This is a genomic window from Pedobacter agri, assembly GCF_032678665.1.
GTDB lineage: Bacteria > Bacteroidota > Bacteroidia > Sphingobacteriales > Sphingobacteriaceae > Pedobacter > Pedobacter agri_A.
In genome coordinates this window covers 1-56,507 of sequence record NZ_JAVTSH010000007.1, presented here as the reverse complement: position 1 = coordinate 56,507, position 56,507 = coordinate 1, and the positions used below count along the sequence as shown (strand labels likewise).

Annotated in this window: 62 protein-coding genes (1 of these 62 running past the window's edge); 41 read left to right on the top strand and 21 right to left on the bottom strand. The window is 37.5% G+C overall.

What is annotated here, in order from left to right; translation table 11 throughout:
• Together R2Q70_RS15070 and R2Q70_RS15065 are read right to left on the bottom strand one after the other, a co-directional pair.
• Window positions 1-74, bottom strand: partial view of a GtrA family protein gene (locus R2Q70_RS15070; protein WP_316808391.1) — the 5' portion only. The gene continues 307 nt to the left of window position 1, outside the view; only the first 74 of its 381 coding nucleotides appear in the window; its start codon is at window positions 72-74; its stop codon lies off the left edge, out of view.
• Between the two features lies 1 nt (window position 75).
• Complete coding sequence (locus tag R2Q70_RS15065; protein WP_316808390.1) at window positions 76-1,716, bottom strand: ArnT family glycosyltransferase; 1,641 nt, start codon at window positions 1,714-1,716, stop codon at window positions 76-78.
• A gap of 84 nt (window positions 1,717-1,800) precedes the next feature.
• Between R2Q70_RS15065 and R2Q70_RS15060 the strand changes: the two genes are divergently transcribed.
• The 3 genes from R2Q70_RS15060 to R2Q70_RS15050 all read left to right on the top strand — a co-directional run bounded on the left by R2Q70_RS15060 (window position 1,801) and on the right by R2Q70_RS15050 (window position 4,389).
• Window positions 1,801-2,517: a pyridoxine 5'-phosphate synthase gene (locus tag R2Q70_RS15060; protein ID WP_316808389.1), complete on the top strand. Its 717-nt coding sequence runs from the start codon at window positions 1,801-1,803 to the stop codon at window positions 2,515-2,517.
• Between the two features lie 140 nt (window positions 2,518-2,657).
• Complete coding sequence (locus R2Q70_RS15055) at window positions 2,658-3,551, top strand: DMT family transporter (protein ID WP_316808388.1); 894 nt, start codon at window positions 2,658-2,660, stop codon at window positions 3,549-3,551.
• Window positions 3,552-3,825: 274 nt separating this feature from the next.
• Window positions 3,826-4,389, top strand: coding sequence for a hypothetical protein (locus tag R2Q70_RS15050; protein WP_316808387.1), 564 nt, complete (start codon window positions 3,826-3,828; stop codon window positions 4,387-4,389).
• Window positions 4,390-4,392: 3 nt separating this feature from the next.
• Here the strand turns inward: R2Q70_RS15050 and R2Q70_RS15045 are convergent, their stop codons facing one another.
• On the bottom strand, window positions 4,393-5,241 hold the full coding sequence (locus R2Q70_RS15045) for a hypothetical protein (RefSeq protein WP_316808386.1): 849 nt from the start codon (window positions 5,239-5,241) through the stop codon (window positions 4,393-4,395).
• 386 nt (window positions 5,242-5,627) lie between these two features.
• On the opposite strand from R2Q70_RS15045, the gene gcvP reads away from it, so the two are divergent.
• Window positions 5,628-8,504, top strand: a complete 2,877-nt coding sequence (gcvP, locus tag R2Q70_RS15040) for an aminomethyl-transferring glycine dehydrogenase (protein WP_316808385.1) — start codon at window positions 5,628-5,630, stop codon at window positions 8,502-8,504.
• A 167-nt stretch (window positions 8,505-8,671) separates the two neighbouring features.
• On the opposite strand, the gene R2Q70_RS15035 is transcribed toward gcvP, so the two are convergent.
• Together R2Q70_RS15035 and R2Q70_RS15030 are read right to left on the bottom strand one after the other, a co-directional pair.
• Window positions 8,672-9,127, bottom strand: coding sequence for a hypothetical protein (locus R2Q70_RS15035; RefSeq protein ID WP_316808384.1), 456 nt, complete (start codon window positions 9,125-9,127; stop codon window positions 8,672-8,674).
• A 341-nt stretch (window positions 9,128-9,468) separates the two neighbouring features.
• The gene (locus R2Q70_RS15030; protein WP_316808383.1) at window positions 9,469-9,831 is read right to left on the bottom strand and encodes a glyoxalase; all 363 of its coding nucleotides are present in this window, start codon (window positions 9,829-9,831) and stop codon (window positions 9,469-9,471) included.
• A gap of 419 nt (window positions 9,832-10,250) precedes the next feature.
• Here R2Q70_RS15030 and R2Q70_RS15025 point away from each other — a divergent pair, with 419 nt between their 5' ends.
• Entirely contained in the window at window positions 10,251-10,835 is a 585-nt protein-coding gene (locus tag R2Q70_RS15025) for a YceI family protein (RefSeq protein WP_316808382.1), read from the top strand.
• A 414-nt stretch (window positions 10,836-11,249) separates the two neighbouring features.
• Here the strand turns inward: R2Q70_RS15025 and R2Q70_RS15020 are convergent, their stop codons facing one another.
• Window positions 11,250-12,014: an MBL fold metallo-hydrolase gene (locus R2Q70_RS15020; protein ID WP_316808381.1), complete on the bottom strand. Its 765-nt coding sequence runs from the start codon at window positions 12,012-12,014 to the stop codon at window positions 11,250-11,252.
• 52 nt (window positions 12,015-12,066) lie between these two features.
• Between R2Q70_RS15020 and recJ the strand changes: the two genes are divergently transcribed.
• From recJ to R2Q70_RS14980, 8 genes are all read left to right on the top strand, one after another.
• The gene (recJ, locus tag R2Q70_RS15015) at window positions 12,067-13,776 is read left to right on the top strand and encodes a single-stranded-DNA-specific exonuclease RecJ (RefSeq protein ID WP_316808380.1); all 1,710 of its coding nucleotides are present in this window, start codon (window positions 12,067-12,069) and stop codon (window positions 13,774-13,776) included.
• Between the two features lie 169 nt (window positions 13,777-13,945).
• Window positions 13,946-14,686: an LPS export ABC transporter ATP-binding protein gene (gene lptB / locus R2Q70_RS15010; RefSeq protein ID WP_316808379.1), complete on the top strand. Its 741-nt coding sequence runs from the start codon at window positions 13,946-13,948 to the stop codon at window positions 14,684-14,686.
• Between the two features lie 25 nt (window positions 14,687-14,711).
• On the top strand, window positions 14,712-16,235 hold the full coding sequence (locus R2Q70_RS15005; protein WP_316808378.1) for a GH3 auxin-responsive promoter family protein: 1,524 nt from the start codon (window positions 14,712-14,714) through the stop codon (window positions 16,233-16,235).
• 10 nt (window positions 16,236-16,245) lie between these two features.
• Entirely contained in the window at window positions 16,246-16,656 is a 411-nt protein-coding gene (locus R2Q70_RS15000) for a hypothetical protein (RefSeq protein ID WP_316808377.1), read from the top strand.
• A 73-nt stretch (window positions 16,657-16,729) separates the two neighbouring features.
• Window positions 16,730-17,164, top strand: coding sequence for a YkvA family protein (locus R2Q70_RS14995; protein WP_316808376.1), 435 nt, complete (start codon window positions 16,730-16,732; stop codon window positions 17,162-17,164).
• Entirely contained in the window at window positions 17,145-17,468 is a 324-nt protein-coding gene (locus R2Q70_RS14990; protein WP_316808375.1) for a DUF2752 domain-containing protein, read from the top strand. Before R2Q70_RS14995 ends, R2Q70_RS14990 begins: the two co-directional genes overlap by 20 nt.
• A 2-nt stretch (window positions 17,469-17,470) precedes the next feature.
• A complete protein-coding gene (locus tag R2Q70_RS14985) occupies window positions 17,471-17,938 on the top strand; it encodes a CCC motif membrane protein (RefSeq protein ID WP_210405087.1) in 468 nt (155 codons plus the stop codon).
• Window positions 17,939-18,037: 99 nt separating this feature from the next.
• A complete protein-coding gene (locus R2Q70_RS14980) occupies window positions 18,038-18,448 on the top strand; it encodes a BrxA/BrxB family bacilliredoxin (protein WP_010602776.1) in 411 nt (136 codons plus the stop codon).
• A gap of 115 nt (window positions 18,449-18,563) precedes the next feature.
• On the opposite strand, the gene cdaA is transcribed toward R2Q70_RS14980, so the two are convergent.
• Together cdaA and folP are read right to left on the bottom strand one after the other, a co-directional pair.
• Window positions 18,564-19,355, bottom strand: a complete 792-nt coding sequence (gene cdaA, locus R2Q70_RS14975; protein WP_010602775.1) for a diadenylate cyclase CdaA — start codon at window positions 19,353-19,355, stop codon at window positions 18,564-18,566.
• A gap of 46 nt (window positions 19,356-19,401) precedes the next feature.
• Complete coding sequence (gene folP, locus R2Q70_RS14970) at window positions 19,402-20,256, bottom strand: dihydropteroate synthase (protein WP_316808374.1); 855 nt, start codon at window positions 20,254-20,256, stop codon at window positions 19,402-19,404.
• Window positions 20,257-20,355: 99 nt separating this feature from the next.
• Between folP and R2Q70_RS14965 the strand changes: the two genes are divergently transcribed.
• From R2Q70_RS14965 to R2Q70_RS14950, 4 genes are read left to right on the top strand one after another with little or no spacing between them, the layout of a single operon-like run.
• A complete protein-coding gene (locus tag R2Q70_RS14965) occupies window positions 20,356-20,901 on the top strand; it encodes a DUF1599 domain-containing protein (RefSeq protein WP_316808373.1) in 546 nt (181 codons plus the stop codon).
• Window positions 20,902-20,904: 3 nt separating this feature from the next.
• Entirely contained in the window at window positions 20,905-22,056 is a 1,152-nt protein-coding gene (locus R2Q70_RS14960; protein ID WP_316808372.1) for a BT_3928 family protein, read from the top strand.
• The gene (locus R2Q70_RS14955) at window positions 22,056-23,114 is read left to right on the top strand and encodes an ABC transporter permease (protein WP_316808371.1); all 1,059 of its coding nucleotides are present in this window, start codon (window positions 22,056-22,058) and stop codon (window positions 23,112-23,114) included. Before R2Q70_RS14960 ends, R2Q70_RS14955 begins: the two co-directional genes overlap by 1 nt.
• A gap of 56 nt (window positions 23,115-23,170) precedes the next feature.
• On the top strand, window positions 23,171-23,713 hold the full coding sequence (locus tag R2Q70_RS14950; RefSeq protein ID WP_316808370.1) for a shikimate kinase: 543 nt from the start codon (window positions 23,171-23,173) through the stop codon (window positions 23,711-23,713).
• A 20-nt stretch (window positions 23,714-23,733) separates the two neighbouring features.
• Here R2Q70_RS14950 and crtD read toward each other — a convergent pair whose 3' ends face one another.
• From crtD to R2Q70_RS14935, 3 genes are read right to left on the bottom strand one after another with little or no spacing between them, the layout of a single operon-like run.
• Window positions 23,734-25,215 (bottom strand): 1-hydroxycarotenoid 3,4-desaturase CrtD, encoded by a 1,482-nt coding sequence (gene crtD, locus R2Q70_RS14945; RefSeq protein ID WP_316808369.1) that lies wholly within the window; start codon window positions 25,213-25,215, stop codon window positions 23,734-23,736.
• 4 nt (window positions 25,216-25,219) lie between these two features.
• Complete coding sequence (locus R2Q70_RS14940) at window positions 25,220-26,923, bottom strand: M28 family peptidase (protein WP_316808368.1); 1,704 nt, start codon at window positions 26,921-26,923, stop codon at window positions 25,220-25,222.
• Between the two features lie 45 nt (window positions 26,924-26,968).
• Window positions 26,969-27,427 carry a DoxX family protein gene (locus R2Q70_RS14935; protein ID WP_316808367.1) on the bottom strand — a complete coding sequence of 153 codons (459 nt, stop codon included), beginning with the start codon at window positions 27,425-27,427 and terminating at the stop codon, window positions 26,969-26,971.
• Between the two features lie 216 nt (window positions 27,428-27,643).
• Between R2Q70_RS14935 and R2Q70_RS14930 the strand changes: the two genes are divergently transcribed.
• The 3 genes from R2Q70_RS14930 (at window position 27,644) to R2Q70_RS14920 (ending at window position 29,845) form a co-directional block, all read left to right on the top strand.
• Window positions 27,644-27,754, top strand: coding sequence for a hypothetical protein (locus tag R2Q70_RS14930; protein ID WP_025145553.1), 111 nt, complete (start codon window positions 27,644-27,646; stop codon window positions 27,752-27,754).
• A gap of 173 nt (window positions 27,755-27,927) precedes the next feature.
• The gene (rlmD, locus tag R2Q70_RS14925; RefSeq protein WP_316808366.1) at window positions 27,928-29,337 is read left to right on the top strand and encodes a 23S rRNA (uracil(1939)-C(5))-methyltransferase RlmD; all 1,410 of its coding nucleotides are present in this window, start codon (window positions 27,928-27,930) and stop codon (window positions 29,335-29,337) included.
• A gap of 97 nt (window positions 29,338-29,434) precedes the next feature.
• A complete protein-coding gene (locus tag R2Q70_RS14920; RefSeq protein ID WP_316808365.1) occupies window positions 29,435-29,845 on the top strand; it encodes a hypothetical protein in 411 nt (136 codons plus the stop codon).
• 80 nt (window positions 29,846-29,925) lie between these two features.
• Here R2Q70_RS14920 and R2Q70_RS14915 read toward each other — a convergent pair whose 3' ends face one another.
• Window positions 29,926-30,630: a head GIN domain-containing protein gene (locus tag R2Q70_RS14915; protein ID WP_316808364.1), complete on the bottom strand. Its 705-nt coding sequence runs from the start codon at window positions 30,628-30,630 to the stop codon at window positions 29,926-29,928.
• An 88-nt stretch (window positions 30,631-30,718) separates the two neighbouring features.
• Between R2Q70_RS14915 and R2Q70_RS14910 the strand changes: the two genes are divergently transcribed.
• The 10 genes from R2Q70_RS14910 (at window position 30,719) to R2Q70_RS14865 (ending at window position 37,424) form a co-directional block, all read left to right on the top strand.
• Window positions 30,719-31,267 (top strand): phosphoribosyltransferase family protein, encoded by a 549-nt coding sequence (locus R2Q70_RS14910; protein ID WP_316808363.1) that lies wholly within the window; start codon window positions 30,719-30,721, stop codon window positions 31,265-31,267.
• 53 nt (window positions 31,268-31,320) lie between these two features.
• A complete protein-coding gene (locus R2Q70_RS14905) occupies window positions 31,321-31,959 on the top strand; it encodes a 1-acyl-sn-glycerol-3-phosphate acyltransferase (protein ID WP_316808362.1) in 639 nt (212 codons plus the stop codon).
• Window positions 31,956-33,053 carry a glycosyltransferase gene (locus R2Q70_RS14900; RefSeq protein WP_316808361.1) on the top strand — a complete coding sequence of 366 codons (1,098 nt, stop codon included), beginning with the start codon at window positions 31,956-31,958 and terminating at the stop codon, window positions 33,051-33,053. The genes R2Q70_RS14905 and R2Q70_RS14900 overlap by 4 nt, the downstream gene beginning before the upstream one ends.
• Window positions 33,023-33,697 carry a carotenoid biosynthesis protein gene (locus R2Q70_RS14895; protein ID WP_316808360.1) on the top strand — a complete coding sequence of 225 codons (675 nt, stop codon included), beginning with the start codon at window positions 33,023-33,025 and terminating at the stop codon, window positions 33,695-33,697. Before R2Q70_RS14900 ends, R2Q70_RS14895 begins: the two co-directional genes overlap by 31 nt.
• A gap of 32 nt (window positions 33,698-33,729) precedes the next feature.
• Window positions 33,730-33,936, top strand: coding sequence for a DUF2683 family protein (locus tag R2Q70_RS14890; protein ID WP_316808359.1), 207 nt, complete (start codon window positions 33,730-33,732; stop codon window positions 33,934-33,936).
• Window positions 33,918-34,199 (top strand): Txe/YoeB family addiction module toxin, encoded by a 282-nt coding sequence (locus R2Q70_RS14885; protein ID WP_316808358.1) that lies wholly within the window; start codon window positions 33,918-33,920, stop codon window positions 34,197-34,199. The genes R2Q70_RS14890 and R2Q70_RS14885 overlap by 19 nt, the downstream gene beginning before the upstream one ends.
• 9 nt (window positions 34,200-34,208) lie before the next feature.
• On the top strand, window positions 34,209-35,060 hold the full coding sequence (locus R2Q70_RS14880) for a 4-hydroxy-3-methylbut-2-enyl diphosphate reductase (protein ID WP_316808357.1): 852 nt from the start codon (window positions 34,209-34,211) through the stop codon (window positions 35,058-35,060).
• Between the two features lie 74 nt (window positions 35,061-35,134).
• A complete protein-coding gene (locus tag R2Q70_RS14875; protein ID WP_316808356.1) occupies window positions 35,135-35,815 on the top strand; it encodes a fatty acid desaturase in 681 nt (226 codons plus the stop codon).
• 86 nt (window positions 35,816-35,901) lie between these two features.
• Complete coding sequence (gene hemH, locus R2Q70_RS14870) at window positions 35,902-36,912, top strand: ferrochelatase (protein ID WP_316808355.1); 1,011 nt, start codon at window positions 35,902-35,904, stop codon at window positions 36,910-36,912.
• Window positions 36,913-36,920: 8 nt separating this feature from the next.
• Window positions 36,921-37,424, top strand: a complete 504-nt coding sequence (locus R2Q70_RS14865) for a gluconokinase (protein WP_316808354.1) — start codon at window positions 36,921-36,923, stop codon at window positions 37,422-37,424.
• Here the strand turns inward: R2Q70_RS14865 and R2Q70_RS14860 are convergent.
• A complete protein-coding gene (locus R2Q70_RS14860; RefSeq protein ID WP_316808353.1) occupies window positions 37,405-37,986 on the bottom strand; it encodes a hypothetical protein in 582 nt (193 codons plus the stop codon). The genes R2Q70_RS14865 and R2Q70_RS14860 overlap by 20 nt on opposite strands.
• A complete protein-coding gene (locus tag R2Q70_RS14855; RefSeq protein WP_316808352.1) occupies window positions 37,983-39,209 on the bottom strand; it encodes a 3-deoxy-D-manno-octulosonic acid transferase in 1,227 nt (408 codons plus the stop codon). Before R2Q70_RS14855 ends, R2Q70_RS14860 begins: the two co-directional genes overlap by 4 nt.
• 63 nt (window positions 39,210-39,272) lie before the next feature.
• Here R2Q70_RS14855 and R2Q70_RS14850 point away from each other — a divergent pair, with 63 nt between their 5' ends.
• Genes R2Q70_RS14850 through R2Q70_RS14830 form a run of 5 tightly spaced genes read left to right on the top strand, consistent with a single transcriptional unit; the run spans window position 39,273 to window position 43,909 of the window.
• Window positions 39,273-40,583: a UDP-glucose/GDP-mannose dehydrogenase family protein gene (locus R2Q70_RS14850; RefSeq protein WP_316808351.1), complete on the top strand. Its 1,311-nt coding sequence runs from the start codon at window positions 39,273-39,275 to the stop codon at window positions 40,581-40,583.
• Window position 40,584: 1 nt separating this feature from the next.
• Window positions 40,585-41,574, top strand: a complete 990-nt coding sequence (locus R2Q70_RS14845) for a UDP-glucuronic acid decarboxylase family protein (RefSeq protein WP_316808350.1) — start codon at window positions 40,585-40,587, stop codon at window positions 41,572-41,574.
• A gap of 1 nt (window position 41,575) precedes the next feature.
• On the top strand, window positions 41,576-42,598 hold the full coding sequence (gene galE / locus R2Q70_RS14840; protein ID WP_316808349.1) for a UDP-glucose 4-epimerase GalE: 1,023 nt from the start codon (window positions 41,576-41,578) through the stop codon (window positions 42,596-42,598).
• Window positions 42,599-43,156, top strand: a complete 558-nt coding sequence (locus R2Q70_RS14835) for a hypothetical protein (RefSeq protein WP_316808348.1) — start codon at window positions 42,599-42,601, stop codon at window positions 43,154-43,156.
• Window positions 43,157-43,171: 15 nt separating this feature from the next.
• Complete coding sequence (locus R2Q70_RS14830) at window positions 43,172-43,909, top strand: tyrosine-protein phosphatase (RefSeq protein ID WP_316808346.1); 738 nt, start codon at window positions 43,172-43,174, stop codon at window positions 43,907-43,909.
• A 92-nt stretch (window positions 43,910-44,001) separates the two neighbouring features.
• Here R2Q70_RS14830 and R2Q70_RS14825 read toward each other — a convergent pair whose 3' ends face one another.
• The gene (locus R2Q70_RS14825; RefSeq protein ID WP_316808345.1) at window positions 44,002-45,231 is read right to left on the bottom strand and encodes an ABC transporter permease; all 1,230 of its coding nucleotides are present in this window, start codon (window positions 45,229-45,231) and stop codon (window positions 44,002-44,004) included.
• A 146-nt stretch (window positions 45,232-45,377) separates the two neighbouring features.
• Window positions 45,378-45,731: an iron-sulfur cluster assembly accessory protein gene (locus tag R2Q70_RS14820; protein ID WP_316808344.1), complete on the bottom strand. Its 354-nt coding sequence runs from the start codon at window positions 45,729-45,731 to the stop codon at window positions 45,378-45,380.
• A gap of 189 nt (window positions 45,732-45,920) precedes the next feature.
• On the opposite strand from R2Q70_RS14820, the gene R2Q70_RS14815 reads away from it, so the two are divergent.
• The 3 genes from R2Q70_RS14815 (at window position 45,921) to dnaA (ending at window position 50,074) form a co-directional block, all read left to right on the top strand.
• On the top strand, window positions 45,921-46,451 hold the full coding sequence (locus tag R2Q70_RS14815; protein ID WP_316808343.1) for a hypothetical protein: 531 nt from the start codon (window positions 45,921-45,923) through the stop codon (window positions 46,449-46,451).
• Between the two features lie 136 nt (window positions 46,452-46,587).
• Window positions 46,588-48,135 carry a methylmalonyl-CoA mutase gene (locus R2Q70_RS14810; RefSeq protein ID WP_316808342.1) on the top strand — a complete coding sequence of 516 codons (1,548 nt, stop codon included), beginning with the start codon at window positions 46,588-46,590 and terminating at the stop codon, window positions 48,133-48,135.
• Between the two features lie 508 nt (window positions 48,136-48,643).
• A complete protein-coding gene (gene dnaA / locus R2Q70_RS14805) occupies window positions 48,644-50,074 on the top strand; it encodes a chromosomal replication initiator protein DnaA (RefSeq protein WP_010601383.1) in 1,431 nt (476 codons plus the stop codon).
• Between the two features lie 143 nt (window positions 50,075-50,217).
• Here the strand turns inward: dnaA and R2Q70_RS14800 are convergent, their stop codons facing one another.
• The 5 genes from R2Q70_RS14800 to R2Q70_RS14780 all read right to left on the bottom strand — a co-directional run bounded on the left by R2Q70_RS14800 (window position 50,218) and on the right by R2Q70_RS14780 (window position 53,250).
• Window positions 50,218-50,772, bottom strand: coding sequence for an NUDIX hydrolase (locus R2Q70_RS14800; protein WP_316808341.1), 555 nt, complete (start codon window positions 50,770-50,772; stop codon window positions 50,218-50,220).
• Between the two features lie 24 nt (window positions 50,773-50,796).
• Window positions 50,797-51,183, bottom strand: coding sequence for a hypothetical protein (locus R2Q70_RS14795; RefSeq protein WP_316808340.1), 387 nt, complete (start codon window positions 51,181-51,183; stop codon window positions 50,797-50,799).
• Window positions 51,184-51,343: 160 nt separating this feature from the next.
• Window positions 51,344-52,135, bottom strand: coding sequence for a TPM domain-containing protein (locus R2Q70_RS14790; RefSeq protein WP_316808339.1), 792 nt, complete (start codon window positions 52,133-52,135; stop codon window positions 51,344-51,346).
• 4 nt (window positions 52,136-52,139) lie between these two features.
• Entirely contained in the window at window positions 52,140-52,583 is a 444-nt protein-coding gene (locus tag R2Q70_RS14785; RefSeq protein ID WP_316808338.1) for a TPM domain-containing protein, read from the bottom strand.
• Window positions 52,584-52,668: 85 nt separating this feature from the next.
• Window positions 52,669-53,250, bottom strand: a complete 582-nt coding sequence (locus R2Q70_RS14780; RefSeq protein ID WP_316808337.1) for a LemA family protein — start codon at window positions 53,248-53,250, stop codon at window positions 52,669-52,671.
• A 195-nt stretch (window positions 53,251-53,445) separates the two neighbouring features.
• On the opposite strand from R2Q70_RS14780, the gene R2Q70_RS14775 reads away from it, so the two are divergent.
• From R2Q70_RS14775 to R2Q70_RS14765, 3 genes are read left to right on the top strand one after another with little or no spacing between them, the layout of a single operon-like run.
• Entirely contained in the window at window positions 53,446-54,987 is a 1,542-nt protein-coding gene (locus tag R2Q70_RS14775) for an NAD(P)/FAD-dependent oxidoreductase (protein ID WP_316808336.1), read from the top strand.
• A 32-nt stretch (window positions 54,988-55,019) separates the two neighbouring features.
• On the top strand, window positions 55,020-55,487 hold the full coding sequence (locus tag R2Q70_RS14770; protein ID WP_316808335.1) for a DinB family protein: 468 nt from the start codon (window positions 55,020-55,022) through the stop codon (window positions 55,485-55,487).
• Window positions 55,488-55,505: 18 nt separating this feature from the next.
• Entirely contained in the window at window positions 55,506-55,865 is a 360-nt protein-coding gene (locus tag R2Q70_RS14765) for a CoA-binding protein (protein ID WP_316808334.1), read from the top strand.
• Window positions 55,866-56,507: the final 642 nt, after the last annotated feature.

Here is a 56,507-nt window from a genome sequence, read left to right as displayed (position 1 = left end):
GTAGCACCGAAATCTATCGCCATGCCCAGCAAACCGGTTAATCCAAATTTTATAATGCGGAAGAATAAATCCATGCTATTCTACTTTAACCAAATAAAAATGCTCTAATACCTGGTTCCTTGTGTTTTTATTTAAAAATTTAGGCGTCAATTTAGAAATATGAAAGTATTTAAAAGAATTTAATACTTTAACGTTATACGACGTTTTTAATCTTGGTAATTCAGCTTCTGATACATAAATAACTAAATCTTTTGTGCCTTTGTATTTATTTAAATCATCGTAATTCCATAAATATTTAACTTCTCCAGGAGCGTAAAAATCGAAAGAAAAAGCATCAATATAATTTAAAACCGCTGGTTTCGCAGTTGGGTAGTTTTGCTTTAGCCATGCTCCGGCTTCGCTGCCCGACTGATATTTTAAAGCTGCAGGATAGAAAAATACAAAAAGAAATATCATTAAACCAACAGATAGGAATACACTGCGGCCAATAATCGTTTCAGTTCTAATTCCTTTGAAAATCCAAAATGCTAAAATGAAAAGAGTCGCTAAAATGATTATTGCCAATACATAATTGTTAAAGCCAAAGAAATAGGCTAAGGCAGAGAGTATAAGCACAACTAAAGCGTAAACCATATTCTGTACAACCAGGAATGCTTTTAAGCCTTTTATTTCGAGTTTTTGCAAATACAGCGCTGTAATAATCGAAAACTGCGGGAAAATTATTAAAATGTAATGTGGCAGCTGAAATTTAGATAAGGAGAAAATTAAAAACGTAACTGTAGCACTCGCCCAAATGATAATGCTTTCTGGAGCTAAATTAATCCGGTTTTTCTTTTTGAAAAGATTTACTACTGCTGCATAAAGCAATACCGACCAGGGCAAAAAGGCCCAAAGCGTGGTATGTAAAAAGAAAGAGATATCACCCTTGCCTTTTATTGGGCCATTGTTAAAAAAGCGCCCGAATTGGCTATCCCAGAAGAAAAACTTTAATCCAGATACACCGGTTCGGTTAAAAACAACCTTTTCAGGATGCAAATCAAATTGTGTATAAAGTGAATAAAGCTCTGGAGTGATGAAAACAAAAATTAGAATAATTGCTATCCACCATTTTGGTTGCCACAGCTGTTTGTATTGCTTGGTAAATAACCAATAGATGATGAAACCTGCAAAAACAGGGATGAGTACAAAAATTCCTTTTACTAAAATTGCGCAAGCCGCAAAAAATGAACCTGCAACAATATGCCAGAATGAATAATTTTGCGCCTTGTAATAATGATAAATTGATGCCAGCGTGAAGGTTGTGATGTAAATTTCTGCTCGTACATCGAAAGTAGAAGTGCCAATATGTAATGCGCTAAGAAAAATTACGGCACCAATTAATCCGGTTTTTTCATTGTAAATATCTTTTGCCAGTTTATAAAGATACCATGCGCCCAAAAGGCCAAAAAGGAAATTTGGTAATTTATAAGCAAAGGAAGATATGCCAAAAAGTTTAAAAAACGCTGCGGCAATCCAAAAGGTTAAATGTGGCTTATCAAGCCAATCTGCTCCGCGGCCATAAAGGTTAAACCAGTCTTCAAAAATGATGATGTTTTTTGCCATCGAAGCGTAAAGTGCGCCATCTGGCTCCATAACACCACTGAAAAGGGCGAGGCTGCTTACAATTGCGAGTACCGCAATTAAAATTTTATATAATGTTGTATCCTTTAAATTCATGACGATTTGGACAAATATGAGCAAAAAAAAGTCAAATTTATTTAGAGCTTAAGATAAACAAAGGCAAAGCATTATCTTTGCTGCATGACAAAGTTATCGGTTAACATCAATAAAATTGCAACACTTCGCAACAGCCGCGGCGGTAATAATCCTGATTTAGTTAAAGTTGCGTTAGATTGTGAACGTTTCGGAGCGCAGGGAATTACAGTCCATCCCCGACCAGATGAACGCCATATTCGTTATCAGGATGTTTACGATTTAAAAGCCGTTATTGCTACGGAGTTTAATATTGAAGGTAACTGTCGTGAAGATAAATTTGTGGATTTGGTATTGGCCAATAAACCTGCTCAGGTAACACTGGTTCCTGATGCTGAAGGTCAAATCACTTCTAATCATGGTTGGGACACGGTTAAACATAAAGATTACCTCAAAGAAATGGTTGCTGTTTTCCAAAAAGAAGGTATTCGCGTTTCTATTTTTGTTGACCCTATTGTAGAAATGGTAGAAGGTGCTGTAGAAACTGGAACAGATCGGGTAGAATTATACACAGAGGCCTATGCACACAACTACTTCGCCGATCGTGAAAAGGCGATCGTAAATTATATCGCTGCGGCACATCATGCCAATAAATTAGGTTTAGGTATTAATGCTGGTCATGATTTGGATTTACATAACCTGCGTTACTTCGCTCAAAGTATTCCAGGTTTGCTGGAAGTTTCCATTGGTCATGCTTTAATCAGCGATGCACTTTATTTAGGTTTAGAAACCACTGTTCAGAAATATCTACAACAGTTAGGTTAGTTACAAGTTGTGTGTGTCGAGTTGCTTGGCTCGGCGTAAAATAATATGCTGATCAATTAAACCATCTCCGAAAATAATTTCTAAACCCGTAACCCGTAACCCGTAACCCGTAACCCGTAACCCGTAACCCGTAACCCGTAATGTTAAAAGGAATTCTCCTTGTATTTTTTGGTGCCTGTAGTTTTGGCATCCTTTCTACTTTTGTAAAATTAGATTATCATGATGGCTACACATTAGGTGATGTTACGGGTGCGCAAGCGTTTTTCGGTGCTGTAATTCTTTGGGTTTTATTTTTCTTTCAAAGCCGTACTTCCAGTTACAAAGCCAAAGAAATTAAGTTAATTACACCCTGGTGGAAAATGGTGTTGGCTGGTACCTGTACGGGTTTAGTCTCGATATTTTACTATCAATGCGTAAAACTTGTTCCTAATTCGGTGGCGATTATTTTACTGATGCAGTTTATCTGGATGAGTATTTTGTTGGAATTTTTCATCTACAAAAAGAAACCAACAGGGTTGCAATTTTTGGCTATTCTTTTGGTTTTGGGTGGAACAGTTTTGGCCAGCGGAATGGTTGAAACCTCCATCTCGAGCCTGAGTTTAAAAGGTATTGGCTTTGGTTTATTAGCGGCTATTTCTTATGCCGGCTTTTTAATGTTGAGTGGAAAAATCGGGAATGAATATCCAGCAATTCAAAAAAGCGCATTGATGATCACCGGAGCTTGTATTTTAATTTTCATCCTTTTTCCGCCTGTATTTTTATATAACGGTGCCTTAAGCGGTAGCCTGTTGAAATGGGGATTGATTATTGCTGTATTTGGCACCGTAATTCCTCCGTTATTTTATGCCGAAGGTGTGCCCAAAATTGGCACCGCCCTAAGCTCGATTTTAAGTGCTGCTGAATTGCCTGTTGCAGTGATGATGGCGGGCTTTGTTCTCCAGGAGCAGGTTTCGTTTTTGCGTTGGCTGGGTGTATGCGTCATTCTATCAGCAATGGTGCTGCCAAATTTGAAGTATTTAAAGCGTTCTACCTAGTTTAATAATTAACCGCAAAGTTCGCAGAGATAAGTGTGCAAAGAACACAAAGCTGGTTGTTGAATTTTTAACCACAAAGCACACTAAGAAAAGCACAGAGGACACTGAGTTAAGTGTTTAAGCTTTGTGAACTCGGTGAAACCTCTGTTCACTCTGTGGTAAAATATATGTTGTAAGTTAAATGCTTTAAAATCTTCTTTTTCTTTGCGAAAAACTTAGCGCTCTTTGCGGTTAACCCAAAAATAAATACCTTTAAAAAGCAAATATCATAAACATGAAAAAACATATCCTTTATATTTTATCTTTCCTAATTATCGGCTTCGCCGGATGTAAAACCAAAACCACCATTAACCAGGATGAAGCTGGAGAAGTAATTACAGATTATTTAAAAGCCAACCCTGAGTATAAAACCACTCGTTTTAACTTTGGTGAAATAAAATTTAACAGCACAAACGATATGTTTGAGCTAGGGAAGTACAAGTCATTAGCGAGCAAAGGGTTGGTTACTTTGAGTTTAAAAGAGGCTAAAAAGAAATTCCTATCAAAGGATAGCAGTTTCGTTTATCAAATTACCTTAACGGATAAAGCAAGTCCGCTGGTGTTGAAACAAGATAATGATAGAGCAACTGTAAAAACAGTAACTTATGTGCTCTCTGATGAAAAGCCTGTCGATTTTGAGCAAGTAAACTCGAGTACAGCCAAGGTTACGGTGTCATTAAAAATGGTTACCACCGATTTTGAGCCTTTCGATAAGGATGCCAGTAAAAATAGCAACTTCATTACCAAAACTTATAAATTGAAGTTGAATAAGGATGAAGGTTGGAAAGTGCAGAAGTAGTTTCTATTTCTTCTTATTTAAAAACCAGGTTTTAAATTTTTTGAACAAATCTACTTTCTTGGGTTTAGGTTTCCCGTCGTGTGTTAAATCATTGTCGAAATGATTTTGTAGTTCCTCCGCATATTTTCTTTCCTGCGCATTGCCTGATTTTAGTTCATCTATAAAACGGGCTGCATTGGAATTAAGCGTGCTGTTAAATGAAACCGCATAATATTCACTCCTTTTTATCGGGTTCTGATTTGAGTTGATCTCGGCTGCCCCGTTCTCTGCGAAATAATCTATATGATGAATGAGCGGGTTTAGTTTTTTTAATCGTTTGGTGCCTTTTCGCTCATTGCGCCACGGGTGTTCTTTTTTATAAAGTTGAGCCAGTAAAAAATCTTTTCTCCAAAGGGTAATTTGGTGCGACATTAAAAAATGAGAAACCTTATTGTCTACTTCCGAAACATTAAAACCCTCTATAAAATTATCGGTTTGTTTGGTTGTATAAACTTCAGAACTGTGGAGTTTAATTTGTTGAGCATTATTTTCATCAGCAAAATGAAATAATCCTTTAAAAAAAGCAGAATTTACAGGCTTACTGAGCCACATATCTTCCTGAAAATAGAGCACATAGTCTTCCTCTATATTTCTAAGTAAAGTTGCAAGTCTATCTGCCCATTCGCCTTTACCTGATTTAATGTTTGCAAAGCCTTTAATGTTTGTATCCTTTACTTCTGTTGCAAAATAGTAATTGCAGGGAATGTCAAAATCCCAGTTTTTGGAAAATGCATAATCAAAACCTTTGTAAAGAAATTCGTAACGGTCGCAGGCATGAACTAAAAGCGCAACTTTATTATTTGATATTGGCATGTAAGCGTTAAAGATTGATGTGTCAAAGATATAAAACTTTGGAAGGGTTTAACCTGACATTTGAATACAGAATTACTTTTATAAACCCGACAGTAGCGAAAATACTTTTTGTTTGCAGCAACCCTGAATAAACTTACGATAACAGAAGTTTACAAAAAGATTGAAGCGTATGGCGGGAGCAAACTTTAATTTTAGCACAGGCATTGCTTTCCAAATAATCAGTAATTTCATTAAAATTGAACAAACGTTTGCCTGAATTTTCATCCGCAAAATCTACTATTTTAGTAGCTTTTAAGCTTAAATAAGACACCTTTTTTACACTGGCACATAGCAAAATAGAGCAGTGTTTTTTATACCTTTGCAGCAAATTTATTATTCATACCCGCATGAGCTTAAATATCCATTACAAGGAAGATTTTCAAAATCGTCATATTGCACCAAATGAGGCAGATACCGCTGAAATGTTGCAAGCTGTTGGCGTAAATTCTATTGATGAGCTGATTGAACAAACTGTTCCAACGGCAATTAGGTTAAAACAACCTTTAAATTTGCCTGCAGCGAAATCAGAAACGGAATATCTTGGTGCTTTAAAACAAACTTCGTTGTTAAATAAAGTTTTCAAAAGCTTTATCGGTCAGGGTTATTATGATACGATTACGCCAGGTGTAATTTTGCGTAACGTTTTCGAAAATCCGGGATGGTATACACAATATACGCCATACCAGGCAGAAATTGCTCAAGGTAGGTTGCAGGCTTTGTTAAATTTCCAAACAATGGTTATCGATTTAACCGGGATGGAAATTGCCAATGCATCACTTTTAGATGAAGGTACTGCTGCGGCCGAGGCAATGTTTATGCAATACAGTACGCGTAAAAACCAGGCAGCGAAGAAATATTTCGTATCGGAATTGGTTTTCCCTCAAACAATAGATATTTTAAAAACCCGTGCTAATCCATACGGCATTGAATTGGTTATTGGAAGTCACTTAGACTTCGTTGCTACTGAAGATTTTTTCGGTGCAATTGTTCAATATCCTGCAGGTAACGGAGAGGTTTTTGACTACAAAAACTTTGCTTCTGAATTACACAATCAAAATATTAAATTAACAGTTGCTGCTGATATTTTAAGCTTAACCTTATTAACGCCTCCAGGCGAGTGGGGTGCTGATATTGTAGTGGGTACAACACAACGTTTCGGTATTCCGATGGGTTTTGGTGGACCTCACGCTGCATTTTTCGCCACTAAAGAAGAATATAAACGTTCAATCCCAGGTCGTATTATTGGTGTAACCATCGATAGCCATGGCGATTACGCTTTACGTATGGCTTTGCAAACCCGCGAGCAACACATCCGTAGAGATAAAGCAACTTCAAACATTTGTACAGCGCAAGCTTTACTGGCTATTATGGCTGGTTTCTATGCGGCTTATCACGGTCCGAAAGGTTTGAAAGCCATTGCAGAGCGCACACATGGTTTGGCAGTAAGTTTATCCTCAACTTTAAAAAGTTTAGGTTACGAGCAATTAAACTCCGCTTATTTTGATACGATTCGTTTCGATTTAGGCGATTTAAAAGGTGGCATTCACTCAGGTTGTTTAGATAACGAAATCAATTTAAATTATGTTGGTAACGTGGCTACCATTTCAATTGATGAAACAACCACTTTTGAAGACATTGCTTTAATTGCAAAAATCTTCGCGAAAGTTAAAGCAGTTGCGGCAGACCAGGTTGAAGTGGTAGAAAATGTTGAAACGGTTATTCCATCAGCTTTACAACGTACTTCGGCATATTTAACACACCCAATTTTTAACTCGCACCATTCAGAACATGAAATGTTGCGTTACATTAAATCGTTAGAGGCAAAAGATTTATCGCTTTGCCATTCGATGATTGCTTTGGGTAGCTGCACCATGAAACTAAACGCTACGGCAGAAATGATTCCGGTTACCTGGTCTCACTTTGGTCGCATACATCCGTTTGCACCTGCCGACCAGGTTTTAGGTTATTACTCAGTTTTTAACGAACTGGATAAATGGTTAAGCGAAATTACGGGTTTTGCTGCGATGAGTTTGCAGCCAAACGCTGGTGCACAAGGCGAGTATGCTGGTTTAATGGTTATTCGTGCTTATCATCATGATAGAGGAGATTTCCACCGTAATGTTGCGTTAATTCCGGCTTCTGCTCACGGTACAAACCCTGCTTCTGCGGCAATGGCCGATATGAAAATCGTTGTGGTAAAATCGTTGGAAAACGGTAACATCGATGTTGAAGATTTAAAAGCTAAAGCAGAATTACATAAAGATAATCTTTCTTGTTTGATGGTAACTTATCCATCTACTCACGGTGTATTCGAAGAAAGCATTATTGAAATCTGTGAAACGATTCACGCTAACGGCGGACAAGTTTACATGGATGGTGCGAACATGAATGCACAGGTTGGTTTAACAAGCCCGGCTAATATTGGTGCTGATGTTTGCCACTTAAACTTACACAAAACGTTCTGTATTCCTCACGGTGGTGGTGGTCCGGGTATGGGCCCAATTGGTGTGGCAAAACACCTGGTTCCTTATCTTCCTGGTCACGCTGTGGTTGATATTGATAAGGGAAAATCAATTTCTGCAGTTTCTTCTGCACCTTGGGGTTCAGCGTCAATTTTAATTATTTCTCATGCTTACATCGCCATGATGGGTGCTGAAGGATTAACCAATGCTACAAAATACGCGATTTTAAACGCAAACTATATGAAAGCTCGTTTAGAGCAACACTATCCGGTGCTTTATTCTGGCGCTCAAGGGCGTTGTGCACACGAGATGATTTTAGATTGTCGTTCATTTAAAGCATTTGGAATTGAAGTGACTGACATTGCAAAACGTTTAATGGATTACGGTTTCCACGCACCAACGGTTTCATTCCCGGTTGCGGGTACTTTAATGGTTGAGCCAACAGAGTCTGAGCCTAAACATGAATTAGACCGCTTCTGTGATGCCTTAATCGCGATTAAAAAAGAAATAGATCAGGTAGAAAATTTAACTTTTGATAAAGTTGATAATCCACTAAAAAATGCACCTCATACGGTTGCGGTAATTACAGCGAACGATTGGGAGCATGCTTACAGCCGTCAAACTGCTGCATTCCCACTTCCTTACGTGCTAGAGCGTAAGTTCTGGCCATCAGTTGGTCGTGTAAATGATAGCCATGGAGATAGATCATTAATTTGTGCTTGCCCACCAGTAGAGAGTTATTTGGAAGAAATAGTGCCTTAAGGTTTAGGGTAAAGGGTTTAGGGTTTAAGGATTTCCTTTCCAAAGCCAAGTCCGGCATTGCGAGGAGGCTTTTTCAGCCGACGTGGCAATCTGTTTAGATAAATCATCTGCAAGTTTTATAAATTCATTTTATAAAACTTGCAGATTTTTTTTGCATTGTGCAAAGGTTATTTCGCTAATAGCAAACCATCAGCATTAACATTGTAGCCCTGAATTTTAATCTGATCATTTTCTGCAGTTAAGGTCAATGTTTCTTTGGATTGAAATTTGGTTCGCTCAACCAGGTAGTACAAAACATAGGTTGCTGATGATTGAGTGCCTTTTATTACTTTCGATTCCCAATGATCGAGTTTTTTGCTTTTAATTTCTCCTAGCTTGTTCAGCGTTCCACTTAAATAGTTGTTTAATTTTTCAGCGCTGGTTACGGCTTTAAATTGCGTACTCAATAAGGGATTTACTTTTTGAAACTCCTTTTTTTGAAGCAGGGTATAAAATTCATCAGCCACTTTTTCTGCAGCTTTTTTATCTTCTTCACGGTTGATGTAGGTGCCGCTAAAATTGCAGCTGATTAAGGTAAGTAATAGGCTTGATGTAAGTAAAACTGAGAAAAATTTGTTTTTCATGAGCGATAATTTTTTATGAATATAAAATAATCTTTTTAAACATTACTTTTCCTCGGTGTTTTATGGATCTATGTCTAAAAAACTTCCAGATTTTTTTATCTTTTCTATAAGCGCATTAGCATAGGCTCATTGCTATCTTAGAGGAGGCTTTTGTCATGCTGAGGCACGAAGCATCTGTTTCTTCTGCTGCAGATGCTTCGTACCTCAGCATGACAGAATATTCAGGGCTGCTACAATTTCAAGTATTTCTTGTTCTATTTTTAAAAGGTTATCGACAAGCTCAGACTGACAGAAAATTTTTTAAATCAATCGAACTAGAGGAGGACATTAAATTCCAACCATTAATAAAAAGCTCCAAAATGCCACAAAATTCCCGAAGGATCGTGTAGAAAACATTCGCTGCCCCAGCTTTCATGTCTTATGGATGTTAACCTCACATTTTCATATTTACTGACTAAATCCAATTCCAGAAGCTCATGATAGACCCGATCAACATCATCAACTTCCATAAAAATCATGGTGTTATCTACCCAATCTTTAACGTATGCATTTTGCAGGTAGAAAGCCATTTCACCACTTTTAAAAACAGAGAGGTTTTCACCCAAGGTTACTTCTTCGAAACCTAAATCACGGTAGAATTTTCTTGAAATTTCAAAGTCCCTGGCTCCAATAAACGGGCGGATTGATTTTGCTTGGTGCTTCATATCGTTAATAAAAGTAAACGAATATAAAAATAAAGGTTAGACATATTGCAACCCAAAATAGCAGCACCAACTTCTTAACTAAACGGGATTGAAATGATATCCTTTTTAAATAGTACAAACATTCAACACGCTGTTATGCTGAGGCACGAAGCATCTGCAACCCATGAAACAGATGCTTCGTGCCTCAGCATGACAAAGGTTGTTTTAAAAAGATTTAATGAAAAGCCCGACTAACGCTAATTGTACCTCAGAAACTGCTTTCCAAATCAAAAAAAATAACGCTGTTTAAACCTCCACCCAATTTTAAAGTCAATAGAGTGCTTTTTGTAAATTGGATTATTTTTGAAAAAACTTAACATACATCAATAACTACCAATCTATCTTAAGCATATCTTTGTATCAAATTAAAAAACCAAAAAATGAAATTAAAAATCTCTTCAATCTTTTTGTTAGTTGCAGTTGTGTCTTTATCAGCTTTTACAACTATTAAACCAGTTACTTACACTGTAGATGCAGCAAAATCAACCATCACCTGGATTGGTAAAAAAGTAACAGGTTCTCACAACGGAACAATCTCTTTACAATCAGGAACTTTAAATGTTGATGGTAAAAAAGTAACAGGTGGTACTTTCACTATCGATATGAATTCAATTAAAGATGCTGATGGTAGCGCTAAATTAGAAGGTCACTTAAAAGCAGATGATTTCTTCGGTACAGCTAAATTTCCAACTTCAACTTTCGTAATTACTAAAGTTGCTGGCTCAGGTGCTGCGTTAACTGTAACCGGCAATTTAACCATCAAAGGCATTACTAAACCAGTAACTTTTCCTGCAACCGTTGCTGTAAATGCAGATGGTACAGTTTCGGCTTTGGCTGGTAAAATTCTTGTTGATAGAACTAAATATGATATCCGTTACGGTTCAAAATCTTTCTTCGATAGCATTGGCGACAAAGCAATTGATGATAACTTCGAAATCGGTGTGAAATTAGTAGCTAAAAAATAATTTTCCAGGTCTTGGAAAAGGGAAAGGTCTCGATGCAAATCGAGACCTTTTTTTTTAAAACGTTATTGCGAGGCACGAAGCAATCTTATTTACACGATAGAATTTTTTGAAATTTTGGAAAGCAACTGTTGAGCAATTTTTAAGGTTTGTTCCCGCTATTCGCTACAATCTTTTTCAAACCTATAAGGTTTTGAAAACCTTATAGGTTTAATCAAAAGTATTTCCGCTGCTATCGGGTTTAAAAACCAACAGCACTGCAAGAAACATAAGTTGTAAATTTCAGGTTTGGCTAAAGCCCTGCCGGCTTTATTTAGTTCCGTCAGTTGAAATTGACGGCAATGAAACTTAAGACCGCTGGGTTTTTACTTTAAGCTTTCAACTTTTCACTTTCAACTTTGAACTTTCATCTCTCAGCTATCTAATTTTAAACCCACCATCTACCTCATCAATAAAGCCGGTTGCCTGTTCTTTGCTATGGTAAAACAAACATTCCCAATTCTCAGCTGCGGCTCTTTTTCCAAATTCCTTGCGTAATTCCATCGCCTTGCGGCCATCGAAATCATATTTTGCAATGAAATTTTTAATGAGTTCTCCAGGTTCTGGTAAAACATCGCCACCAAAAAACACCTTGCTACTGCCTTCGGTTAACAGGAAAACCTGATGGTTAGGGCAATGTGCTCCGGTAAATTCAAAAGCAATGTTTTCATCTAAATTTCCATCTCCTTCAATAAATTTTAACTGTGCGTTGCGTTGCAAAAACTCAAAAATATCGGTGTGGTAAGACGAGGAAGTGCTGCTAAAGGCCGTTTCCCACTCCCCACGGTTAATCACATATTCTGCATCAGGGAAACTGAGTTCGGTTTTATCACCAAGTTGGTGAATCATTCCCCCAGCATGATCATAATGTAAATGCGACATCAAAACTTTTGTCACATCTGTTGGGTCGAAACCTGCGTTTCGGATGTTTTTATGAAGAATTAATTCGCCGTGATCGTCGCTAAAGCCTAAACCTGTATCAAAAAGGATTAAATCATTTTTTAACTCAACCAGAAAAGGCTGAACATTGATGAATAAAGAGGCCGGGCGATCTTTAAAACTATGAATGGCAGAATCGAAAGGAATAAATTTTTTGGAGGCATCTACAGAATAGGTGCCTTCGAATAAGGTATGAACTTGCAAAATGTAGAGATTTAAATTAAAAAAGTATATTTACTGTTCGGAAACAAATATAATGGAAAAAAGATGGGTGCTGACATCAAATTGTAATGATGACACGGTAAAGAAATTAGCAGAACAACTCAATATAGATCAATCACTTTCGCGAATTTTAGTACAAAGAAACGTTTGTGATTTTGATCAGGCAAAGTATTTTTTCAGACCAGAATTAGATCATCTTCATGATCCTTTCTTGATGAAAGACATGGATAAGGCCATCGAAAGAATTGAAAAAGCTTTGGCCACTCACGAAAAAATTCTTATTTATGGCGATTATGACGTAGATGGCACCACATCTGTAGCATTAGCTTTTAGTTTTTTCTCTCAACTTACAGAAAATATAGAATATTACATTCCAGATCGCTATTTAGAAGGTTACGGAATTTCCACAGCAGGTATTGACTATGCCAGCCAAAATGGTTTTTCGTTAATTGTTGCTTTAGATTGCGGAATAAAATCCATCGATAAAATTGAATACGCCAACAACTTAGGCATCGATTTTATTATTTGTGATCACCATTTGCCAGGTGATGAATTGCCAAAAGCGGTGGCGGTTTTAGATCCTAAACGTTCGGATTGCGAATATCCTTTTAAAGAACTGGCAGGTTGTGGCATCGGTTTTAAACTGGCGCAGGCTTATGCGCAAAAACATAACTTGCCTGCAGAAACCTATTTGCAATATCTTGACCTGGTAATGGTGAGCATTGCAGCAGATATCGTTCCGGTTGTTGGAGAAAACAGAATTTTGGCCTATTATGGGTTGAAGAAATTGAATACCAATCCTTGTGAAGGGTTGCGGGCCTTGATGGAAGTATCAGGAAAAACCGAAAATTACACCATTACCGATGTGGTATTCACTTTAGGTCCGAGGATTAATGCAGCCGGCAGAATCGATCATGCTAAACATGCCGTAGCCATGTTGCTCTGCCAGGTAGATGGCAATTCGCTGGAGCAAAGTGAAATGATCAACCTTAAAAATACCGAACGAAAAACTTACGACCAGGACATTACGCGTGAAGCTTTGGCCTTAATTGGCGATAGTGAGGTCTTAATCAACAGAAAAACTACCGTTGTTTTTAATGAAAACTGGCACAAAGGCGTAATCGGAATTGTGGCCTCTCGTTTAACCGAAAAATATTATCGCCCAACCATTGTTTTGACTAAATCAAATGGTCATGTGGCAGGTTCTTGTCGTTCCGTTGTGGGTTTTGATTTGTATGAGGCTTTGAGCGGCTGCGCTGAGTTTTTGGATCAATATGGGGGTCATAAATTTGCGGCAGGCTTAACCATGCAGGAACAAAATGTAACTGCCTTTGCCGATAAGTTTGAGGAGATTGTTTCAGCAAGTATTACTGAGGAATTGTTAACCCCGATGATAAAAATTGATGCTGAAATTGATCTCGCTCAAATTGACGGGAAATTTTTTCGCGTACTGTCACAAATGGGGCCTTTCGGACCAGAAAATATGGCTCCCGTTTTTGTAACACATGGTGTTTATTTAGATCGATATGCCATGGCCGTTGGTGCAAATCATCTAAAAATTAATATAAAGCAACAAAATTCACCTATTTTTGAGGGCATTGCCTTTGGATTGGCAGAATTTCAAAATCTCTTACAACCAAAAGTTCCATTTTCTGTTTGTTATACTATTGAAGAAAATGTGTGGAGAGATAAGAAACGTTTGCAACTCAATATAAAAGGAATAAAGGTAAAAGAGCAAGGATAAAAGAGTAAAGAATAAGGATAAAAGAGTAAAGAACAAGGATAAAGTAGCGAAGACTCATGTTCAGCATCTTTATAAAAAATTCTGAAATAAATTCAGAATAACGGAATGTGAAAATTATAGATTTGGATTTATGGAATCGTAAATCGTAAATCAAAAATCGTAAATAAGAATGATATTAAGAGCCGAAAATCTGGTTAAAAAATATAAGCAGCGTACTGTTGTAAACGATGTTTCATTTAATGTGAGCCAGGGTGAAATTGTTGGGCTCTTGGGTCCGAATGGGGCAGGTAAAACCACTTCTTTCTATATGATTGTGGGTTTGATTAAACCAAACGAAGGGCGCATTTTCTTGGAGGATGAAGACATCACGGAAGATGCGATGTATCGCAGGGCACAAAAAGGGATTGGTTATCTGGCTCAGGAAGCATCAGTTTTCAGGAAACTAACTGTCGAAGATAACATTCTGGCCATTTTGGAAATGAGTAACATGACCAAAGAGGAGCAAAAAGATAAACTGGAAGAACTGATTAACGAATTTAGTTTACATAAGGTTCGTAAAAACCGGGGCGACCTTTTATCAGGAGGGGAAAGAAGAAGAACCGAAATTGCTCGTGCTTTGGCGGCAAATCCGAATTTTATCCTTCTGGACGAACCCTTTGCCGGGGTAGACCCAATTGCGGTAGAAGAAATTCAAAGCATTGTAGCAAAACTAAAACATAAAAATATTGGTATATTGATTACCGATCACAATGTTCAGGAAACACTTTCCATTACCGATAGGGCATATCTGCTTTTCGAAGGAAAAATTCTTGAACAAGGTGTTCCAGAGGTTTTGGCAGAAAATGAGATGGTAAGAAAAGTATATTTAGGTGCTAATTTCGTATTGAAGCGTAAGAAGTTTGAGGTGTAAATATGATTTGTTGTAAAAAATAATTATGGCAATTGTAAATTCAATTTTTACCTGGTTAATGAAAAAGCGGATCCACCAGATCGAGCTTTTCATGAAATACCCACATGACGTACAACAAGAGTGGTTTCACACCTTAATAGATAGTGCTGAAAACACCGAATGGGGAAAAATGTATGACTATAAATCAATTTTAACCCCCCAGCAATTTCAGGAACGCGTACCCATCCAAAATTATGATACGCTGAAGCCTTACATCGAAAGGATGTTGGCAGGTGAACAAAATATCTTGTGGCCTTCTGATATTAGATGGTTTGCAAAATCTTCAGGAACCACCAGCGATCGAAGTAAATTTATTCCCGTTTCTCAGGAAAGTTTAGAGGAATGCCACTTTAAAGGTGGAAAGGATATGCTTTCCATTTATTGCAATAACCGGCCGGATAATCAGATGTTTACCGGGAAAGGATTGGTTTTGGGTGGAAGCCATCAGGTAAATCAGTTAAACGAAGATTGTTTTTACGGTGATTTATCAGCTGTGCTGATTAAAAATCTTCCAATTTGGGCAGAATTTTACCGTACACCCGATATGTCTATTGCTTTAATGGACAATTACGAGATAAAAATGGACCGGATGGCTGAAGCTACGATCCATGAAAATGTAACCAGTATTTCGGGTGTGCCTACCTGGACAATTGTTTTGGCCAAAAAAGTTTTGGAACTTACCGGCAAGAATAATTTATTAGAAGTATGGCCTAACCTCGAAGTTTACATACATGGAGCGGTAAATTTTGCCCCATACCGCGAACAGTTTAAGCAGCTTATTCCTTCAAACGATATGTATTATTTGGAAACTTATAATGCTTCTGAAGGTTTTTTTGGTATTCAGGATCAGGATGATTCTGATGAAATGCTGCTGATGCTCGATTATGGAATTTTTTATGAATTTATCCCAATGGAAAATATTGGCGATGAAAACCCTAAGGCATTATTGCTTGGAGAGGTAGAGTTGCATAAAAACTACGCCATTGTAATTTCTACCAATGGTGGTTTATGGCGATACATGATTGGTGATACCATACAATTCACATCACTTGCTCCATACCGGATAAAAATTACCGGACGTACCAAACATTTTATAAATGCCTTCGGTGAAGAGGTAATTATCGATAATGCTGAACAGGCATTAACTAAAGCTTGTCTGGCTACGGGGGCAGAAATTAAAGACTACACAGCGGGTCCCATTTATTTTGAAGGCGAAAAAGCAGGCGGGCATGAATGGATTATCGAATTTGATAAACAACCGAACGATTTTGAGCAATTTATCGATGTAATGGATAATACTTTACGTGAGGTTAATTCTGATTACGACGCGAAGAGGTTCAAGGATATGGCGCTTTGCAGGCCAACGGTACATAATGCTCCGGCCAATACTTTCTACAATTGGTTAAAGGCTAAAGATAAGTTAGGTGGGCAACATAAAGTTCCGCGTTTAGCTAACGAAAGAAAATACATTGACGATATTTTGGAAATGATGAGTGCATCGGCGGCCTAAATAAGACATTATGTGGACTAAAATAGTTGTCGTCTTTCTGGTATTAGGAACATTAAGTTTTAAAACGGTTGCTCAGATTAAAGAAAGTTATAAGGCTAAAATCGCTTATAAAATTGTAGAAACTTTGCCCAGATGCAGGCAGCTAACAAAAGGATTATATGAACGGGTAATTAAAAATGGGGGAACATCATACGGCCTGATGCTGGAGTCGAGCCCGAATCCTAAAACTGATCCGTCACAAGGCTACGCTAAAACCTATAATTTTAACTTACATGAAAGTTATGCTGATAGAATGCCGATTATTGCCAGGTTTGTGTTCGATCCCATTAAGAAACAATTGTTTGAAGAAGACACTGCAAATGATAAACTAATTCCTATTTCATTTGATAAAAAGTTACTCATTTCATTCTACCGAAAGTAACCGGTTTCTGGTAAATGTTAAAAATAGCATACGGGTTTAATCTTTTTGGACGTTAATTTGTAAAGCATTATTTATGAGGTTTAACAGAAAGAAAATACTTGATTTTTTTAGAAAGTCTGAAAACAGGGCGGCGCTAATTTTGGATGACAAATCGAAAGCCAGTAGCACAATTAAAGATGCCTTGGGTAAAGCCATCACCAATAAGGGAGAGCTGGAAGGCGTTTGGGTAAAAATGCTCCTGTTGTTTGGTGTGGCAAAAGATTATGTAAACGGTGAGTATACAGAAATTCCGAAAAGATCAATTGTTGCAATTTTGGGCGGATTGATTTATTTTCTTTCTCCGCTGGATATTGTTCCGGATTTTGTTCCATTGCTCGGTTTCATAGACGATATTTTTGTGCTAAACCTGGTTTATAAACAGGTGCTGAAAGATTTGGAGGAATACAAAGTTTGGAAAGATGCTCAAATCAAAATTATTGGAAATATAAATGATCCTGCAGCAACTTAGCTTTCTCGATTGGTTAAATAGCCATCTTTTTGCTTGCCCTTTTAAAAGTTATTTTGGTTTAGACTGCCCTGGCTGCGGTTTGCAACGCTCTTTGATTGCACTATTAAAAGGTGATTTATCAGCTTCATTTAAGTTTTATCCTGCAACTATTCCTTTAATAGCCCTAATCATTTTTACTTTGTTACACCTAAAGTTCGATTTTAAGTTTGGTGCAGCGCTAATCAAAATTTCATTTTTTGCTGTTGCAGTAATTGTACTAATCAACTACATTTATAAAATATACAATCATCAACTTACCGCTTAAGTATGTCAGAAGAACAGGAAAATACCCCGAAAAATAATCCTATCGATTTAAATAAACCTGAACAACCGGCTAATCCACCCTCAGGTTTTGGTCCGATTACACCTCCGCCTTTTCAACAACAACCTCCGTTTGGACAATTTGGTGGCGGAATGGGGCAGCAGAATCTTCCAAATTCTACCGTAGCATTAGTATTGGGGATTTTGGCGCTTCCAGCTTGTTGTTTCTATGGTATCTTCGGATTAATCTTTGGAATCATTGCCTGGGTTTTAGGTGCTGGAGATGTTAAAAAGTATCAGCTTAATCCTGGCGTATACACAGAATCGTCATTTAAAAATGCCAAAGCTGGAAAAATTTGTGGTATGATTGCCACGATATTAAGCATACTTTTTATAGTAGTTGTTGTGCTAGTTGTAGCAGGAGCGATTACAAATCCCGAAGCCTACGATAGATTTTTTAGAGGCTTTAAATAGCAGTTTTAATTTTACCTTAAAAATATAAATCGGATGGTACATGCCATCCGATTTTGTTATTTTTGTACCATTCAAATTGTAAATAAAAATCTTAAGATAATGTATCCAGAATATTTAGTAGAGCCAATGCGTAAGGAATTAACCAACGTAGGTTTTCAAGAGTTAAAAAACGCAGAAGAGGTAGATCAGGCCATTAAGGGTGAAGGAACGGTGTTAGTGGTTGTCAACTCAGTATGTGGTTGTGCAGCAGCAAATGCTCGTCCGGCGGCCAGAGCAGCAGCAGCACATGAAAAACACCCTGACAAATTAGTAACAGTTTTTGCTGGTATGGAAAGAGAAGCTGTAGATCAAGCTAGAAATTACATGATGCCTTTTCCTCCATCATCTCCAGCAATGGCTTTATTTAAAGATGGTAAATTGGTTCACATGATTGAACGCCACCAAATTGAAGGCAGACCAGCAGCAATGATTGCTGATAACCTGATTGGTGCTTTTGAGCAATATTGCTAGTTTAGATAAAAGAATAAAGAGCAAGGATTAAAGATGTTATTTTTAATCCTTGTTTTTTTTGAGGTTTATTGTCTTTGTTCCTTGTTCTTTGCTCCTTGTTCTTTTATCTTTGCTCCTAAAAATCTTTATTTAACAACTTCTCCAACTCTCCGAAAGAAACATTCATCCTCACGCGGCCTTGTTTGGCGTAAGATATTTCACCTGTTTCTTCTGAAATAATTACCGCAACGGCATCCGTAGTTTCCGAAACGCCAATTCCAGCCCGGTGTCTCAAACCAAATTGCGATGGCAACTGATCGTTATCCGTTAAAGGTAAAATGCAACTCGCACTCTTAATTTTATTTTCTGAAATCACTACTGCCCCGTCATGCAATGGACTGTTTTTTTGAAAAATACTTTCCAGTAAGCGCTTGGATATTTTCGCATCAACTACCTCACAGCTGTTGGCGAAAAACTGTTCATCATAAAATTTTACAAAAACAATTAAAGCCCCGGTACGGGTTTTCTTCATCGTTTTACAAGCATCGATGATGGGTTTTATTCGGGTTAAGTTGTTCCTTTCTATTTCTTTTCTGCCAAACAAATAACCCCACCAGGCTTTGTTTTTTTGAAGGAATGCATTTTTGCCAATAAGCAAAAGGAAACGTCTGATTTCTGGATGAAAAATTACAATTAAAGCGATGATGCCCACGCTCATAAATTTCTCTATGATGGTGGTTAATAATTCCATGTGAAGGGCTTTCACTATCCAGTAAAACACTGTGATAATGAACATTCCAACGAGTAAATTTACGGCTAAGGTATTGCGAATGAGTGTGTAAACGTAGTAGATCAAAATCGCAACCAGCACAATGTCAACTACATCAGTTGGCGATACCTTAAGAAAATCAAAATCAAAACCTTTCATCAGCCACAAGATAGTTCTTTTTGGTTAATTGTTTAAATGTAGTAAATTAAGTGTCAAGCATTTCTACCAGCTTCACGCATTCCACTGCTTCTCTAACATCGTGAACACGCAAAATACCAGCTCCTTTTTGTAAGGCAATGGTGTTTAAAACACTTGTTCCATTTAGCGCTTCTGCAGCTGTATTGCCCAAAACTTTATGGATCATTCCTTTTCTGGAGAAGCCCGCCAAAATGGGTAACTTAAATATTTTAAAAGCTTCCATCTCATTCAATAATTGATAGTTATGTGCAATTGTTTTTCCAAAACCAAAACCCGGATCGATAATTACATCATGAATTTTTAGCGAACGCAGCGCTGCAATTTTTCTTGCCAGATAATCTATAACTTCTAGTGTTACGTTTTGATACGTTGGGTTTTGTTGCATCGTTTGAGGTGTTCCCTGCATGTGCATTATCATGTATGGAACCTGCAGTCTGGCAACGGTTTCAAACATTTTTGCATCCATATCTCCGGCAGAAATATCGTTCACCAGGTGTGCGCCTGCATAAATGGTTTCTTCGGCTACTTTTGCCCGAAATGTATCAATCGATATAATGGCTTCAGGAAACATTTTCGAAATCGCTTCCACGACTGGTATTAGCCTATGTAATTCTTCATCAGCTGGAATATCAGTAGCTCCAGGTCGCGATGAATAACCTCCGATATCGATAAAAGTTGCGCCTTCCTGCAAAAATTTCTCTGCTTGAGAAAGCGCTTCGGAAACTGATTTGGTTCTGCTGTTGCTGTAAAAAGAATCTGGCGTAATGTTTAAGATTCCCATCACTTTAGGCTTGCTCAAATCAATTAACCTGCCTTTTACATTGAGGCTTTTTTTGGGTTCGAAAAAGTTTTTTTCCTCCATAATAAACCCTTGCGGGATTTGGGTTTCGCTTTAAAAATGTATCTTTAGCTTTTGTTCTTTAGCAACAAAAATACATTAAAACTAAATAATTTACCCGAATTGGCACAAACAAATACCGCTATAGAATTTGATGAAGTGATCGCTGTTTGCAGATCGCTATTCCTTAAAAAAACAAAAGATTATGGAACTGCCTGGCGCATTTTACGACCAAGCTCCATCACCGATCAGATTTTTATTAAAGCGCAGCGCATCCGCACATTGGAAGAAAAAAAGGTGAGCCTGGTAGGGGAGAACATCACTTCAGAATACATAGGCATTGTTAATTATTGTGTTATCGCGATGATGCAACTAGAATTGTCAGAGGCTGATCCGAATGAGATGCCCTATGAACGGGTAGAAACATCATTTGAAGAAAAAGTTAGCGAAACAAAGGATTTAATGTTCGCAAAAAATCATGATTATGGCGAAGCCTGGAGAGATATGCGCATTAGCTCATTAACTGATTTGATTTTAATGAAAATATTCCGCGTAAAACAAATAGAAGATAACGAAGGGCAAACATTAGCATCTGAAGGTGTTAAAGCAAACTACCAGGATATGCTCAACTATTCGGTATTTGCGCTGATCAAATTAGGAGTAAAATAAATAATGAAGAATATAATCTTAAGCATTTCAAGAATTTTTGTTGGCGTTCTCTTTATATTTTCAGGTTTAATTAAAGCCAATGATCCGCTGGGATTTGGTTATAAATTACAGGAATATTTCGAGGTTTTTCACATGAACTTTCTGAGCGGTTTGGCAACTGGTATCGCCATATTGCTTTGTACGCTTGAGATTGTACTCGGTGCACTGTTACTTCTTGGATTTTGGAGCAGGAAGGTTGCCTGGGGATTGTTGCTTTTAATTATCTTTTTCACGCTATTAACCTTTGTTTCAGCCGCCTTTAAAGTAGTTACCAGCTGTGGCTGTTTTGGAGATGCCATTCCGCTTACTCCTTGGCAATCTTTCAGTAAAGATCTGGTTTTATTGGTTTTGATTGTCGTGATTTTCATTTACAAAGACCGTATTCGGCCATTATTTAAAAAGGAGGCAGCGCAAAGGAATATTGCAATAGCTGTTACTTTAATTGCGTTGGGTTTTGGGATTTTCACTTACAACGTTCTGCCGATCATAGATTTTTTACCTTATAAAGTGGGGTCGCATATTCCTTCTCAAATGGTTATCCCTCCCGGAGAAAAGCCGGATGAGTATGAAATCATGTATCACCTTGTGAATAAAAAAACCAAGGAAGAAAAAGACATGAGCGACAAAGCTTATTTGAAAACAGAAATCTGGAAAGACAATAATTGGGAAATTGTTGGTGAGCCTGTACAACGCTTAGTGAAGAAAGGTTATGAACCGAAAATTAAAGATCTAAAAATTACCGATGCTTCCGGGACTGATTATACCAAAGAATTGATTGAGAACCCGTACTATAGTCTGGTTTATGTAGCCTACGATTTAAGAAACACCAATCAGGCGGCGATAGGCAAACTAAATGCTTTGGCTATCAATGCTACGCAACAATTTAATATTCGTACAGTATTGTTAACGGCAAATTCCGCTCAAGATGCAGAGGCTTTTATTAAGCAGAATAACCTTTTTTCAGAAGTGTTTTATGCTGATGCTGTTCCGTTGAAAAGTATGGTTAGGGCTAATCCTGGTGTGTTATTGCTAAAAAATGGTGTGGTAGTAAACAAGTGGCATTTCCATAATGTTCCTACCTTTGATCAGCTCAGCAGAAAATATTTCGATAAATAATGATTGGATATGCCATAAAAAAACTGCTGTATGGATTGCTGGTGATGGCCGGTGTCGTACTGGTTGTTTTTGTGCTGTTTAATATTTTGCCTGGTGATCCGGCGAGGATGACGATGGGACAAAGAGCTGATGTGCAATCGCTGGAAGCTGTTCGGAAGGAGTTTGGTTTAGACCGATCGAAACCAATGCAGTTTGTACTGTATGTAAATGATTTATCTCCAGTTAGTGTATTGGATAATGATAGCACCACTCAGGCCAAATATCATTATGCCAAATTAATCAACTTCGATCAGAAGGCATTGGTAATTAAATGGCCTTATTTGCGTAGTTCTTATCAAACCAAACGCGATGTCACGGCGATCCTTTCGGAAACCGTTCCAAATACTTTTATCCTGGCACTCACCGCGATGATTTTCGCCACAATTATTGGCGTGTTTTTGGGCGTGCTTTCCGCTGTTTACAAAGATTCGTGGATCGATAAATCGGCAAATGCTTTTGCTATTCTGGGTATTTCTGCACCTTCGTTTTTTGCCGGAATTATTATTGCCTGGCTATTTGGTTTTGTACTCAGCGACTTTACGGGGCTGAAAATGAGTGGCAGCTTGTATTCTTATGACCCATTTAGTGGAGAAATTCTGACTTTAAGAAACCTTTGGTTGCCAATGATTACGCTGGGGTTAAGGCCACTTGCAATTATTGTTCAATTAACAAGAAGTGCCATGCTTGATGTACTGGCTCAAGATTATATTCGCACAGCCCGGGCAAAAGGTTTAAGTAGAAATGCCATTATTTATAAACATGCTTTAAAAAACGCCATGAATCCTGTGATTACGGCCATTTCGGGCTGGTTCGCGTCGCTGCTGGCCGGTTCGTTTTTTGTGGAATATATTTTTGGATATAACGGATTGGGGAGAACAACGGTAAGCGCACTGGAAATGTCTGATTTTCCTGTCGTAATGGGATCGATACTATTTATTGCTTTTGTTTTTGTTGTGATTAACATCCTTGTGGATATTCTTTATGCATATGTTGATCCAAGGGTGAAGTTAACCTCTTAGCTCCCTGAAAGGCATGATGAAAAGCATTATTTAAAAAATTAATTTTTATACATTATATGAACGGTGGAAATTCAGGTTCCTTTTTAAAGTTGGAAGGTTTAATTTTCCTGATCGGATACATGGGTTGCGGCAAAAGTACGAAGGCTAAACAATTGGCGCATCGTTTAGAATGTCCGGTGATAGACCTCGATGCAGAAATCGTAAGTAAATCTGGCAAAACCATAGCTGAATTTTTTGAGGCTTATGGTGAAAGCGGTTTTAGAGATTTTGAAAGCGAAATGCTTAAAACTTTCGATTATCCATCAACTTGTGTGGTGGCAACTGGAGGAGGTTTACCCTGCTTTTTTGATAATATGGATTGGATGAATGAAAACGGGAAAACTGTTTATCTTCAAATGGAACCTGCTGCCTTAGTTTCCCGATTACACAACCGCCAGAAACGCCCATTGATCAAAGACCTGGATGATGAACAGCTACTGGAATTTATAAAAGTTAAATTAAAAGAGCGGGAACCGTTCTACACAAAAGCCAAAGTAATTGTTGATGCTTTCGATTTGGATGCTGAGAAATTAGAAGAAACGATAAGAAGAATTGGCTAATTAGCTCATTTATCAATTAGCTAACTTAATAAGTTTTCATCTATTATTTTTGCAGACAGTAAAGCCAAAGGTATTCCTCCGCCAGGATGCACGCTTCCCCCGCAAAAGAAAAGTCCTTTAATTTTCGAAGAAAAATTTGGATGTCTTAAAAATGCGGCAAACTGGCTGTTTGAACTGTTGCCATAAAGTGAACCCTGGAAAGAACCTGTTTTCAACTCAATACTGCGAGGATCTAGAATTTGTTCACAAACAATTTTTTCAGCGACATCTATTTTTAAAATACCACTTATTTTTTTGAGGATATTTTGCCTCGCTATGCTAATCAGTTCATCCCAGTTCTGACCATTATTTGCCGGAACATTAATCATTACAAACCAGTTTTCACAGTCGGTTGGTGCATCTTCTTTGAGGTGTTTGGAAGTAATATTGATGTATATCGTAGGATCTTGGTAAATGGTTTTATCTTTCCATATGCAGTCAAATTCAGCCTTGTAATCTTCGGCGAAGAGAATATTATGCAAACCCAATTCAGGATAGTTTCCTTTTACACCCCAATAGAAAATCAAAGCAGAACTGCTTCTTTGCTGTGCCAGCAACTTCTCTGGTGCCTTCAAACTTTTTAAAAGGTTTCTGTACGTAAACCAAATGTCGAGGTTGGAGATAACTACCTCTGCATTATAAACTTGATTTTCACATCTAATGCCTGTTACCTTGTTTGCCCTGCCTTCAGTTTGATAAATGATTTCATCGACTTTAGCACTGAAATGAAATTTTACGCCTAAATCTTGTGCTAATTTTAAAAGGGAAGTGGTAATACTAAACATTCCTTTTTTTGGCAGGTAAGCACCAAAGTGGTATTCAAAATGAGGAATAACATTCAAGGTAGCCGGTGCCTGATAGGGATTTGAGCCGTTGTACGTGGCATACCTGTTGAACAGTTGTGCAATTCTTTCATCTTTAAAAAAATGTTGGTTAGCCTTTGCCTGTGTTCTGAAAGCATCAATTTTACCAAAGCGAAATACTGATTGAAGTGTATCCCAATGTAAATAGCTTTTAATTTTATGAAGTGATCTTTGTAAAAATACTTTGTTCGTTACTTCATAAATCGTTTGGCTTTTTTTGATGAAATGATGAATTTCTTTTGCACCTGAACGTGTTTTTTGTTCAATTTCATTAGCAAATTTATCCAGATCGGCATGAGCAATCAGCTGCAATCCATCTTCATAAAAATACCGGCAAACCTCATCTAGTTTTTCATACTCAAAGTAATCTTTAGGATTTTTTCCAGCCAGTTTAAAAAGCTCATCCACATATTCTGGCATGGTAAATAAACTCGGGCCGGCATCAAACCTAAAACCTTGTAAGTTTATTTCAGCCAGTTTTCCGCCTGGAGCATCATTTGCCTCGAACACTTCAACCTGATAACCTTTTACAGACATCCGGATGGCTGCGGCAATTCCTGCAATTCCTGCTCCGATAATTATTGCTTTTGGTTTAGGCATGGGTTTACTTCAAACCCTCCAAATAAATTTTTGTTTGTTTTTCAACTTCGTTTGTGGCGAATTTTATTGCCGATCCTACACGGGTTGTCTCGGCCTTAACCGGCATTTTGTTGATGGTTGCTAAAGCGTCAACATACCATTTGCTCCAGGTAGCGATAATATGTATTTCATCAGCAACAGCTTTACCTTTTGCAATGGCATATTTACTTAGCTCAAACTCAGTCTTTAAACGAATCAACGCATCATCTTTCACCTGCGAAACGGTTGTTATCGCCATTTGTTCATCAGCCGAAATTAAACTATAGGCAGCCGTTAATCCGCTAATTCCCACGTTTTTCATTTCAGTGGCCGAAACCTTATCAATCCGATCGTTATCGGTATGATAAAAGACATCGGTAAAATGCCACATCAATAAACCTGGAATTTTATTTTGCAAAAATGGAGTATGGTCGCTGCCGCCTTCAAACGGATTATAGTTCACTGTCCAGTTTGCAAATTTGCCTTGTGCTTTACAGATATCAAAAATAAAGTCGTTAAAATAATGAGGAAACAGGTCTTTTTCGGTTACATTTCCAGCGCCCCATTCCGTATGTTTATCCTTTCCCCTGGTCCAGATAGCAGATGGATCAGGCATTTTTTCAATCAGGAATGAACCACCGGTTTTCTTGGTGTCTTCGCCTACCATATCCAAACTCATGCCCCACATAATGCCTTTCGCCCGGCTGGTATCTTCCACAATATACCTTCTGGTCGATACAATTTCATCGCCCCACAAAAAAGTTAGGGTGCGTTGTGGCGCAATCTTTTTGGCCTGATAACGTGCTGCAGTGAGCCTGGCCATTTCAGCCAATGTGCCCACACCACTGGCATTGTCATTTGCCCCGGGCTCTTGCACATGGGCGCTGAAAACGAAACGCTCATCAGGTTTTATGCTTCCTTTTACATTCGCTACAATGGTTAGTTCTTCAGATGGATAAATTTTGGTTTGAATATTAACTTTCAATTTTGTAGCGCCTTTTAAACAAGCAGCCTTAAGTTTTTCTTTCGCAGCATAAGATAGCAGTAAGGTCCAAACCTCACTGTTGGCTTTCATGCTTCCAAACTGAATGGAAGTTTGATGAACTTCTGGTTGTGTATATTTGGGCATTGCATAGCCCAGTACACCAATTGCGCCGGCATTGGTTGCTAATTGCAATAGCCTGGAAGGATGATTTTCGGAAAATATTATTTTACCTTTAAGATCAAGTTTTGCCAAATCGGCTGCTGATGTTTTTTCAAGAAAAATGGCTTCAGCGGTAACGCCATCTGCAGGGGTAGAGCCGCAATTTATCGGAGTCATATTGCGGTTCGTTTTAAAGGAAATCAGTGGCTGTGTTTCTCCAACAATATCAATATTTGCATCAACGGGCTCCCAGGTATTATTTTTCATGGGGCGTTTTTCAATGCGGTAGGTTAGCGGAGCTTCTAATTCGTTTTGTTTTTGTTGTACAAAACCTGCTTTTTTTAAGATGTTCTCTACATAATAAATACTGGCATTGAAACCGCTGTTGCCAGGTACACGAAAATATTTTTCTACAAATGCGGTGGTTTCGTAAGCATTTTTTTCATCGAAACCATTTCGGGTTAATTTGAAATAATCCTGAGTTGAGGTCTGGGCGTAACTTGTCAATCCCGCTAAGAGCAGTGCAAAAAGTATCTTAATTTTCATTGTCAGTAATAAAGCTGAAAGATACTAAGAATATTCAATCTAGCTTTAAGTGTATCGCTTTCCGTTTTTGTGTTTCAAACCTTCATCAACCGATAGCGGTCCTGAGCCAACCACCCAAAACATGATGAGTAAGAAAAGTACAAGTACTGATAGCCATAACTCCGAATTTGGTGCTGAAAATCCCGGCGTGAGGTTAACGAAAAATACGGCGAACAGCAAAATCGGAATTTGAATTACCACTGCGAAACGCGTAACCAGACCCAGTGTGATTAAAATGCCACCAACCAAATGCGCAAAAGCTACCACATGAATGCCGACACTAATTATCATCCCTGAAAAGCCAAATACATTGTTTTGAGTGATTAAATTTTGTAAAACCGATGTGTCGCTGATAAACGAAACACCTTTGCCAAAAATAGTTAGCCCGAGAACAATACGTAAATAATCGAGCCATTTTGCGTGATGAACATCTCCCCAATGTTCAATTTTCCGGATTACGTTCATGATGAACCTCCATTTTTAGTGAATGATATATTAAGTTACGAAATAATATCGCAAAACGGAATTAATGTATTGAAAATCAATACGTCAGGGTATTCAGTATATAATGGACAATCAAGTTTTAACTTATTGATGTAAAATTAACATAAATTTAATTTATACCGTTTCGGTTTTCGGTATGAATTTTGTATTATTGTTAAAATAGATAGGTTTTTTATCATGAGCAAAGAAATATTAGAGTTTTCTGTACAAGTAGATGAGAAATTTGACCTAAAATTTAATTGGTTAGATGGCTTTTGGGGAGCTGCATTTAAATTTTTTGGAAAATAATTTTTTAAAGTAAATTTTGTTCTTTCAGCTAGCTTACTGATTACAAATTCGTGTGCCTCATATTTTCTGAATTTTTCTCCAATAGCTGTAATCATAGCCTAATTATTTGTATTCATTCTGACATTAGCTTTCCACTTTAGTCTTTCAGCTTTTACCCTTATCTTTGCAAAATAATGAGTAGAAGAAAACCAGGTACGGTAACCATAGTTCCAAACGTACAAATCATTGATATCGCTGAAGAAGGTAAAGGGGTTGGCAAAGCCGATGAATTAGTAATATTTGTCGATAAGGCTGTGCCTGGAGATGTAGTTGACGTTCGCTTAACAAAAAAGAAAAAGAATTTCGCAGAAGCCATTATTGATCAACTGCATGAAAAATCTGCCTTGCGTACCGATCCTTTTTGCGCTCACTTCGGAACCTGTGGGGGTTGCAAATGGCAGCACATGGGTTATGATTCTCAACTGAAATTTAAGCAAAAAAATGTGGAAGCGGCACTGCAGCGCCTTGGCAAAGTAGATACTTCCAACGCTGAGCCGATTTTGGGTTCTGCGAAAAATAAATATTACCGCAATAAACTGGAGTTTACGTTTTCTAATAAGCGCTGGCTCGAGAAAACTGATGTAGAACGCGACGAAGATTTTGATATGAATGCGTTGGGATTTCATGTTCCTTTGCGTTTTGACAAAATTTTGGATATCGAGCATTGCTATTTGCAGGATGAGCCGTCTAACTCCATCAGAAATGCGGTTCGTAAGTATGCCTTGGAAAATGAATTGTCATTTTATGATTTACGTAATCACGAAGGTGTGTTGCGTAATTTGATTATTCGTACTTCCAGCACCGGAGAAGTAATGGTGGCAGTTGTATTTGCCTATCCAGAGCAAAGTCAGGTAGAGGGATTAATGAATTTCTTGCAAGTTGAATTTCCACAAATTACCTCGTTGTTATACATTATCAACCAAAAGAAGAATGATACGATATTCGATCAGGAAGTAAATGTTTTTGCTGGTCGAGATCATATTTTTGAGGAAATGGATGGCATCAGATTTAAAATTGGTGTGAAATCTTTCTACCAAACCAATTCTGAGCAAGCTTTTGAATTGTATAAAATTACCCGTGATTTTGCCGAATTTAAAGGCGATGAACTGGTTTATGACTTGTACACAGGGGCAGGAACCATCGCTAATTTCGTAGCCAAAAATGTTAAGCAGGTGGTTGGGGTAGAGTATGTGCCAACAGCTATAGAAGATGCGAAATTCAATTCACAATTAAATGGAATTGATAATACCATTTTTTATGCTGGTGATATGAAAGATATTCTGACGGCAGAATTTGTTTTGGCTCACGGCAAGCCTGATGTAGTGATTACCGATCCGCCTAGAGCGGGTATGCATGCAGATGTTGTACAGCGTTTGCTGGAAATGGAATCGGAAAAAATTGTATATGTAAGCTGTAATGCGGCTACGCAGGCCAGAGATTTGGAAATGTTAAGTGCCAAATATGAGGTTGCCCGCATTAAGCCGGTAGATATGTTTCCACATACGCAACACGTAGAAAATGTGGTTTTGTTAAGATTGAAGTAATACAATAATTGAATTTTGAATAAGTGAATGATAGAATATGGCAGGTGCCTGTAAACATTCATTCACTCAATTTTTCAAAATTCAATAATTCAACAATATGGATAGAGAAGAATTATTAGGCGCAACGCCTGAAGATAGCGGGGCACCGCAAAAGAAGCAGGAAAGTCCTTTGGTAAGTTTAGAAAAAGACCTGGAGTTTTATGCAGATGCGATTAAAGAAGTTGCCATTGAAATTATGGTTGAGGGAATATCTGCTCATCCTATTTTTATTGCGCATCAGCACACCGTTAACATTGGTGAATTAATTTTAAATAAAGAAGAACTAAATACCGATTGGACAATTCAGGCCTCAACATTAGAAGAGTTTGTTGAAAAAGGAATTATCAATAAAGAAAAGAAAGAATCGTTTTTAAAGGTTTACAAAAAAACTGAAGATTTTATGTGTGTATTTGTAATTGTTCCGGAAGGCGCAAATTTCATTTATTACCCATATAAAGCTAAAAGGTAATATCATAATTAGTATAATAAAAAAAGCTGCTTTGCATCCACAAAGCAGCTGATTTATCATTAACTAAACTAAATTCTTTTTTAATTCACGTGGTGTACATCGCCACTTTTTGAGCTCGATGTTTTTTTAAGGGAAGCATTTCCTTTATAACTCACATCTCCGCCACCACTGGCAGCAGCCTCCAGGCCTTTGTTAACAAAAATGCCCACATCCGATCCGCCTGAAGCTTGCACTTTGGCATAATTGGTTACAAATTCATAAGCATCAATGTCACTGCCGCCGCTCGACTGAATCGTCATGTTTTCTGCTTTTCCTTTTAGGCCAATATCGCTACCACCGCTCGATTGAATAGTGATATCATTGCAAACCACATTTAGTTTTAAATCTGATCCTCCTGAAGAACGGATGGCCAGTTTATCAGTTTTTAACTGATTTTGAGTGAATACATCAGAACCTCCAGAAGCCGCTAATGCGGTTAGTGTTTTATAGTTTACATAAGCTTTAATGGTGCGGTTTTTAAAAAGACCACTCCAGTTAATACCATCTCTGAATTTAATATTGATGTTGCTGCCATTTTGCTCAACTATAATATCTTTAAGTGTTTCACTGTCTGATTTTATGGTAACTGCCTCGCTACTGCCCTGAGTTAAGTATAAATCGATACCGCTGCTTACGCCAATACTATTGAAGTTTTTTGCCGGGTAATTTTTCGATTCTTGTGCTTTTGCCATATAACTGCTTACGATAATGAGTAGGCAGGCAAATGATGTGATGAATGATTTCATGGTTTTTGTTTTTTGGTTATTGATTAGACGTTGCTCAAGTCAAAACGTTGCAAGCAATCGAAATTATTTTTCAAATAGTTTGAATTTCATGCTTAAAATCGTTCTTTTTGTATTCAACCTATTTGATACAATGGCATCGCAACTTTTAATTCTTAATAAGAAACAAATTCAGCAAAAGATAGATCGCATCGCTTACCAAATTTTAGAAGATAATTTGAACGAAAAAGAAATCGTGCTTGCCGGAATCTGGGATCGTGGATATAAGCTTGCCATTCGATTGGAAAAAGTTTTAAAAAAAATATCGGGTTTTAAGCTTACGCTTCTACGTATCGATCTTCAAAAAGAGAGTAGTAAACTGGTTGCCAAAACAGATTTAGATGAAAGTCACTGGAGAAATAAGGTGATTATCATTATTGATGATGTGCTAAATAGTGGCAAAACCCTTGCTTACGGTTTGGGTGTATTTTTGAATACGCCGCACAAAAAAATCCGCACTGTGGTTTTGGTAGATAGAAGCCATAAAATTTTCCCTATCGCTACAGATTTTGTTGGATTGGAATTAGCTACGATTTTGAAAGAACATGTGGATGTGGTGATGGATGTAGACGGTGAAGAAGATCGGGTATATTTGAGTTAAATTCCGATAAGAAAGCTATTCACATTAATATACTTGCAATTAACCCCAATTTTTTGCAACTTCCACGCATGTATCATCCTCGAAAAAATTCTTTCATTTTCAATTTTTTTTCCTGGTACATTGAGTTTATCATAAAAAAAGACTTTTCCTCAGTTAACTTTAATAAAGCTGACATTAAATCTGATTCTTCAATATTACTTTTAGCCAATCATTTTAGCTGGTGGGATGGTTTCTTTATCTTTTATCTGAACAAAAAACTATTTAAGAAAAATTTTCACGTGTTGATTAATGCCGATAATTACAAAAAAGTTGGCTTCTTAAAATATTTGGGTGGTTTTGCAGCAGAAAACAAAGGAAAAGATGTTTTGGAAACACTCAGCTATGCCGGTAAACTTTTAGATGATCCTGAAAACCTGGTGTTAATTTTTCCACAGGGGAGACTGCATTCCAATCATGAAAAAAATATCGATTTTAAAAAGGGTGTAATGCAAGTGATCAATTCCAGCAAAAAAAATGTTAGCATCATATTTTCAGCCACATTTATCGATTACTTCTCCAAAAGAAAGCCAACTGCAAACATTTACCTTCAGCATTGGGGAAATGAAGAATACGTAAGTTTACAATTATTAAAAAGTGCTTATAATAAACATTACGATCAGTCGCTTGTTAAACAAACACAAATTACTGAATGACGATATTTATTTATGCGGTTTTGATTTTCCTGGTCATCAGGTTTTCAGTAACTGTTTTTAACTTTCTTTCTAATCCGAAATTACCCAGGGTTGTAAAACACTATCAAGATCTCGTTTCGATTCTTATTCCGGCTCGTGATGAGGCAGAAAACATCATAACATTACTCGAATCGATAAGGGATCAGGATTACTCAAATTATGAAGTTATTGTACTTGATGATGATAGCACTGATGAAACTTTTGAGCTCGTAAATACTTTTTGTAAAGCTACGCCCAATTTCAACATTGTAAAAGGAAAGCCACTTCCGGCAGGCTGGCTCGGTAAAAATTATGCCTGTCATCAATTGGCAGCATTGGCTAATGGAAAATACCTACTTTTTGTAGATGCAGATGAAGCTATAAAACATGGGCTAATCAATAGTTTAATTGATAGAATGGAGAAAGGCAACTTAGCTTTGTTGAGTGTTTTTACCAATCAAATTATGAAAACAAGCGGCGAAAAATTAACCGTTCCCCTGATGCATTTTATTTTACTGAACTTACTTCCAATGCGTTTGGTTAAGTTTTCTGAAAATCCTGCTTTCGCTGCGGCCAGTGGGCAATGTATGTTCTTTAAAACTAAAAATTATCTCGATAATCAATGGCATATGCAGGTAAAGCATATGGTTGTAGAAGATGTTGAAATAATGAAGTTGGTAAAACAGCGAAAATATAATGCAGAAGCGCTTTTAGCCAACAACCTGATTTATTGTAGAATGTATAAAAACCTCAATGAAAGCCTGCAGGGATTTAGTAAAAATTTACTGGCGGGTTTTGGTAATAACATTTTTATATTGCTATTTTACCAGCTTTTGGTAGTTGTAGGGCCAGTAATTTTATGTTTAAACTTTAATGCTGATTTGCTGGTATTACCATTAACATTAATTGTTTTAAGCAGGGTAATGATTTCCTACTTATCAGGGCAAAATGTTTTAATAAATTTAATTTTACATCCGTTACAGATGTTATTCTTCTTGATTATTTCATTGATTTCGATACAAAAACACATATTAAAAAAAGGTACATGGAAGGGCAGAACGATCAAAGCGATTTAAGGGTTAAAAAAATTGCAGTTGCTGTAATCATTATTTTTCATTTGGTGGGCTTGATTGGTTTCTTGTTGCCAGTAACACAACCTTATTTTATCAAACTGGTGCCTTTTCACCTTTTGCTGATGTTCGCTGTTATCTTATTCACGTACAATGCCAACATCAAGAGGCTACTGCTTTTCGTTTCGGGCGTTTTTCTGTGCGGTTTCCTGGTTGAAGTGTTAGGCGTTCATACCGGGAAAATATTCGGAAGTTATAATTATGGCAATACCTTAGGATACAAAATTGCTGCGGTGCCAATATTAATGGGCGTAAACTGGGTTATTTTAATATTTAGTGTGGGCCAGATGATGAAGAGCCTGAAAATCAGAAACAGTATCCTGGCATCAGTTTTAGGTGCAATAATACTCGTTATTTTCGATTACTTTTTAGAGCCTGTAGCCATGAAGTTTGATTACTGGCAGTGGGACCTAAACAAAATTCCAGGTCAAAATTTCGTAGCCTGGTTTATCGTTTCACTTATTTTATTTAAATTTTATTATGCCCTGGGTTTAAAGCAGCAAAAATACATTGGTACAGCAATGTTCGTTTCGCAGCTTATCTTTTTTGTTGTCTTGTACATGACAACCGGATCAAATATTTTTGCTTAATTTTGAACTATATTTCAGTAAGTAAATGTATTATGGAAACAATAATAGTACAACCCAAAAATAGAAAGCAGCTATTGGCAATTGAAGCAGTACTAAATGCTTTAAACGTTACTTTTAAAAAAGAGCAAAAATATAGTGCCGAATTTATTGAAGAAATTGCAATAGGAGAAGATGATGTGAAAAATGGACGGGTTACAAGAGTTGCAGACGTTCATAAACTATGGGAAAGTATTTTGTAGATATCACGGAACAAGCTAAAAAGCATTTGGCGTTGATTCATAAGTCTGGAGATCAACAAACCATTAAAAAACTTAGTCAGATTTTTATAGAACTTAGTGAACATCCTGAAGTTGGTGTGGGTAAGCCAGAGAAACTGAAATATAAATTCGCTGGCTACTGGTCAAGGAAAATAAATAAAAAAGATAGATTAGTCTATAGGATCGATGAGGAGATTATTACGGTATTTATAATTTCAGCAAAGGGACATTATGACGATAAATAATCCTCAAAAATGAATCATTTAAATTTACAAGTCAATATCGATAAATCATCAGGCTTCTGCTTTGGCGTAGTTTACGCAATTGAAATGGCAGAAGATATTCTGGATAGCGAAGGTTATCTATATTGTCTTGGCGACATTGTACATAATGATGAAGAAGTTGAGCGTTTAACTAACCGTGGTTTAAAAATCATCGATCATGATTTTTTAAAAGACTTAAAAAATGAGAAGGTTTTAATCAGGGCACATGGTGAAGCACCTTCAACTTATCAGTTAGCGCTAGAAAATAATCTTACTCTTATTGACGCTTCCTGTCCGGTAGTTTTGAAACTCCAAAACAGAATTAAAAACTCTCATGATGATGAGGAGCAGATTTTAATCTTTGGTAAACATGGTCACGCAGAGGTGATTGGTTTACAAGGTCAAACTGATGGAAAAGCAATCGTATTTCAGGATTTGGCTGAGTTGGATGATGTTGAGTTGCCTTCGAAATTTACATTATACAGCCAAACCACCAAAAGCGTTGATAAATTTTATCACATCAAAGATCAACTTTTATCACGTGGTTATGAGGTAAAAGCAAACGATACCATTTGCCGACAAGTATCTAACCGTTACGAAGAACTTGAAAATTTTGTGCGTAATTACAACAAAATTATTTTCGTATCAGGTAAAAAATCATCAAACGGTAAAGTACTGTATGATGTTTGCAAAAAGTATAATGATAATTCTTATTTCATTTCAAATGTTGAAGAGTTAGATCAGAACTGGTTTGCCGAAGGTGACAAAGTAGGTATTTGCGGCGCAACATCAACACCAATGTGGCTGATGGAAAAAGTTAAAGCCGAACTGGAAACTTACTAAAATAGCCATTTCCTTAAATCAATTTGCGGTTTAAGCTGTTTAATCAAATATCCAACAAGAGATTAATAAGTAAATTGAAAAGTGTCAACTCGTTTTCTGGAATTTTGGTTGCATTGGCCGTAATCATTTGTTGGTTTATTTCCTTGTTTTTCTTGTTGCGATGGGATTTCGATTGGACAAATCCTTTGGTTTATTTGATGGTGTTTGTGCAAATGCACCTCTATACAGGTTTGTTCATAACCGCCCATGATGCCATGCATGGTACCATTTCATCAAATAAAGCCGTCAACAATTTTTTTGGTTATTTATCTGTATTCCTTTATGCCGGTTTTTTTTATAACCGTTTATTCAAAAAGCATCACCAGCATCACAATCATGTGCATACCGAAGCCGATCCGGACTTTGCCCCTCATGGTTTTTGGAAATGGTATTTTAGCTTCATGATGAATTACGTTACCATCATCCAATTGGTAATTATGGCTATCGCTTATAATGTGTTGAATATTTGGGTAGAGGAGAAGAACCTGTTGCTTTTCTGGGTGTTACCATCGTTAATGAGCACCTTTCAGTTATTTTATTTTGGAACCTATTTACCGCATAAAGGCGAACATGATAATGAATACCACGCCTCAACATTGCAAAAAAATCATTTTGTGGCTTTCATTACCTGCTATTTTTTTGGATATCATTTAGAGCATCATCAAAAACCAGGTATGCCCTGGTGGCAATTGTATAAAACTAAACAATCTTCGTAGTGGTTTTTACCAAATCTTGATACTTTATCCTTAATACTTGCTGCTAAAAAAGCGATATTTGCGGCACAAAACATATCTTAATATAAATGAGCAAAAAGGGAATTTTACTGGTAAATTTAGGAACACCTGATAGTCCGCAAACTGCCGATGTTAGAAAATATCTCGATCAGTTTCTGATGGATGAACGGGTAATTGACATTCCTAAGTTAAACAGAACATTATTGGTAAAAGGAATTATCGTTCCTTTCCGTAGCCCAAAAACTGCCAAACTATATAAAGAAATATGGAATGAAAATGGTTCTCCACTTTTGTATTATAGTCGTTTACAGGCTAAAATGTTGCAGGAAAGATTAGGCGAAGATTATCACGTTGAGCTTGCAATGCGTTACCAAAGTCCATCTATTGCATCTGCGTTAGCTAATTTGAAAGCTGGTTTGGTAGAAAGTATTCAGGTTATTCCAATGTTTCCACAATATGCATCTGCAAGTTCTGGCTCCGTAATGCAATTGGTGATGGAATTGGTAAGTAAGTGGCCAACTGTTCCGCCAATATCATTTGTTAATTCGTTTCACGATAATGAATTGATGATTAAAGTTTTTGCAGAAAATGCCCGCAAACATCAGGTTGAAAGTTATGATCATGTATTGTTCAGTTTTCACGGGCTACCCGAGAGACAGCTGCTTAAATGTGATCACACGGGTAGTTATTGTTTGAAAAGTACTGATTGCTGCCAAACTTTAAACGATACCAATAAATTTTGCTATTCTGCACAAGGACATGATACAGCCCGGTTAATCGCTGCTGAATTAAATCTTCCGAAGGATAGATACACGGTTTGTTTTCAGTCACGCTTGGGGAAAGAACCTTGGGTGCAACCCTACACCACTGATGTGTTAAAGAAACTTGCAGCTGAAGGAAAAAAACGTCTATTGGTATTTAGCCCAGCTTTTGTGGCCGATTGTTTGGAAACGCTCTACGAAATTACGGTTGAATATCATGAAGAGTTTAAAGCGTTGGGTGGTGAGCATGTTCAGCTTGTTGAAAGTTTAAATGATAGCCCGGTATTTATCGAAGCACTCGCCGGAATGGTTAAATAGGTTATTTTATGGCTAAGTTTATTATTTTAATGGGTGTTTCGGGAAGTGGCAAAACCGTTATTGGTAAAGCGCTGGCACCGAAATTAAATGCAGAATTTATTGATGGTGATAACCTGCACTCCCAACGAAATGTAGATAAAATGGCTGCGGGAATACCACTTACCGATGAAGATCGGCTGGATTGGTTAAATCTGATTGCAAAGGTTGGTCATGATCATGCAGCTCATGGTACCACTTGCATTATTGCTTGTTCTGCGCTTAAAAAGAAATATCGTGATATTTTAAGATCGAATAATCATTCGATGAAGTTTATTTATTTAAAAGGAAGTTATGATCTCATTTATAGCCGTATTTCGAAAAGATCACATCAATACATGCCTGCCAGTTTGTTAGAAAGCCAGTTTAATACTTTAGAAGAACCTCAAAATGATGAAAACGATGTTTTTGTGGTTTCTATCGATCAGGAAATTGCAGCCATTGTTGATGATGTTGTTACCGCTGATTTGGTTTAAATGCAACATATTTCTCAACCAGTTTAAGGGTTAATTTACGAACTGCTTCCTGATTGGTAATCGCTGTTGTAGTTCTACTCGAATCACAGTAGATAATTTTTCTCAATTTATTATCTATAACGAAAAGATTGGCATAGATACCTTTGTAGACAGATGATCCATAATATCCCGAAACTGCAACATGCAGCGTAAACTCAACATCGTTTTGTACCAAAACAGGTGGGGCATCAACAAATCCTTTAATTTTCTTAGATTTAGTCCATGCAAGGTAATTATGGGTAATATCGATATACTCTCGCTGAGGTAAGGTTTCTAAATCAGGTATGTTTTTATATTTATTGCCTGGAAATTTTTGTCTCAGGTTGTCGAAAAGGTATTTTGATATCTTGGAGCTTAACTCCGCATTGAATGTATTTGAATCTCCATCGCCTGCTTTAGCAGCATCTATAATAGGCGTTATCAGCACTAAGCTATCTAAGCTAATTTTTTTAAATTCTTGCTGAGCAAAGGTACTTTTAATCATAAATAAAAGCCCTAAAAGCGTAACTAATCTTAATTTCATAAAATTTGGCGAATTATAATTTCTGTGGCTCCCTTTTTGTCTTCCACATATTTTTTTGCAGCGTTTGCTGCCTGATTATTTTTTAAAAAGCTATCAAAAGCATTCAGTAATTCGTCTGCTGAAGAAATACTTTGGGCAGCACCAATAGCAATCAAATCTTTCGCTTCCTGGAATTTATCGTACTTCGGACCGAAAATTACTGGTAATCCAAAAGCTGCAGCTTCCAAAGTATTGTGTATGCCAGCACCGAAGCCACCACCAATGTAAGCAGTTTTGCCATATCGATACAGCGAAGAAAGCATGCCAATGTTATCAATAATTAAGATTTGTTCTGCCGAGGTCGGAGCGGGGGCTGCCTTTAACCGGGATGCTAAAACTGAAAACCGCAAACTTCCAGCTGGAAACTGTTTTTCAATACTTTCAATGTGGCTTTCATGAATCTCATGCGGAGCGATAATGAATTTCCAATCGGGATATTTTTCAGGCAATACAGCCAATAATTTTTCATCTTCGGGCCAGGTACTTCCACAAACTAAAACAGGAGCATTACCAATAAAATTTTCAATTTCTGGCAAGCTTCGGGCAGTTTGTGCGTTTTCGTAAACGCGATCAAATCTCGTATCGCCACTAATCACCGCATTTTGCAGACCAATAGCATTCAAAAGGGCTTTACTTTCCTCGTTTTGCACAAAAAAATAAGTAACCGATTTTAAAATGTTTCTATAAAAACTGCCATACCATTTAAAGAATGCCTGTGTGGGTCTGAAAATTCCTGAAATAACATATAATGGAATCTTCCGGGTGTTTAGTTCTTTGAAGTAAAAATGCCAAAATTCATATTTAGTGAAAATTGCCATTTCAGGATTAATCAGGTCTAAAAATCGCTTCGCGTTCTGTGCGGTATCCATAGGAAGATAAAAAACATCAGCCAAAGCATAGTTTTTCCTAATTTCATATCCCGAAGGGGAAAAAAAAGTAACCACTATTTTTTTTTGGGGGTAAACTGCTTTGAGTTTCTCTAAAACAGGTCTGCCTTGTTCAAATTCGCCCAGCGATGCAAAGTGGAACCAGATGTGTTTTTGGTTCGAATCAACCTGATTTTTGATGTTTTGAAATAGGTTTTTCCGCCCATTTATAAACAATTTTGCTTTATTGTTAAATAGCGAAAAAATCGAAATAATTAAATTGTAAATCCTAATTCCTAATATGTAAAGCAAAAGCATTGTTGTAATTTCCTATCTTCGTGGCCAAGATAAAACGAATATATTTAAAAAGCTTAAAAATATATGAAGATAGCCGTTATTGGTACCGGATATGTAGGATTAGTGACCGGAACATGTTTAGCAGAAACAGGAAACGACGTAATATGTGTAGACATTAATGAGCAGAAGGTACAAAAAATGCAAAATGGTGAGGTTCCCATTTATGAGCCTGGTTTAGATTTATTATTTCATAGAAACATTAAACAAGGAAGATTAACTTTCACCACCGTTCTTGCAGATGCCATTAAAGACGCTCAAATTATTTTTATGGCTTTGCCAACGCCTCCGGGTGGCGATGGTGCCGCAGACCTTTCCTATATTTTAGGGGCAGCAAAAGACATTTCAAAACTGATTACAGAATATAAAATTATCGTTAACAAATCTACAGTGCCGGTTGGAACAGCTGATAAAGTTAAGGCAGTTTTCACCGAAAATACAACAGTTGAAGTTGATGTAGTTTCTAATCCCGAATTTTTGAGGGAAGGGGTAGCTGTTGATGATTTCATGAAACCTGACCGGGTGGTTTTAGGAACAAAAAGTGAAAAGGCAAAAAAACTAATGACCGAGCTTTATGGTCCATATGTTCGCCAGGGAAACCCAATCCTGTTTATGGATGAGCGTTCTTCTGAATTGACGAAATATGCTGCTAATTCATTTTTGGCTACCAAAATCACTTTCATGAATGAAATTGCTAACCTTTGCGAACTGGTGGGTGCCGATGTAGATGCGGTGAGGAAAGGTATCGGTTCTGATGAACGTATAGGTAAACGTTTTCTGTTCCCTGGTGTAGGTTATGGCGGTTCGTGTTTTCCAAAAGATGTTCAGGCTTTAGTGAGATCATCTGATGATTATGCCTACGATTTCCAGATTCTTAAATCGGTGATGGAAGTGAATGAACGTCAAAAAACCATTTTGGTAGATAAAGTTTTAAAGTATTACAAAAACGATATTAAAGGTAAACATTTTGCGCTTTGGGGTTTGGCTTTCAAGCCAGAAACTGATGATATTCGCGAGGCGCCAGCTTTATATATTATCGATGCATTGCTGGCAAACGGTGCTACGGTTACCGTATTCGATCCTGAAGCCATGGGTAATGTTAAAAACACCATTGGCGATAAGGTAAATTATGCCAAAAACCAATATGAGGCTTTAGAAAACGCTGATGCATTGCTGATTGCTACTGAATGGTCAGTTTTCAGAAATCCAGATTTTGATAAAATTGACGTGGCGTTAAAAAATAAAGTGGTTTTTGACGGCCGTAATTTGTACGATTTGCAAAAAATGATCGATCTTGGCTATTATTATAATAGCATAGGAAGAAAACTGATAGATTAAGATGGGGAAAAAGAGAATTTTAATTACCGGTGCGGCTGGATTTTTAGGTTCACATTTGTGCGATCGCTTCGTAAAAGAAGGCTTTCATGTGATCGGAATGGATAACCTGATCACAGGTGATATGGCCAATATTGAACATCTTTTCAAATTGGAGAATTTCGAATTCTACAATCATGATGTTTCTAAGTTTGTTCACATTCCGGGCAAGTTGCATTATATATTGCATTTCGCTTCACCTGCAAGCCCAATAGATTACCTTAAAATTCCAATTCAAACATTAAAGGTTGGTTCATTAGGAACACATAATTTGCTAGGATTGGCAAGGAATAAAAATGCAAAGATGCTTATTGCTTCAACGTCAGAAGTTTATGGCGATCCTAATGTTAACCCTCAGCCAGAAGAGTATTGGGGAAATGTAAATCCAGTTGGGCCTCGCGGCGTTTACGATGAAGCAAAGCGTTTCCAGGAAGCCATCACCATGGCTTACCATACGTTTCATGGTGTGGAAACCAGAATAGTAAGGATTTTCAATACTTACGGACCAAGAATGCGCCTGAATGATGGTCGGGTTTTACCCGCCTTTATTGGGCAGGCATTAAGAGGCGAAGACCTTACAATTTTCGGAGATGGTAGCCAAACGCGGTCTTTTTGTTATGTGGATGACCTTATCGAAGGGATTTATCGCTTACTGATGAGTGATTATGCTCAACCTGTAAACATTGGCAATCCTGATGAAATTACAATTCAGCAATTTTGCGAGGAAATTATCAAGCTTACCGGAACAGCTCAAAAAATCGTGTATAAAGAACTGCCTCAGGATGATCCGAAACAGAGAAGACCTGACATTACCAAAGCAAGAGAAATTTTAGGATGGGAGCCAAAGGTGGGAAGAGCAGAAGGCTTAAAAATTACTTACGAATATTTTAAATCGTTGCCTGCAGAGGCTTTAGCGAAAATTGATCATAAAGATTTTACCACATTTAACCGTTAAAATGTCAAAAGTATTAGTTACCGGCGGAACTGGATATATTGGTTCCCATACCGTAGTCGAGTTGCATAATTCAGGTTACGAAGTGATTATTGTTGATAATCTTTCCAATTCCAACATCAAAATTCTAACTCAATTGCATGCCATTACAGGTAAATGGTTTGAGTTTGTAGAGATGGATCTTCAGGACGACAGGGCCGTTCAGGAATTTGCCGAAAATAACACTGATATTACGGGCATCATTCACTTCGCAGCCTCGAAGGCCGTTGGCGAATCGGTTGAGAAACCATTAAAATATTATAAAAACAATTTTTACGGATTAATTAACTTGTTAACCTCATTTAACAAAAAAATTGATTTTGTATTCTCATCTTCTTGTACCGTTTACGGTCAGCCAGATAGTTTGCCTGTTACCGAGGCTGCTCCCGTTAAAAAAGCCGAATCTCCTTATGGTAACACCAAACAAATTGCTGAAGAAATCTTAATTGAAACGGCTGCGGTTAAGCCTGATTTAAATGTAATCGCTTTGCGTTATTTTAATCCTGTTGGTGCACATGAAACGGCGCTGATTGGTGAGTTGCCTAATGGCGTTCCCGCTAATTTGGTTCCTTTTATCACACAGTCGGCCATTGGTAAACGCGGCCCGATAACGGTTTATGGTGATGATTATGAAACTCCTGATGGTTCAGCCATTCGCGATTACATCCATGTAGTAGATTTGGCAAAGGCACACGTTAAAGCCATACAGCGTTTAGCCGAAGGAAAAGCTAACTCAAATTACGAAGTTTTCAATATCGGAACAGGTAAAGGTTCTTCTGTGTTAGAAATTATTTCTGCGTTTGAGAATGTAACAGGAGAAAAACTCGATTATAAAATCGGTCCGAGAAGGGCTGGCGATATTGTTCAGATATTTGGTGATGTTCAAAAATCAAATCTGGAATTAGGCTGGAAAGCTCAACTCGATATTAATGAAATGATGCGTTCGGCCTGGGAATGGGAAAAATACATCAAGGCCAACCCTTTTTAAATGAAATTATCAGAGCATAAAGATTTAAAAACAGCCATCACAGATTTGCCTATCAAAGAAAAAGATAAGCTGTTACTGCGATTGGTGGCTAAAGACAAAGTGCTCACAGAACATCTTCATTATAAGCTTCTGGAAGATGAACTGGATTTGGAAGACCGGAAAGAAAAAATTAAAACCGATGTGACGGAACAGGTTGCTGATCTTAAAAAGCTTAATGCAAAAGAGGCTTTGGTAAAGGTTAGGAAGATGGTTACATCGGTTAATCATTTTTATAAGGTTACTAAAGATCCGTTAGGAGAGGTTGAACTGAAAATATTTATCCTTAGTATCATTCCTTTCGATTATCGGAAATCAATTTTTGGATATCGTGATTACATGATTTTATTTTCTTCATTTTACCTTAAAACGGTAGCCGTTACCATCAATAAATATAAAAAGTTACATGAAGATTTACAGTTTGATCTTAGTGAAAGCTTAAATAATTTGCTCGATAAAATCTATTCTTCTAAATTAGCCCCATCAGCCGAGGCAGCCAGTTTGCCGAAGGAAATAAATTAAGCTACACCCGTTAAGATGTTCGGATTATTTAAAAAAAAGAAAATAGTACCCGAATTTAATTTCTCGAATATTGGAACAGATATGCACTCTCATATTATTCCAGGGATAGATGATGGCGCTCAAAACATAAATGATTCCATTGCCTTGGCGAAAAAATTTAAAGCTTTAGGTTTTAAGAAGTTAATCGCTACGCCGCACATCATGGCCGATTATTTTCGCAATACGCCCGATTCAATACATAGGGCATTGGATGTATTAAGAAAGGGATTGCAGGAAATTCAGTTAGATTTAGAGGTTGATGCCGCCGCCGAATATTACCTTGATGAAACTTTAGAAAAGAAAATCAGACAAAAAGAAGTACTTACTTTCGGTAGCAACTACCTCCTGTTTGAACTATCTTATATCAATGCGCCTCAAAATTTATTTGAAATCATTAAAATGATGCAGGATACTGGTTATAAACCGGTTTTAGCACATCCGGAAAGATATCCTTACTACTACGGATCGTTTGAAAGTTTTCATCAGATTAAAGAAACAGGCTGTTTATTGCAGATGAACTCTATCGCTTTAACAGGGTATTATGGTTCAGGTGCAAAAAAAGTAGCGGAAGAAATGGTCGAAAATCATTTGGTTGATTTTATTGGCAGTGATATGCACCACCTCAAGCATGCCGCAGCGCTTGAAGAAAGTCTGGCCAATCCTTTGATGCAACGCTTACTTAGTCAACATCAGCTAAACAACGTATTGATTTGACCCTCCATTCGCAAAGGAGTGTTGATGAATAATATGAAATCAATCCTATTTAAATTGAATAGAAAATCAGTTCTACTTTAACATGCTGGAGCTTATTCGTACCTCAACGCTTCTACCGGATCTAATTTCGAGGCTTTTTTAGCAGGGTAGTATCCGGAAATTATACCGACCAAAACACATAATGCAAAGCCGCCGATAATAAAAAACCAAGGTATAATAAATGCTCCACCCATGGCGAGCGAAATAATATTTCCGAGCACTATCCCTAAAAATATGCCCAAAACGCCGCCCATTAAACATATTACCACGGCTTCGATTAAAAATTGACGGCGAATAACTTGCGGATTTGCTCCAATGGCTTTTCTAATGCCAATTTCTCTGGTTCGTTCAGTTACACTTACCAGCATAATGTTCATTAAGCCGATAGATGCACCCAGCAACGTGATAATTCCGATCGCTACACCACCAATGGCTACAAAAGCCAGATTTTCAAATAAGGTTTGTGCAATGGCATCACTTTTTGTGATTTCGAAATTGTTTCCTTCCCCAATCTTAACTTTACGAATATTTCTAAATAAAGCCGTAGATTCTCCAATCACATTTTCCTGGTCATTATTATCAGGAACCATTACGGTAATGGTGTACGATGGATTGGCGTTGGCATTGATTTGTTTCGCTTTTAACAGTGGTACATAAACTGCTCTATCACCACTAAAACCCATACTCGATCCTTTTTTAGCTAAAACGCCTATAATTTTAAAGCGATTGTTACCCACGTTAATAAGCTTATCCATGGGGTCGGAATCTTTAAAGAGCCTTTCTACCACTTCTCCTCCAACAATGCAAACATTGCTTCCTAACGATACTTCTGAAAGTCCGAAATTTCTTCCCTGAGATAAGCTTAAGCCTTGCGAAGCCAAGCCATTTTCGTCAATTCCCTGAACATTAATGTTCGGGTTAGTTTTGAACCCTCCATATTTTACCGTAGAACCGCCACTGGCAAAAACACTTACTGCCACCGTAGCAGGCGCATTTAAACTATCTTTGAACTTAACAGCATCTTCGTAACGGATCGCTTTGAAGGGTTTTGGTCTTTTTCCATTGCCAATTCTAATTCCCGTACCGCGGTTTCTAATGGTGAAGGAGTTTGCACCCATGCTACTAAAAGCATCGGTCATACTTTTCTTTACAGCATCAAGTGTGGTTAAAATACCAACTAAGGCCATTAAACCTATTGCAATAATTAAGGCGGTAAGCATGGTGCGTAAGCGATTGCCTTTAATAGATTCTAATGCCAGTCTGATGTTTTCTCTGTAATTCATTTATAGTATATCGAATATAAGTATCGAGAATGGCATGGAAGCCTTTAAACCCTATACCCTTTGCCTCAAGCCTTTAATTGTAAAAATAAAAAAAGTCCCGACGTTTAGACATCGGGACTGTAGTTTATGTTACAATTATATTTTAATTATGCCGAGAAACTCGTTCCACAACCACAGGTACTGGTTGCATTTGGGTTAACAAAAGTAAAACCACGTGAGTTTAAGCCATCTTGCCAATCAATCATCATGCCCATCAAATACATTTGATGCGCTTTGTTCATGAAAACTTTAATGCCATCAATAAAAAATTCCTGGTCACCATCTTTTTTCTGATCAAAACCCAAAACATAATTCATGCCTGCGCATCCGCCACCTTCAACGCCAACACGTAAACCGTAATCCTCACTAATTTCTTGCTGATCCTTTAATTTATATAACTCTTTTGCTGCGCCTTCTGAAAAAGTAACCGGTGCAAATGATGTGTCAACTGTTGTGCTCATGTTATTTAAATTTTATCTATTACAAACTTAGATAAATTGCTTTTATATATATAATAATTAACATCATAAAAAAGCAATTTATCGTTCTCTACTCTACCATTGAGAATATGTATTCATAGAGGAAATATAAATAATAATGCACATTTTTGCTCTTAACGGATAGTTAATATTACCGTATTTAACAATAGTATGAATATTCAACAAGTTTTAACAGATGTAGTAATCTTATTTTCAGGCATCTTCTCAGCATTAATGGCAGTTTATTATATCTTAAAGACCGATATTCAGCGGTTTTTTAACCTCAAAGATATTGAACTTAATAAAGAGGGTAGGGCACATATTTTACCACTGCGGTTACAGGCGCATGAACGGTTGATTATTTTTACTGACCGGATTAATCCTGCTAATTTGCTCGTTCGCCTGCACCAGCAAGGCATTGGGATCGGAGCATTGCAAGCCGGGATTTTAAATGAAGTGCGCTCTGAGTATCAACACAATATTACCCAGCAACTTTATATTGATAGCGTTACCTGGAATGTGGTGCGTAAACTTAAAGATGATACCATCGCCATGATTAATAATGCGGTACAGGGCTTGCCTGCTGATTCGAATGGCATTGAATTGAGCAAGGCCATTTTGCAGCATATGGCAAGCATCGACGAAAATCCTTACGATTTAACCATCGAACTGATCAAAAAAGATATTCAGAAAATGTTTTAATGGCTAGTTGTTTAGATATTTGGTTTTTTGGTTGGTTTGATGGAGGGGTTTAGGTGTTGTTAATCTTATCTATTTAATAATTCAAAAATGCCGCGATAAACAAACAACGAAAAAACTAATCAACCAGAACAACCATATGAGCGACAATAAACATACCACCACATCAGGCATCAATATTAAAGAAATTTATACTTCGGCAAAGCCGATGAATGAAATGCCTGGTGAGTTTCCTTTTACCCGCGGAATTCAAAAGGATATGTATCGTGGAAGGCTGTGGACAATGCGGCAGTATGCAGGATTTTCAACTGCCGAAGAATCTAACAAACGTTACCACTATTTATTGGCGCAGGGAACAACTGGCTTATCTGTTGCTTTTGATTTGCCAACCCAAATTGGATATGATTCCGATCATGATATGGCTGAGGGAGAGGTTGGAAAGGTTGGAGTGGCTATTGATTCCTTAAAAGACATGGAAATCCTTTTTGATGGAATTGAGTTGAAGAACATCACAACTTCGATGACCATCAACGCTACGGCTTCCATCTTATTGGCGATGTATATTGCGCTGGCTGAAAAACAGGGCGCAGATTTAAAACAGATCTCCGGAACAATTCAAAACGATATTTTGAAAGAATATGCTGCAAGAGGAACTTACATTTATCCTCCAAAGCCATCAATGCGGTTAATTACCGACATTTTTGAATTTTGCAGTCAGGAAGTTCCAAAATGGAATACCATTTCCATTTCAGGTTATCACATTCGTGAAGCAGGATCTTCTGCTGTGCAAGAGTTGGCTTTTACCTTGGCAAATGGAAAAACGTATTTAAAAGCGGCTATTGATAAGGGTTTAGATATTAATATTTTCGCAAAGCGATTATCATTCTTCTTTAACTGCCACAACAATTTCTTTGAAGAGATTGCCAAATTTAGAGCAGCCAGGAGGATGTGGGCTAAAATTACGAAGGAACTCGGCGCCACCGATGAAAAAGCACAAATGCTGCGTTTTCACACGCAAACCGGTGGGTCTACGCTTACGGCTCAGCAGCCATTAAATAATGTAATCAGGGTTACGAATCAGGCCATGGCTGCTGTTTTGGGCGGAACCCAGTCGCTGCATACCAACGGGTATGATGAGGCATTGTCGCTTCCTACAGAAGCCGCCGCTAAAATTGCCTTGCGTACCCAGCAAATTATCGCCTTTGAAAGCGGAGTAACAGATACGGTAGATCCATTGGCAGGATCATTTTTTGTTGAAAATTTAACAGACGAAGTAGAAGCTGCAGCTTGGGTATATATAGATAAGATTGATGCAATGGGTGGCTCAGTGAATGCCATCGAGAGCGATTATATGCAAAACGAAATCGCCAGTGCCGCTTATCAGTATCAGAAGGAAATTGAAACTGGTGAAAGAATTTCCGTCGGAGTAAATAAATTTACGCAAACCGAGGAAGGTTTGACAGAAGTTTTTAATATCGACGATTCCATTCGGATCCTTCAAACCGAAAAACTTAATCGACTCAAATCCCAGAGGGATAATACCGAAGTTACAGCATCATTAAAAGCTTTGGAACATGCTGCAAATGGAAATGAAAATCTGATGCCGTTTATTATAGATGCGGTAGAAAAATATGCCACACTTGGAGAAATTTCAGATGTGATGCGAAAAGTGTTTGGTGAATACTAAACATGAAAATTTGATGTTATAGATAGGTTGGTGTCTTTAGCGTGATCAGGGAAAATTAATTTGGGTAATTTTTAATACAATTTACAATAGGAGGGGAAATAATACCACGATTTTTCCTTGATAAGGGAGATTGCAGTGAAGACGCTAAATAGGTCACAAAACAATTGCTTTGATAATCAGCTTTTTGAGATTTTAAGCCTTCGAAATTATAGTGGATGCCTTGATAAATCTTGTTAGTGGCTTAAAATTTGTATTTCCGACATCGATTTGATTGATGTTTAAATAATGACATCATATATGCATGAATGTGGATAAAGGATGTTAATAAATAGTTATCAACACAAAAAATTGAGGTTAACTAAGCTACCCTATTCCTTATCAGTAGGTTACGAATTATTTGAAATTTTTGTTTAAAATGTTGATAATTTTCTCAATATTCGTAGTCCCGAAACGGACCATCCTATTATCTCGAATCGGCACTGAAAACCAATAAATTATAGAAATCGCAATGGAAAAAACTTGTACAGAAGTGTGGAAGAACTGTCTTCAAATTATTAAGGATAACATCCCGAACCAAAGTTTTAAAACTTGGTTCGAGCCTATAACAGCCCTTAAATTGGAAGGTAAGGTTTTAACCATACAAGTGCCAAGTTTGTTCTTTTACGAATGGCTTGAAGAACATTATGTAGGTTTGCTACGTAAAACTGTAAAAAAGCAACTTGGAGAGGATGGCAGGTTGGAATACAATATCGTTGTTGATAAATCATCAAACAGCGGTAATCCTTATACTACCAATATGCCATCCAATGGAAATGGGGCAGAGGCAAAAGTTCAATCGATGCCAATTCCTGTTTCAATTAATAAGGATATCAAAAATCCATTCATCATTCCTGGATTAAAAAAATTAAATGTTGACCCTCAACTAAACGCAAATTACACTTTCGAGAATTACATTGAAGGCGATTGTAACCGTTTAGCCCGTTCTGCTGGTTATGCCGTTGCTGCCAAACCAGGCGGAACTTCATTTAACCCACTGATGATTTACGGCGGTGTAGGTTTAGGAAAAACACACCTGGCACAAGCTATCGGAAACGAAATTAAACGCAGTATGCCAGATAAACTGGTGATCTATGTGAGTTGTGAAAAATTTTGCCAGCAGTTTGTAGATTCATTGAAGAATAATACCATTAACGATTTCGTTAATTTTTACCAGGCAATGGATGTGATCATTATGGATGATGTACACAACTTCGCGGGCAAGGAAAAAACTCAGGATATTTTCTTCCACATTTTTAATCACTTACATCAATCAGGTAAACAGGTAATTTTAACATCTGATAAAGCACCAAAAGATCTAGCTGGTTTAGAAGAGCGCTTATTAAGTCGTTTCAAATGGGGGCTTTCTGCTGATTTGCAGATTCCAGACCTGGAAACACGTATCGCCATTTTAAGAAAGAAAATGTACGCCGATGGTATTGAGTTACCTGGCGAAGTGGTTGAGTATGTGGCACACAACATCGACAATAACGTTCGTGAGCTGGAAGGTGCAATGGTTTCTCTATTGGCGCAAGCGACTTTGAATAAGAAAGAGATTGATTTAGCGTTAGCTAAACAAATGTTAAAGAACTTTATTAAAAATACTTCGAAAGAAATTTCAATGGAATACATCCAGAAATTGGTTTGTGAGTATTTTGAAGTTCCGGTTGATATGGTTAAATCACAAACGCGTAAACGCGAAATTGTTCAGGCCCGTCAAATTTCAATGTACCTGTCGAAAAGCCACACTAAATCATCATTGAAAACAATTGGTGCTTTCTTTGGTGGCCGCGATCACAGCACTGTGATTTATGCTTGCCAAACGGTAGAAGACTTAATTGATACAGACAAAAAATTTAAAGCTTACGTTCACGATATCCAAAAGAAATTGAAAATGAGCTAACTAAGGTTTAGGGTAAAAAGTTTAGGATTTACTAAATCCCAATTTTTTATATCGATTCCTGAAAAACAAAAAGTCCTGATTTGAATTTCAAATCAGGACTTTTTGTTTAAACGTTAAACGAAGCCTTTAAAACATTTAATTAATTACTGCGCATTTTCTTCCAATGCGGCCAGTCCATAATGTAGTGCGGCAACGTGTATACATTGGGCAATTTTGTTTTCTCTGAGCAACTGTTTCACTTCATCAATAGTATATTCTTCTACATTTAAAATTTCATGCTCATCTAAGTGTTGTTCATGAGTTTTAATACCGCCGGTTAACAGATAAGTATAGGTTTTATTGTTTGCCGTTGCAGGATTTGGATAAAGCTCAGCTATAAGTTTACACGTTTTAAAAGTATAACCTGTTTCTTCTTGCAGTTCTCGTTTTACGCCAGCTTCCGGACCTTCATCACCATCAATCACACCACCGGGAACTTCTAACGAAACAATATCTGCCGCATGGCGATATTGACGGACCAGAATCATTTTTCCTTCTTCGGTTAATGCGATTGCAGTGGCCCAATCTGGATATTCCAATACAAAATAATCATCTTTTACTGTTCCGTTTGGCAACTTTACCTCATCCACCCTTAGGGTAGCCCACCGCTCTTTTACCAAATATTTAGATGCAAGTTTTTGCCATTTTTCTATCATCATATCAATTTTCTTATCTGTTAATTTTTAAAGGTACTGTTGGATGGTTTCCTGACGATGAAAATTCACCAGATGAACAATTTTATGTTTTTCAGAAAGGAATTGATAAATAGAATTTAACTTAGGTACAACCAGTTTATTTCTTTCAGCACTAATGCCTAACTCATAATACAGAAATTCACTTAGTGAGTCCAACTTTTCTGGTGGAAGATTAGAAGATTCCAGCCAGGCATTAAAAGAAGCTAAGTCGTTACTTTCCAATACCTCAATCGGTAAGGTAAAACTTGTCTTCATGGTTTCGTCAAACATTATTTGTGCATCTTTTAATTTCCCTTCCAGTTTTAAGCCCATAATTCTGGCTAAAACCTCAGCAAGTTTCTGTATTTCGGCTGTTATTAAATCTTTTCTGTACATAATTGTTGTAATGTTAAATCTTGAAAAGTTGGAAACTCGTTGTAACAAGCAGATCGCAAAATTTTCCAACTTACGGACTACGGACTACGGACTACGGACTACGGACTACGGACTACGGACTACGGACTACGGACTACGGACTACGGACTATGGACTGGAGCTACCAGCTTCCGCTTGATCCACCTCCACCAAAACTTCCGCCACCGAAACCACCAAATCCACCGCCACCTCCGGAAGAACCTCCTCCGAAGCCACCGCTTCCCCAGCTATTTCCGCCACGTCCACCACCGCTTCCGAACAACATGGCCCAGAATAGCGCATTTGAAGCTCCACGACCGCCAATAACTTCACTTCCACCTCCGCCACCGCCTTTTCTCATGATAATAATGATCACCACAACGATGATAATAATCACCGCGACACTTCCAATCCCGCCATTTTTACTTTTAGAAGAAACTCTTGGCTTATCATTCTTGTATTCGCCCTTGGTATATTTGATTATTTCAGTAGTTGCATCATCCAGGCCCTGGTAATAATCTCCGTTTCTGAAATTGGGTTTGATGTCTTCATCAATAATACGTTTGGCATAAACATCTGGCAGCGCACCCTCAACACCGTAACCCGTTTGAATAGATATTTTCCGGTCTCCAAGGGCCACAACAATCATAATTCCGTTGTTTTTGCCACTTTGGCCAACACCCCATTTTCTGCCGAGTTCAACAGCATACTCATTAATGTCGTAATCGCCAACTGATTTTAATATGGCAATAGAAATCTGCGTAGATGATGAATCATCAAATGCAACCAGTTTTTTTTCGAGCATTGCCCGCTGTTCTATCGAGAGCGCCCCAGAATAATCATTAACCAAAGTAGATGGCTTTTCAGGAAAATCCTGTGCAAATGCAAAAGAGAATATTAAGCTGAAGAAAGACAAAAGGAATAATTTTTTCATTTGCTTATTTTTTTTCTTGATGATCCATGTAAACAATGTCATTTGGCAACTCATTAATGTCGCCCACTTGTGGCGGAAAATACAGGGCTAATTTTTCACCTGCTAGTGCTACACCTGCAATAATACCTTCAGCTAAATCGCCTTTGGCAAAATGTGCTGTCATGGCAATTTTGGTTGTTTCCCAAAAATCTGCAGGCACTAACCTGTTAATCCCTAAATCACCAATAATTGCAAATTTATGATCTGCATGTGCAAGGTAAATTAAAACACCATTTCTTTGCGATGTTTTATCCATGTCCAGTTGAGTAAAATATTCGGTTGCCCTTTCAAATGGATCAATAGTGCAATGTTTATCTATTGCGATTCGAATTTCACCAGATGTAGCTTTTTCAGCATTGGCAATTGCAGCAGCTATTTTATCTTGTTCTAAATCTGAAAATAACGACATGTCTTTATTTTTATAAGAAGTAAAAAGGGTAATGCCCGTTTAATGATCAAACCGGCACTACCCTTAAATATGATAAGTTCAATAATTAGAATTCTACTTTCGGTGCATCTTTAGCTGATGCATCAGCTTCAAAATAGCCCTTAGGTTTAAAACCGAACATTCCGGCTGTTAAGTTGGTTGGGAAAGACCTAATTTTACCATTATATTGTTGTACTGCGTCGTTAAAATCTTTTCGGGCAACGGTAATTCTGTTTTCAGTACTTTCTAATTGAGCCGATAAATCGCTAAATTGTTGTGTTGCTCTCAATTCAGGGTAATTTTCGGTAATCGATAGCAATTTACCCAAAGCCTGGCTTAACTGTCCTTGTGCAGCTTGGTATTTTTGGATATTTTCTGGCGTTAAATCATCAGCATTTACCGTCATTTGTGTCGCTTTAGCACGGGCTTCAGTTACAGCAGTTAAAGTTCCCTGCTCAAATTTGGCTGCACCTTTAACGGTTGCCACTAAGTTTGGAATCAAATCTGCTCTTCGCTGATATTGGGTTTGTACTGTTCCCCACTTCGATTTTACATTTTCATCTAGGCTTACCATGCTGTTATATCCGCATGAACTTAATGTGCTTACTGCAATTACAGCAGCAATAATTCCAAATACTAATCTTTTCATTTTTATGATTTTTGTGTCTTGTTCAAAATTAAATTTATTCAATTTACAAATTAGATATCAAATTGCATGCCTTTGTTACATTTCATTAAAATAACTGACAGATTGTGCAAGGATCAATTGTTATAAACGCTAATACATATATGGCGATTCATTATTATCTTTGCATCAATTCGGGATAAAAACCCGACGAACAACATGCAAAAAGATCTCGAAATTACGCTGCTCCCGCATCAGGTAGAGCAACCAGAAATAATCAAAGCTAAATTAGCAGAAGGTTTATCTATTCAGGAAAACCGAATTAAATCTTTCGAAGTTTTAAAGCGCTCAATTGATGCCCGATCACGGAAAGTAATTTTTCGCTTACAGGTAAAGGTTTTTATTGATGAAGAACCTCATCTCGAAATTCAGGTGGTAAACTATCAAAATGTCAGTAATGCTAAACCTGTACTAATTATTGGTGCAGGTCCTGCGGGTTTGTTTGCTGCGCTGCAATGTATAGAGAATGGCTTAAAACCAATAATTATTGAGCGTGGAAAAGATGTAAAACAGCGTCGTCGCGATTTGGCGGCTATCAATAAGCAGGGCTTGGTCAATACGGAATCCAATTACTGTTATGGCGAAGGTGGAGCTGGAACTTACTCCGACGGAAAACTATATACCCGGTCAAACAAAAGAGGTGATATTAATAAGGTACTACAAGTTTTTGTAGATCATGGTGCCGAGAAAGATATCATTATTGATGCCCGACCACATATCGGTACCAATAAACTGCCCCATATTATCACCTCGATTAAAGAAACAATACTAAACGCCGGCGGCGAAGTGATGTTCGATACACAAATGACCGATATCATTACCGAATTTGGTAAAGTAAAAGGTATCGAAATCAATTTTGAAGATAAACTTTTCGCTGATCATATCATTCTTGCCACAGGTCATTCAGCAAGAGATGTTTACGAGTTGTTGCATAAAAAAAATATCTTAATTGAAGCGAAACCATTTGCACTAGGCGTAAGGATAGAACATCCGCAAGAAATTATAGATGCTGCACAATACCATTGCGATATCCGTTCTGAATTTCTGCCACCTGCATATTACAGTCTGGTAGAACAGGTTGGTGCCCGTGGCGTGTTTTCTTTTTGCATGTGCCCGGGCGGAATCATCGCACCTTGTGCTACCGGCGAAAATGAAATCGTGGTAAACGGCTGGTCACCTTCAAAACGTAATAATCCCTTTGCTAATTCTGGTACAGTGGTTCAGGTAACGTTAGATGATGTTCTGGGTTATGATCCACTAAGGATGCTAAATTTTCAATCAGAGATAGAGAAGTTAGCTTTTGAAGCTGGTGGTGGTAATTTAGTTGCTCCCGCACAGCGGATGATGGATTTTGTAAACAACAAGCTGTCGATAGACCTTCCTAAAAATTCATACTTGCCAGGAACCAAAAGTGTTATGCTCGACAATATCCTCCCAGAATTTGTTTCAAAAAGCCTGAAGGCAGCCTTACCTTTATTCGGTAAAAAAATCAGAGGTTATTATACGAATGAAGCAATTTTAGTTGGCGTAGAAAGCAGGACTTCATCACCAGTGCGTATCCCTAGAGATAAGGAAACTTTTCAGCATCCACAAATCAAAGGGCTTTATCCTTGTGCCGAAGGAGCGGGCTATGCAGGCGGAATCGTTTCGGCAGCGATTGATGGAATTAACTGTGCTAACGCAATCTTAAAGGCAACTTAAAAACTTTATATTCTTAAGCTTGTTGTTAAATTATGCTTAATATCACAAACGAAATTCAAAAAGCCTTTAATGGTGATGCCTGGCATGGAAATCATGTGATGCAGACACTAAACAATGTTAAGGCTGAAAATGCATTCGAACATTTTATCCCAAATGCCCATTCCATAGCAGAAATTGCCCTTCATTTAACCTCTTGGACGGAAGAAGTAACTTCTAGGTTAATGCAGAACACTGCATCAGAACCGGTAAGAGGCGATTGGCCAACTCCCGAAAGTAAAACGCCGCAAGCATGGGAGAAAATTATTTTCGATTTTAAGGTAGCCAACGAAGAATTGATCAGGCATTGTGCTGAAATTAAAGATATTCAATGGGACGAAGAAATTATCGATGCGCAAAATCTTGCATTAGGTAATCACCTTACCAATGCAGAGTTGTTGAACGGATTGGCACAACACCATGCTTATCATTCCGGACAAATCGCATTGTTGTCAAAATTTTAATTCAGAAAATAGAGCAAAATGAAAAAAACATTAATTATAGGCGCATCTCCCGATCCTTCAAGATATTCTTACAAAGCAGCTCACATGCTAACGCGTTTTAATCATGAAATCGTAAACGTCGGCATCAAAAAAGGTGAGGTTGCAGGTATTGAAATCGAAAAACCAAATGAAATTCATCAGGATATCGATACCATAACACTATATATCGGACCAGCGCTTCAGCCTCAATATCATGATTACATTTTAGAGACTAAACCCAAAAGAGTTATTTTTAATCCCGGTACTGAGAATTACGAACTCGAGAAACTTTTGGATCAACATGATATTGAACCAATGAGGGCCTGTACATTAGTTTTATTAAGTACTGGTCAATATTAGTTTTTTTTGGAAAGCACTGCAATTGCTATTATATAAGGATCGTCCCGCCCTATGTTGCAAATCCTCGCTCGTGCCTCGCTGCGGGTTTTCCACTTTGGTCGGGTTTAAGTGGCACAGCCGCGGCCCCGATCAAATGGCTGGGTGCCAACCTACCTAAATAAAATACACCTTCACCAGATACCTATGTGCTAAGCCTTAAAGCTATCTTTACTTTAATCTCTTCAATTCAGTCTATATTTTCTCTATGTCTATATGATATGGTTCAAAGAACAATGCAGTTTGATATCCCGGTTTAATACTATATTTTCTCTATGTCTATGTGATATGGTTCAAAGAACAATGCAGTTTGATCTCCCGGTTTAATACTATATTTTCTCTATGTCTATATGGTTCAAAAAACAATGCAGTTTGATCTCTCGGTTTAATACTATATGTTCTCTATGCCTATATGGTTCAAAGAACAATGCTGTTTGATTTCCCGGTTTAATACTATATGTTCTCTATGCCTATATGGTTCAAAAAACACGTATTCTATATCTAGCTCAAACCTATATGTTCTCTATATCTATATGGTTCAAAAACTACCTTTATCACACCTGCCTCAAAAATCCACACCAGGCAACCTTTTAAAACCAATTAACC

Excerpts from the sequence above, each read along its gene's own strand:
- R2Q70_RS15065 (WP_316808390.1), bottom strand. The coding sequence starts at position 1,716 with ATGAATTTAAAGGATACAACATTATATAAAATTTTAATTGCGGTACTC.
- R2Q70_RS15060 (WP_316808389.1), top strand. The coding sequence starts at position 1,801 with ATGACAAAGTTATCGGTTAACATCAATAAAATTGCAACACTTCGCAAC.
- R2Q70_RS15055 (WP_316808388.1), top strand. The coding sequence starts at position 2,658 with ATGTTAAAAGGAATTCTCCTTGTATTTTTTGGTGCCTGTAGTTTTGGC.
- R2Q70_RS15050 (WP_316808387.1), top strand. The coding sequence starts at position 3,826 with ATGAAAAAACATATCCTTTATATTTTATCTTTCCTAATTATCGGCTTC.
- R2Q70_RS15045 (WP_316808386.1), bottom strand. The coding sequence starts at position 5,241 with ATGCCAATATCAAATAATAAAGTTGCGCTTTTAGTTCATGCCTGCGAC.
- gcvP (WP_316808385.1), top strand. The coding sequence starts at position 5,628 with ATGAGCTTAAATATCCATTACAAGGAAGATTTTCAAAATCGTCATATT.
- R2Q70_RS15035 (WP_316808384.1), bottom strand. The coding sequence starts at position 9,127 with ATGAAAAACAAATTTTTCTCAGTTTTACTTACATCAAGCCTATTACTT.
- R2Q70_RS15030 (WP_316808383.1), bottom strand. The coding sequence starts at position 9,831 with ATGAAGCACCAAGCAAAATCAATCCGCCCGTTTATTGGAGCCAGGGAC.
- R2Q70_RS15025 (WP_316808382.1), top strand. The coding sequence starts at position 10,251 with ATGAAATTAAAAATCTCTTCAATCTTTTTGTTAGTTGCAGTTGTGTCT.
- recJ (WP_316808380.1), top strand. The coding sequence starts at position 12,067 with ATGGAAAAAAGATGGGTGCTGACATCAAATTGTAATGATGACACGGTA.
- lptB (WP_316808379.1), top strand. The coding sequence starts at position 13,946 with ATGATATTAAGAGCCGAAAATCTGGTTAAAAAATATAAGCAGCGTACT.
- R2Q70_RS15005 (WP_316808378.1), top strand. The coding sequence starts at position 14,712 with ATGGCAATTGTAAATTCAATTTTTACCTGGTTAATGAAAAAGCGGATC.
- R2Q70_RS15000 (WP_316808377.1), top strand. The coding sequence starts at position 16,246 with ATGTGGACTAAAATAGTTGTCGTCTTTCTGGTATTAGGAACATTAAGT.
- R2Q70_RS14995 (WP_316808376.1), top strand. The coding sequence starts at position 16,730 with ATGAGGTTTAACAGAAAGAAAATACTTGATTTTTTTAGAAAGTCTGAA.
- R2Q70_RS14990 (WP_316808375.1), top strand. The coding sequence starts at position 17,145 with ATGATCCTGCAGCAACTTAGCTTTCTCGATTGGTTAAATAGCCATCTT.
- R2Q70_RS14985 (WP_210405087.1), top strand. The coding sequence starts at position 17,471 with ATGTCAGAAGAACAGGAAAATACCCCGAAAAATAATCCTATCGATTTA.
- R2Q70_RS14980 (WP_010602776.1), top strand. The coding sequence starts at position 18,038 with ATGTATCCAGAATATTTAGTAGAGCCAATGCGTAAGGAATTAACCAAC.
- cdaA (WP_010602775.1), bottom strand. The coding sequence starts at position 19,355 with ATGAAAGGTTTTGATTTTGATTTTCTTAAGGTATCGCCAACTGATGTA.
- folP (WP_316808374.1), bottom strand. The coding sequence starts at position 20,256 with ATGGAGGAAAAAAACTTTTTCGAACCCAAAAAAAGCCTCAATGTAAAA.
- R2Q70_RS14960 (WP_316808372.1), top strand. The coding sequence starts at position 20,905 with ATGAAGAATATAATCTTAAGCATTTCAAGAATTTTTGTTGGCGTTCTC.
- R2Q70_RS14955 (WP_316808371.1), top strand. The coding sequence starts at position 22,056 with ATGATTGGATATGCCATAAAAAAACTGCTGTATGGATTGCTGGTGATG.
- R2Q70_RS14950 (WP_316808370.1), top strand. The coding sequence starts at position 23,171 with ATGAACGGTGGAAATTCAGGTTCCTTTTTAAAGTTGGAAGGTTTAATT.
- crtD (WP_316808369.1), bottom strand. The coding sequence starts at position 25,215 with ATGCCTAAACCAAAAGCAATAATTATCGGAGCAGGAATTGCAGGAATT.
- R2Q70_RS14940 (WP_316808368.1), bottom strand. The coding sequence starts at position 26,923 with ATGAAAATTAAGATACTTTTTGCACTGCTCTTAGCGGGATTGACAAGT.
- R2Q70_RS14935 (WP_316808367.1), bottom strand. The coding sequence starts at position 27,427 with ATGAACGTAATCCGGAAAATTGAACATTGGGGAGATGTTCATCACGCA.
- R2Q70_RS14930 (WP_025145553.1), top strand. The coding sequence starts at position 27,644 with ATGAGCAAAGAAATATTAGAGTTTTCTGTACAAGTAGATGAGAAATTT.
- rlmD (WP_316808366.1), top strand. The coding sequence starts at position 27,928 with ATGAGTAGAAGAAAACCAGGTACGGTAACCATAGTTCCAAACGTACAA.
- R2Q70_RS14920 (WP_316808365.1), top strand. The coding sequence starts at position 29,435 with ATGGATAGAGAAGAATTATTAGGCGCAACGCCTGAAGATAGCGGGGCA.
- R2Q70_RS14915 (WP_316808364.1), bottom strand. The coding sequence starts at position 30,630 with ATGAAATCATTCATCACATCATTTGCCTGCCTACTCATTATCGTAAGC.
- R2Q70_RS14910 (WP_316808363.1), top strand. The coding sequence starts at position 30,719 with ATGCTTAAAATCGTTCTTTTTGTATTCAACCTATTTGATACAATGGCA.
- R2Q70_RS14900 (WP_316808361.1), top strand. The coding sequence starts at position 31,956 with ATGACGATATTTATTTATGCGGTTTTGATTTTCCTGGTCATCAGGTTT.
- R2Q70_RS14895 (WP_316808360.1), top strand. The coding sequence starts at position 33,023 with ATGGAAGGGCAGAACGATCAAAGCGATTTAAGGGTTAAAAAAATTGCA.
- R2Q70_RS14890 (WP_316808359.1), top strand. The coding sequence starts at position 33,730 with ATGGAAACAATAATAGTACAACCCAAAAATAGAAAGCAGCTATTGGCA.
- R2Q70_RS14885 (WP_316808358.1), top strand. The coding sequence starts at position 33,918 with ATGGGAAAGTATTTTGTAGATATCACGGAACAAGCTAAAAAGCATTTG.
- R2Q70_RS14880 (WP_316808357.1), top strand. The coding sequence starts at position 34,209 with ATGAATCATTTAAATTTACAAGTCAATATCGATAAATCATCAGGCTTC.
- hemH (WP_316808355.1), top strand. The coding sequence starts at position 35,902 with ATGAGCAAAAAGGGAATTTTACTGGTAAATTTAGGAACACCTGATAGT.
- R2Q70_RS14865 (WP_316808354.1), top strand. The coding sequence starts at position 36,921 with ATGGCTAAGTTTATTATTTTAATGGGTGTTTCGGGAAGTGGCAAAACC.
- R2Q70_RS14860 (WP_316808353.1), bottom strand. The coding sequence starts at position 37,986 with ATGAAATTAAGATTAGTTACGCTTTTAGGGCTTTTATTTATGATTAAA.
- R2Q70_RS14855 (WP_316808352.1), bottom strand. The coding sequence starts at position 39,209 with ATGCTTTTGCTTTACATATTAGGAATTAGGATTTACAATTTAATTATT.
- R2Q70_RS14850 (WP_316808351.1), top strand. The coding sequence starts at position 39,273 with ATGAAGATAGCCGTTATTGGTACCGGATATGTAGGATTAGTGACCGGA.
- R2Q70_RS14845 (WP_316808350.1), top strand. The coding sequence starts at position 40,585 with ATGGGGAAAAAGAGAATTTTAATTACCGGTGCGGCTGGATTTTTAGGT.
- galE (WP_316808349.1), top strand. The coding sequence starts at position 41,576 with ATGTCAAAAGTATTAGTTACCGGCGGAACTGGATATATTGGTTCCCAT.
- R2Q70_RS14835 (WP_316808348.1), top strand. The coding sequence starts at position 42,599 with ATGAAATTATCAGAGCATAAAGATTTAAAAACAGCCATCACAGATTTG.
- R2Q70_RS14830 (WP_316808346.1), top strand. The coding sequence starts at position 43,172 with ATGTTCGGATTATTTAAAAAAAAGAAAATAGTACCCGAATTTAATTTC.
- R2Q70_RS14825 (WP_316808345.1), bottom strand. The coding sequence starts at position 45,231 with ATGAATTACAGAGAAAACATCAGACTGGCATTAGAATCTATTAAAGGC.
- R2Q70_RS14820 (WP_316808344.1), bottom strand. The coding sequence starts at position 45,731 with ATGAGCACAACAGTTGACACATCATTTGCACCGGTTACTTTTTCAGAA.
- R2Q70_RS14815 (WP_316808343.1), top strand. The coding sequence starts at position 45,921 with ATGAATATTCAACAAGTTTTAACAGATGTAGTAATCTTATTTTCAGGC.
- R2Q70_RS14810 (WP_316808342.1), top strand. The coding sequence starts at position 46,588 with ATGAGCGACAATAAACATACCACCACATCAGGCATCAATATTAAAGAA.
- dnaA (WP_010601383.1), top strand. The coding sequence starts at position 48,644 with ATGGAAAAAACTTGTACAGAAGTGTGGAAGAACTGTCTTCAAATTATT.
- R2Q70_RS14800 (WP_316808341.1), bottom strand. The coding sequence starts at position 50,772 with ATGATGATAGAAAAATGGCAAAAACTTGCATCTAAATATTTGGTAAAA.
- R2Q70_RS14795 (WP_316808340.1), bottom strand. The coding sequence starts at position 51,183 with ATGTACAGAAAAGATTTAATAACAGCCGAAATACAGAAACTTGCTGAG.
- R2Q70_RS14790 (WP_316808339.1), bottom strand. The coding sequence starts at position 52,135 with ATGAAAAAATTATTCCTTTTGTCTTTCTTCAGCTTAATATTCTCTTTT.
- R2Q70_RS14785 (WP_316808338.1), bottom strand. The coding sequence starts at position 52,583 with ATGTCGTTATTTTCAGATTTAGAACAAGATAAAATAGCTGCTGCAATT.
- R2Q70_RS14780 (WP_316808337.1), bottom strand. The coding sequence starts at position 53,250 with ATGAAAAGATTAGTATTTGGAATTATTGCTGCTGTAATTGCAGTAAGC.
- R2Q70_RS14775 (WP_316808336.1), top strand. The coding sequence starts at position 53,446 with ATGCAAAAAGATCTCGAAATTACGCTGCTCCCGCATCAGGTAGAGCAA.
- R2Q70_RS14770 (WP_316808335.1), top strand. The coding sequence starts at position 55,020 with ATGCTTAATATCACAAACGAAATTCAAAAAGCCTTTAATGGTGATGCC.
- R2Q70_RS14765 (WP_316808334.1), top strand. The coding sequence starts at position 55,506 with ATGAAAAAAACATTAATTATAGGCGCATCTCCCGATCCTTCAAGATAT.